Source organism: Streptomyces sp. STAM6 (assembly GCF_054963715.1).
This window is the reverse complement of sequence record NZ_JBUEFZ010000045.1, coordinates 1-44,016: the sequence shown is the minus strand read 5'-3', so window position 1 is coordinate 44,016 and position 44,016 is coordinate 1. Positions and strand designations below refer to the sequence as shown.

Sequence of the window (44,016 nt, the reverse complement as noted above, 5' to 3'; positions counted from 1 at the left end):
GGAGGGCGCCGCCCGGGCGGGAGGTGGAGGGCGTCTGGTTCATGTGAGGACCCAATCGGTGCGCAGGACAGGCTCGTCCCGCAGGTCGTCGGCGGACGGTGCGGAGCCCCCGGAGGGCGGGCCGCCGGCAGGCGGACCTGCGGAGCCGCCGGCCCCCAGGGCCCCGAGGAACGAGCGGGCCCAGTGGCCGACGTCATGGGTGAGGACCTGCTCGCGCAGGGCGGCCATCCGCTTCGCGCCCTCCTCGGCGGGTACGTGCAGTGCGTCGTGGAGCGTTGTCTTCACCTGGTCGATGTGGTGCGGATTGACCAGGAAGGCGCTGGTCAGTTCAGCGGCCGCGCCGGCGAACTCGCTCAGCACCAGGGCGCCGCCGAGGTCGTGCCGGCACGCGACGTACTCCTTGCAGACGAGGTTCATGCCGTCCCGCAGCGGGGTGACGAGCATGACGTCCGCCGCGGAATAGAAGGCGGCGAGTTCCTCGCGGCCGACCGAGGTGTGCAGATAGTGCACGGCCGGGGAACCGACGCGGCCGAACTCGCCGTTGATGCGGCCGACGGTGCGCTCGACGTCCTCGCGCATGCGGACGTAGTGCTCGACCCGCTCCCGGCTCGGGGTGGCGATCTGCACCATCGTCACGTCCTCGGGCGCGAGCCGCCCCTCGGCGAACATCTCGTGCAGCGCCCGCAGCCGGATGTCGATGCCCTTGGTGTAGTCGAGCCGGTCCACGCCCAGGATGATCTTCTTCGGATTGCCCAGCTCGGCGCGTATCTCCCGTGCCCGGCGCCGCACGCCGGGACGGCGCGCGAGCCGGTCGAGCTCACCGGCGTCGATGGAGATGGGGAACGCGCCCACCTTGACGGTCCGGTCCCCGGCGCGCACTTCGCCGGGGGCGTCCCCCGGTTCCGCGACGGGGCGGGCCGGCTCCAGTCCGGCGAGCCGGCGCGCCAGCCACTGGAAGTTGCGGGCGCCGCCGGGCCGGTGGAATCCGATGAGGTCGGCGCCCAGCAGCCCTTCGACGATCTCGGCCCGCCAGGGCAGCTGCATGAAGAGTTCCACGGGCGGAAAGGGGATGTGGAGGAAGAACCCGATGCGCAGATCGGGCCGCAGCTCGCGGAGCATCGCCGGGACGAGCTGCAGCTGGTAGTCCTGGACCCAGACGGTGGCCCCGGGCGAGCTGACCTCGGCGGCCGCCCGGGCGAACTTCCTGTTGACCCGTACGTACGCCTCCCACCAGCCCCGGTGGTACTCGGGCGGCATGACCACGTCGTGGTAGAGCGGCCACAGGGTGGTGTTGGAGAAACCCTCGTAGAAGCCGCTGACCTCCTCGTCCGACAGGGCGACCGGGTGCAGCCGCAGTTCGCCGTCGGCCGGCGGGGGCAGGTCGTCGCCGGCGGTCCCGGGCCAGCCGACCCAGGCTCCCCGGTGGGCGCGCAGGAACGGCTCCAGCGCGTTGACCAGTCCGCCGGGGCTGTGCCGCCAGCGGCGTGTTCCGTCGGGGTCGCTCTCCAGGCTCACGGGCAGCCTGTTGGCCACCACGACGAGCCCTGCCCCGCTCGTCGTCTCGGTGTGCTCGTCCTTCTCTTCCATCCGTAGGCCTCTTTCGGGGAGAGGTCGCCGCCCGCCCGCCGGATGGGGGTCGGCGGGCGGACGGCCGGTCGGGGTGCGCCGGGCGGTGCCGGGCGGTTACGACCGGAAGTCGACGATCGTCTTGAGGTCGGTCGTGAAGCGGTACTTCTCGAAGATGTCGACCAGCCCGTCGTAGTCGCTGAACTTGTGGACCGTGGACAGCAGGGCCTTGCCGTCGACGATGCCCGTCAGCAGCATCTGCATGGCCGACGCGATGACGTTGGCGCTCTTGTGCATGGGGAAGTGCGTGACGTCGAAGGGGGCGGAGATGATGTTGATGCCCTTGGCGAGCATCAGCCAGGTGTCGAACTTCTGCATCTCCTGGGAGGCGCCGTAGAGGATGTAACGGCCGCCTGCCTTCATCTTGCGCATCGCCACCCGGCGCGGGTCCTTGTTCTCGTCGGCGACCTGGACGGTGGGGAGCGCGTCGAAGACGTAGTCGAAGGTGCCTTCGTCCACGGTCTCGATGAGCTCGTCCGGCAGGTAGGCCTTGTCCGAGAACTGCTGCTCCGCGAAGGCGTTGCGGGCCGGGTTGGCGTCGACCGACACCACGGTGTTCGCGGCGAGCAGGCGCTTGATGATGCTGCCCGCGATGACTCCGATCGGGCCGGTGCCCATGACGAGCACCTTGTCGCCGACCTTCGGCGGGTTGGACAGCACGGAGCGCAGGGCCCCGGTGACCGGTTCGATGAAGGACGCCTCGAGGTCGCTCAGCTCGTCGGGTATCTTCACCGCGGCCGCGCGGCGGTCGTCGTAGAAGTTCCGGTCTGCCTCGAAGACGTCCTCCTTGATCTGGCCGGAGAAGATGGGGCGGACGGTGCGGTACTCGGCGAAGCCACCGAAGTCGGTCTGGCCCCAGTACACGACCCGGTCGCCGATCTTGAGGTCGACGCCCGACGCGTCGAACTCGGGGCCGATGTCCACGACCTCACCCAGGTATTCGTGCCCCAGCACGACCGGGTATTCGGAAGGGAAGAGATGACCTTCGTAGAAGGAGATGTCGGTGGAGCAGATGGAAACGCACCGGGTCTTCATGAGCAGCCCGTCGAGCGGTGTCTCCGGAATGGGCAGATCCGCGAGCTCGGTCTTGCGCGGAGCCAGCAGCTGAACGGCCTTCATCGTTGCCATGTTCTCGTTCTCCCGTTGTTTTGTTCGATGACGAATGCCTGAGGTCTTTGCCGGGTTCACCGGCGCGTCTGCAGCGGGCCGCCGAGGAGGTACTGGCCCACCATTTCGAAGTGGGTCGGCGACAGCGTGATGTGCTTGACCGCGGAATGGATGTCGCGGAAGCAGCGTTCGAGCCGGCTGGTGGCGTAGACCGAGCTCGCTCCGGCGAGTTTGTACGCGGCGTCCACAGCGGCGACGGTCTTCTCCGCGACCGTGGCGGCGGTGAGCCGAACCAGCGACGTAAGGGAATCTCCGCCCGTTTCCCCGAACGCGGTGACCTGGCGGGCCGTGTCGACGAGAAGCAGTCGAGCGGTGTACAGCTCCATTTCGGCACGGGCCAGTTTCTCCTGCACCACATGGCTCTTGGCGAGCGTGCTCGTGGCACCGGTGGGCGTCTTCTTGGCCGCCAGGGCCTTGAAGGAGTCGATGGCGTCCTGGGCGACGCCCAGTGCGGTCGACGCGGAAGTGAAGGGGCCGAAATCGTAATAGCCGATCGGATAGGCCCGGGACGGTCGTGCGGCGGGCGGACGCAGCATGTCCGAGCCCTTGACGGTGTATTCCTCGGGGACGTGGACGCCGGACACCGTGAAATGGTTGCTGCCGGTGCCGCGCAGTCCGACCGTGTACCAGGTGTCACGGATCTCGACGTCCGAGCGCCGCACGAAAAGCATGCGGGTCTCGGGGCCCTCGGGGGTCCTGCGCACCTCGCCGTCCTTCGTCACGAAGGCGGCGGCCACCAGCCAGTCCGCGTGGGCCGAGCCGCTGGCGAAGGCCCACTCGCCGGTGAGGCGGTAGCCGCCCGGAACCTCCTCGGCGTGACCGGAGGGGTTCACTCCGCCGACGACGAGTCCGTCGTGGTCACGGAAGAGCTCGGTCGAGGTGCTCTCGGGCAGGTAGTCCGACAGCCGGCCGATGGCTCCCTGGACGCCCATCTGCCAGGCCACGGAGGCGTCCAGGGCGGCCAGGGCGCGGATGACGGCGGAGCCGGTCTCGATGCTCGCCTGCTCGCCGCCGAACTCCCTGGACACCCACATGCGGGGGATGCCGGCGTCCCGGAGCGCCTCGAAGACGGGGCGGGAGGTGACACGGTCGTGGTCGGCCCGCTCCCTGGCCTCCTCGATGACCGGCGCGATCTTCTCGACCCGGGCCAGCCACTCCTCGGTCTCCGCGGTCGGGGCCGGGACCGGCAGCCCACCCTGGGCGTCGCTCCATGAAAACACGTCACTCACTCCACAATCACAGATCGTTCGGCGGACAATTGGCGGGTACGGAAAGGCACGCACCGTGGGGCGGGGCCGGCACAGCGGCCGTCGTCGCGGGTATGCGCATCGGCGTTGACGCGCGAAATGGGGTCCGGATGCCGGCGCATACCGCGCCCGTCGGGACTTCCGCAGGAATTGAACGCGTCCGTGCGGCAGGTCCGGTGACTGAAGCCGGGCCGGGCGACGAAGGCTTCCGCGAGGGGCGGAGCCGGAATCACGAGCCGCCGTCGACTTCCCTCTTATCTTCGGTGAGAACCTCGGGGTGCGGCAAGCGTGACCTGGCCAAGTAGGCCGGGCTTTGCACATCGTGTTGTGCGGTGCCCGGCAGGGCATCGTCACACATGAAAAGAGCCCGGGGCCCATACAGGGCTCCCGGGCTCTTTCTCGGTTCGCTCCGGTTTCCTTCGGCGCGTCAGTGCGTCATCGCGCCGCAGGGGTTCGGTGCCTCAGTTGTTGTGCGTAAGGGTGAAGGTCGGGGTGATCGACCAGCCCGGGGTCTTCGCGGACGCGGAGGCCTCGAGGGCCGACGCGAGCTCCTGCACGTCCGTGTAGGCGTCGAAACCGGAAACCAGCTCGTTGAGCTCCTTCTCCATGGTTCTTCCTTTCGCATCGGGATATTGACGGAACATCGGCCCCGTCGGGCCGTGAACTTTTATAACAAGGGTTTGAGGTGTGCGGCCAGGGCCGGGTTTCCGGAGTTGCACACGGACACCGCCGGACGGGAATTCATTCGAGATTTTCCGCCGGTTCCAGGGGATTGACGCGTGCCTCCGCGAACCGCGCGGCCAGCAGTTCGTGCGCGGTACCGGACTCCGGCGCCAGGGCGTGGTCGACGAGCGCGCCGGCGAGTACGTGCGCCCGGTGTTCGCCGAAGCTCATGCCTCTCATGCCGGGCCGGGGGTCGTCGGGTTCGCAGGCCGTGGCGAGTCCGGGCGCATGCCGTCTGGCGAAGACCGATGTGCCCCCGTCGATCGCCGGATGGCCGTCCACGGCCCGCGCCAGCAGGCCTACGGCCGCGGCGGCGTCCTCCCGGTCCAGATAGACCACCAGGGCGTCCCTGCGGGGGTAGTGCAGGGGCACGGAGCCGGCTTTGGCGCGGTAGCCGACGGCCGTGGACTCCAGGCAGGTGAGCACGTCGCCCAGCAGTCCCGGTGCGCGCACGGGGTCCCGGACATGGAGGTAGACGCGCAGGAGGTGGCGCCCGGTCGGCGCTCCGCGCGACCCGGTGACGAAGAAGTAACCGGGCGAGACCGCCGGGTTGACCGCGGGCCAGGTCAGTGGCACGGGCCGGCCCGCCTCCACGCTGCCGGCGGAGGGGACGATCATCGTCCTGGGCACCCGCACCCGTACGCCACTGACCTCGGCCACGATCTCGGCCGAGTCGCCGGCTTCGACGACGAGGGCGGTCAGCGGGGTGTGCCGGTGCGGCACCATGCGCGCGAACTCGGCCTCCAGTGCGGCGTCCCGGAGCGTGCGCGGGATCTTGACCGGCTGTGGGAGGCCCGCGTGGAGGGTCTCGTAGACCGCCCCGGCCAGCAGGCCCTTCAGCTCGCGCGGGGTGTCCGCGGAGAGGTCGCGCCCGGGCAGCCGCGCGGTGCGGCCGTCCGCCGCGACGTGCATGGTGTCGACGGCTGTCCGGAGCCGTTCGGCGAGCGGTCCCGGCGCGGTGCGGTACGCCTTCGTGGTCATCGGGGCTCTCCTCGTCCGCCGGGTCCCAGGTCTCCCAGCCCGATCGCGGCGCCGAACCGCTCGGGGTGCAGCAGGATCCGCCGGCCGATGCCGGCGGCGGCGCGGCTGAAGGCGCCGAGGCGCGGCGCCTGCGACGCTCCGGCCAGCAGCCGGTCGTAGAGGTGCCAGCCGGCGAAGGCGGTGGCCCGCGCCGTGAAGCCGGGTCCGGGGTCCGGTCGTGTCTCGCCGTAGGCCTGCCGGAAGGCGCGGATGCGCGGACGGATCCGCTCGATCTCCGCGGTGATCAGGGCGACGGTGTCCTCGGTGCCCGGTGCCGACCCGCCGGTGGCGGGGGCGGCGGCCAGCACGGCGCGGTGCAGCCACTCTCCGGTGAAACTGCCGATGTCCCGGGCCGGGTCGGCCAGGCGGAACTCCTCCCAGTCGGACAGGTACAGCTCCCCTCGGGCGAGCAGGAACTGGTCCAGGCGCAGATCGGCGTGCACGGGCCGGCGGGGCGCCCGTGCCGAGTCGTCGCGCAGCCGTCGCAGCGCGTCGGCCACCTCGTGGTCCCGCTGCAGCAGGGCCCAGGCTTCGAGTTCGGCCCTGCTGGAGCCGGCGAAGGTGTCGAACGGCAGTGCCCGCAGATGGTCCAGGGGGAAGAAGGCGGGGGGCGGGCCGGACGGGGCGCTGTCGGGGGGCAGCCGGTGCACGGCGGCGACGGTCCGGCCGGCGCGCCGGCACCAGTCGGGGCCGAACCCGTCGTCGCGCTCGGCGTGGTCGCTGCCGGCCTCGGCGTCGGTGAGGAGTTCGAAGACCATGAGGCGGGCCGGTTCGTCCCAGCCGAGGCAGCGGGGGCTCAGAAGGGGCTCGGTCGGGTGGGTCGTACGGGCGCGCTCGAAGGCGACGGCCCGGTCCAGCCGCTCCGCGGCGGTGCGGCCGCCGCCGAGTTGTTTGACGAAGACGCGGTGCCCGCCCGTAGTGGTACCGGCCCAGTTCTGGTTGCGTCCGGGGTACGCGACGACGTCGCCCGGGTCGAGACCGCCGAGCCCCAGACGGGTGAGCAAGGTGTTGACCTGCGGTGTCTGCGAGAGGTCGGCGGCCAGGAGCTCTTTGCGCGCCGGTGGGTCCGTGACGTGGGTGGATGGCATCAGGTGGTGTGTTCCTTCATGTCCGGCGGTCGAGCCGCTCGCTGAACTCGACCCAGAGCCGGGCGCATTCACGAGCAGCCGCTGAAACGTTTTCGTAGCTGTGTGGCGGCAGTCCGGCGATCAGTTCGTCCCCGGACGCCTCGAACAGGAGGCGGTTGTCGAGCAGACGGATCAGCATCCGTCCGGCCTCGCTGTGCCTCAGCGAGGGGTCCCTGCGCAGCAGGGACAGGGGTGCGACCGCGGGCCGGGCCGGCGGGGCGGCGGTGACGCCGGTGACAGGGGCCGGGCGCTCCTCCGGCACCCGCGTCTCCCGTACGGCGCCGGGTGCGGCGTCGTGCGCCGGGGTGGCGGTGGCGCCGCGCGCCCCCGCCGGCACGGGGTCCTCACCCAGGCGCAGCCGTCTGCGGACGTCGCGCACCGTCCCCGGCGAGAGCCCGGAGGCCGCGGCCACTTCCCTCAGGGACGCCTCCGGGTGGGCCGTGATGTACTCGGCGGCGCGCATCCGCCCGTCGGCGGTGCTCAGAGGACGTACCCTGCCGTCCCGGCCGGTCCGTGTGTGCAACTGTCGTGTTCCGGCAGTTGCACGCCTGCGGATCCGGCCGACCGTGTCGACGGACAGGCCGGTGACGGACGCGACGGCGCGGTCGGACCAGTGCGGGTGGGAGGCGACGACCCGCTCGGCCGCTGCGGCCCGCTCCGTGCGGGAAAGCGGCAGGCCGTGCTGGACGTTGGCGGCGACCGCCAGCGCGTACGCGTCGCGGTCGGAGCCGTCGAAGAACCGGACGGCGATCTCGCTCTCGCCCCTGAGCAGGGCGGCCCGTACCCGGTGTGCGCCGTCGATGACGCGCATCGTCGACGCGTGCACGATCACGGGCGGAAGTCTTGCGCCCGACTCGGCGAGTGTACGGGCGTGTTCGGCGCTCTCGCTCTCGCTGCGCGGGGAGTCGGCCGGTGCCAGCTCGCTGATCCGCACCATCGTGACGGCCGTGGACGGCACCGGCAGTGCCTGCGTCTCCCGGCCGGGTGCGGCCTGCGCGGTCCGGCCCGCCGGGTTCCGTTCGGCCGGGGCCTGCACGGCCCGTGCCTCCTGGCGCGGCACGGCCGGTACGTTCCGGCGCGGTAAGGACCGTGCCTCCCCCACCGCCGGCCCGGCGCCGGCGCTCGCTTCCCGTTGGGCGTGCGTGTCCGCCACGTGTCATCCCTCCCCCGTTGACCTCCCCCGACGGACCGCGGCTCAGGAGATCATCCTCATGTGCCGGACCTGCTGTTGCGGCACACGGACGACTTCGCCGTGCACGCCCTCCCCGCTGCTCCGCAGCCGGCTGTAGGCGTAGGCGGCCGACGCCATGGTCATGTGGTGGTGCCAGCCCGGATAGGAACGCCCCTCGAAGTCGAGGATCCCGAAGTCCTCGGCCAGTTCGGCCACGGCCGCCTCGGTACTCCTCGCGCTCCGGGCGAGTGCCTGGATCTCGTCGGGGTGGCGGTCCATCAGGTTGGTGATCCAGTACCGGGCCCGCCGGTTCTCCTGCGTCGACGGCCGTACCACCAGCCGGTAGGTGTACGGGGCCGGCCCGTCCGCACCGGCCGCGCCGGGCAGCCGCACCGACTCGGTGTGGAACAGGAGTTGTTCCCGGTGCCCGGTCGGCCGGCGCGCCGCCACCACGTGAGCCTGCCTCGTCCGGCCCCGGGTCATGAGGTCCGCGGCGGCGACCGGACGCAGTCCGGCCCGGGCCGGCAGTACGGGCTGCGCGGGGTTCACCTCGCACACGAAGTCCTGGTGGCGGCGGACCAGTCCGCCGGCGACGAGAGCTGCGTCCGGGCTCCGGCGCAGGTCCATCACCCAGGGAATGCGGCGCAGTGCCGGATGGGCGGCGACCTCGCTCGCGAAGCTCATCGCGTGGGCCCACGCCGGAGCGGCGGTGGCCGAGTCGGGGATGCGCGCCCGGCGCCTGCGGACCTCGTCGTTGCACCAGGTGTCGTCGAGCACGATGCGCCAGTCCACCGGGGCGCTGTAGCCGCTCGTCGTCAGGAACAGCCCCACCGCCTGCTGGCCGTTGACGATCCGGCCGGCGGCGTGGTCGAAGCGCCGGTGGACGCCCACCGAGTGCTCGCCGCGCTTGGGGATGGTGACCTCGGTGACGTTCCAGGCCAGTGGACGCCGGTGGGCCACCAGGGTGCGGACCAGCGCCTGGCGCACGACGGACCAGTCCCAGGGGCTGGCGTTGATGAACTGCTGCAGTCCGTGGGTGGAGGCGGCGCTGGGTGCCCCGGCCCTGGCGAGACTCTGCAGGGTCTTCCTGCCGGGCACGTTCAGCAGCCCGTTGAGGTAGGCCCGTGCCCAGCGGCGCTGGTCGACGCGCTGAAGAGAGGCGAAGACGTCGTCCACGAAGGCCGTCAGGCCGTTCGGGACCGTGGTTGTGGTGCGGTCGATGTGGTCCGTCAGCATGCGGGTCACTCCCCCTTGTGCCGCCCGCACCCGGCTGGTGCGGTCCTGCGCGATCAACCCACTCGATAAAATACCTTCTCGTAGGTCAGTTTTCTGGGCGTGGCGATCTACTTTCCCAATTCGCCCACTGAGCAGGGGGTTTGACTCGCTCCGAACGAACGCCCGACCGTGCGCGTGGCCGGAGGATCAGCTTCCGTACGCCTTCGCGATGGCATGCAGGTCACTCAGCGCCGCCCGGGCGCCCTCGGTCAGGAAGACCCCCGACACATTGACGACGACCTCGTCCACGCCGTGGTCGCTGTACTGCCGCAACCCGGCGGCGATGTCGTCCGGGGTACCGGTGAGATAGACCCCGCTGTCGACGAGGGCGGCGGCGCCCCGTCCCGCGTCGGAGGGATCGGCGTCCACGCCGGCCTTCCGCAGCATGTCCGCGTAGTGCGCCGAGCGAAGGTGCGCCCCTACGGCGGCCTTCGCGGCTCCCGGGAGGTCACGGCCCGGCCGCCGTACGGCGGTGTGCACGACACTCACGACGCGGGGCACCGGCCGGCCGTGCTCGCGCGCCCCCCGCTCCAGGGCCGGCACGAGCTCCTCCGAGAGGTACCAGTGCGGGGCGAGCCAGGTGATGGCCGCGTCGGCCACCCGCCCCGCCGTCCGGGCCATGCCGGGCCGCAGCACCCCGAGGCCCACCTCCACCGGAGGCGCGTCCAGTGGCGGCAGCGCGTACCTGGTGGTGTGGTACGCCCCCCGGTGTTCGACCGTTTCGCCGTCCAGAAGCCTCCGCATCAGCACGGCGTACTCCGCCATGGCACCCAGGGGCCGTTCATAGGGGGCGCCCAGCAGCCGCTCCTGGAACTCCACCGCCCCGGGGCCGTACCCCGCCACGTACGGCAGGCCGGACAGCGCGGCGAGGCTGCGGGCCTCGACCGCGGCCTGGTAGGGGTGCCGCAGCGGGGCGAGGGAGACCGCCGTTCCCAGGGCGAGCCCGGGCAGCCGGGCGGCGAGCCCGGCCAGGGCCAGCTGGGACTCGATCTGCAGGGACTGGCCGAGCCACAGCCGCCGCGCACCCAGCCGCTGGGCGAACGTGCCGAACGCGGTCATCGCGTCGAGGGACTGGGGAGGCGCGGGCTGGAAGAACGAGAGCGCTCGCCGGCTCGACGACATGGTTTTCCTCCTTGGCGTGGCTCACCGGGCGCCGGGCCCGCGGGGCCTGTGGGTGTGGGGTGTGTACGCGGACGGGGCGGCGGGCGCGGCCGGCGGGTCGCCGCACCGGCGGGCGCCGCCACGGGCGGATCACGTCGCGACCCGTCGGACCCGCGGGGATCACGTCGTCGCGACCCTCCGGATTCACGGATCACTTCGCGACCCGCGGGCTCACGGGATCAGTTCGCGATCCGCCGGGCTCACGGGACCGGTTCGGTGATCCCGCTCAGCGGGTCGACCGTAACGGCACCTCGTGGGCCGGAGCGGTGACGGGCGACTTCGCCGCGCGACTTTGACAGTTCGGTGCCGGGCCGGGTGCCGCGCGTTCCCGCGCGAGGTGCGTAAATCGGCCAGTCCTGCGTCGAGCGGGTTGAGACGCGGCCACTCACAGGAAAAGATTCCTCACAGAAGGTTATCGAAGGGTCGAGGACCTCGAGGGGACATCGTGGTCATGCAAGACAGAGCGCGCCGAACACACGAGTCGCTGCTGGACGCGGCGGCGGAGGAGTTCGTACGGCACGGGTACACCGGAGCCAATCTGCAGCGGGTGGCGGAACAGGCACAGATGACCAAGGGAGCGCTGTACGCGCATTTCCCCTCGAAGCACGTGCTGGCCATGGCCCTCATCACCCCCTTCGAACGGGACTGGCGCGAACTGCTCCTCCGCGCGACGGGATCGGGGCGTCCCGCGTCCGGGCAGGCCCTGCTCGACCTGGTCATCGGCCTGGTGAGCCGGCTGCAGACGGATCTGCGCTTCCGGGCGGGCTTCCACCTCGCCGCGGAGGACGCCCGGGCCCGGCGCCGGCTGCCGGGCGTGATCGAGGACTTGACCGGCATCCTCCCGGCGCTGGTCCGCGACGCCCAGGGAGACGGGGAGACGAGCCGCTCCCCCGAGCCCGAGGCGGTCAGCCGGCTCCTGGTCACCTTGATCTTCGGGGTCTATTACACCACCGCCACCTGCCAGTTGGACGCCCTCTCCGACCAGGTCTCCGGGATCCTCGAATGGGTCGCCGGCCCCGCACCCGACACGGGCGCCGCGGGCTGCGAACTCGCCCTCGCCGACACGGCGGACTGCCCGCGACGCCCCACCGCACGGTGCGAGAGCGAAGTCGCTCACTGAGCGGGAAGCCTGCGCGCCCCGGGCAGGGCCGCCCGCAGTCGCGGGTCGTCCCCGACCACGGTGGGGTGCCCGACCTCCGACAGCATCGGCAGGTCCGAGATGTGATCGCCGTAGGCGTGGCAGTCGGCGGGGTCGATGTGCGGATAGCGGCGCAGCAGCCGGCGCACGGCTTGCCGTTTGCCCTCGTCGATGACCGGATCCCCGACGATTCCCCCCGTGAGGACGCCGTCGCTCACCTCCGGGCGCGTGCACAGGACGTGCCGGGCTCCGATGTCGGCGGCGAGGGGTTCCAGCACGGCCGGAAAGGACCCCGAGACGAACACGACGACGGCGTTGCCGGCGCGATGGCGCAGGAGTTCCTCCCGGGTGTCGCGGACGTAGAAGCCTTCCTCGGTCCGTTTCTCGGCCATCCAGCGGCCGCCCCATTCCTTCACCTCGGCGGCGCTCTGTCCCTGCCACGCCTCGTAGAAGGCACGGTTGGCGTCCGTGCGGGACGCGCCGGACGCCAGCAGACCGGCCAGCCGCAGGCGGGTGCGCTCGGCGTGCCGGGCACCGGCGGGCCCGTGCCGCCGCGAGAAGTAGAAGTCCAGGAAGTCGAGCAGAGTCTTGCCCGAGGTCAGCGTCTCGTCGACGTCGCTGAACACGAGCCTGCTCACTCGGTCCGCGGGCTCGGTCGCCCTGTCACCGCCGCGGCGGCCGGGAGGCCTGGCGGCGCCGCCGGATCCTGGTCCGGGGCCGCCGCCGGATCCGGGGCGGTATCCGGATCCGGTTCCGGGGCCGGATCCGGTTCCGGGGCCGGATCCGGTTCCCGAGCCGCCGCCGACCCCCTGCGGGATTGTTCCGCGCATGGCTTCGTCCCTCCTACGACGCGACGACCGCATCCGTCCGGGTCAAGTGCCGGGCGTAGGCCGCGGCCGCCGGCTCCAGGCGCAGCGCCCCGTGGGAGGCGACGGTGAGGACATCGCGCCAGCGGCGCTGCACCTCCCCCCCGGCGTCACGGAGGTGGGAACCACCGGTGCGGAAGAGCAGGTCGACCGCGTCCACGAGCCGTTCCGCGCCCAGGGCGGCGTCCCGCTGGTTGCGTGCCACCGCCGCATCGGTGACAGCGGCGGTGTCGGCTCGTTCCGCGGCTCTGGTCAGCAGCAGTTCTACGGAATCGATGTCCGCGGACGCCCGGGCCAGACGCTCCTGGGCGGCGGCGCTGTCCAGCGGCCTGGGGCGGCCGCCGCCGGTGCCGCCACCAGGGGTGCCGGCCGGGTCCGCGACGGCCCAGCGGGTCCAGGCGTCGAGCGCCGCCCGTGCGGCGCCGAGCGCCGGGGCCACGAACATGAGGCCGCCCGCAAGATGGGCGGGGGCCGCGTGGCACCGGGCGCGCCCCGGTGCGGCGTCCCCCCGCAGCAGCGTGTCGAAGGGGACGGCGCGGTGGACGGGCACGAACGTCTCGCGGAGGACCACGGTGTTGCTGCCGGTGCCCCGCAGCCCCGTGCTGTCCCAGGTGTCCCGGACCGTCACGGCCTCGCGCGGCACCGCGAAGACGTGCACGCGCGGGTCGGATGCGTCGTCCCTGGAGGCGGCCAGCAGCACCCACTGCGCGTGGTCCACCCCGCTGACGAGCGGCCACTCTCCCGTGAGCAGCGCTCCGCCCGGTGCGGGGCGGGCGAGGCCGGCCGCGGGCGCGATACCGGCGGCGATGCGTACGGCGGGAGAGGCGCCCCAGATCTCGTGCTGCGCCTCGTCGGGGAGGTGTGCGGCGAACCGGCCGTGTGCCGCCCACAGCACCGCGCACCACGCCGCCGAGGTGCACCCCTCGGCGACGGTGGCCGCCGCCGTGAACACGTCGCCGAAGGATCCTTCCCCGCCTCCCCACCGGCGGGGCGCGAAGTGCCGTGAGAATCCGGCGGCGTCCAGCGCCGCGACCGTCGGTGCGGACAGCTCGCCTCTCGAGTCCGCGTCGTGCGCGGACCGGGCGGCGACCGATGCGGCGGCGCGGACGTCCTCGTCCCTGAAGCCGGTTCCGGGCGTCCGCGACGTAGCACCGGTCCGCGAGTCGCCGGACGTGAGGGGTGACATAAAGGTCTCCTTGGGAAGCGGAAAGGGGCGGCAGCGGACGGAACTTGGCGGTGAGCATGCCGATACGACCGCTGGTGCGTTGCGGTTGCACGGCCGGATATGTCACGAGCTCGCCATTGCGGCGAAACCTCGTGGTCAAATACCTTCCCCCAGGTATGTATGTGGTTCACACTGTCAACACTTCAATGACCTTTGCGATCAAGGGGGACGCGTGCCGCCCAGTCACGGCCATGGCCACGGCCGCCCCGGGCCCGGGCCGACGGCCGGGCCGAGCCCGGTGGCGGGGCGGGTGTCCGCGCCGGGCAGCACTCCGGCCGGGGCACGTCCAGGGCGTGTTGCGGAAGTGGCGTCGTCCGCCCGAAGGGTGGGGGCGTCTGGTGCGTGCGATCGCGAGGCGGAGGGTGGGGGAACCTCCCGCGCCGCCAGGCGCAGGGAGAGAGAGCGCAGCGGGCTGCGCCGACCACCGACAACGCCACGACCGTGCGTGCCGGACGCCCCCGGCCGGACGGGACTTCCGCAACACGCCCTAGAGCGCGGGCGGTCCCGCGGGGCCGGAGGCCGGCCCGCGGCCCCGGGTGACCCACTCCCCCTCCGACACTGCGACCGCCTTGCCGGCCTGAACGATGTCGACGACGAGGTGGCGCACGCACGACGCCCCGGCGGCGTCCGGCCGTTCGGCCTCGGAACGGACCACCAGGTGCAGGGGCGTGTCCAGCTCCGCGAACGCCAGGCACTGCGTGGCGAGGGAGACGAGCACCGGCGCGGCGTTGCGGTCGCGGCCCGGCGGATGCCGGTCGCCGGCCAGGAGATGGCCCAGTTGCCGCACGCCCTCGAGGAGGACCATCAGCGGCACGTGGTCCGTGGGGTGGTCGAAGAGGATCGCGTGGTCGACGTCGATCCGCAGCCGCCACTCGTCCGGCGCGTCTCCGCGGACGAGCACGACGTCCTTGGACCGCAGCCGTCCCACCATGGACGGCTCCAGCCCCGCGGTCCGCTGCCGCGGCACGACGGCCGCACCGTGCCCCACGGCCGCCGATGCCCCGGCGCCCGCGGAGGGTTCGGCGACCTTCCCCGTGACCCGGCCGCGGCGGCGCAGCAGGGCGTACCTCCGGTCGTCCACGGCGATCACCGTGAGGCTGCCGCGGCCGCACTCCCTGCCGCCGACCGAGAGGCCGACGTCCAGCCGCATGCCGAACCGCTGCGGCGGCTTGTTGTCCACCCAAGTCCACCGGGCGTCCAGGACGACCGGCAAGGGTCGGGGTCCGACGAGCAGCGCGTCGGGGTCCGTGATCTCGAAGTCCATGTGCCGGCCCACGAACCGGTGGCCCGGCGGCACCCCGTAGTGCCAGTGTCCGAGGTAGACGAGGGCCTGCCGGATGGTTTCCGCCACCAGCAGTGGATCGCTGCGGCCCTCGGTGTCGGGGTGGTAGAGAGCGTGGTCACGCGGCCACTGCGCGCCTATCAGGAAGCGGTCGTCCCCCAGCGAGACGGCATCGGTCACGAAGACCTCGGCCACCGCGGCGCGGTGCACCATGTGGCGCGGGATGGTCTGTTGGAACGTGAGGCCGTGTTCCGGCGGCGCGGTGGCGCCCCGGTCGGTCGGCCCGGCTGTCGTACGGCACTGCTGCATGGCTGGTCCCCCCTGCACGCGTCTGCGGCAACTTCCCCCGTCGTCCGCCAACTTCATGAATGTACCTTCACGAAGGTTTATTCCACGGACAACTGCTTTTGTATGCGGTGTAGATCACGAGTCAGTTTGGAGAACCACCCATGAACGGCGCCGTCAGCGGCTCGAGCGGCCGGGCGGCCGACGCCCCCGGCAGGGAACTCAAGCAGGAACGCGCCATCCGGACGCGCGACGCCATCCTCAACGCCGCGGCCCAGGCCTTCGCCGGCAAGGGCTATCCGGCGGTCACCATCCTCGACGTCGCGCAGCTGTGCGGCATGACCAAGGGTGCGGTGTACTTCCACTACGCCAACAAGGAGGCCCTCGCGCTCGCCGTGACGTCGGAGTTCTACCGGCGGCTGCCGGCCATCGCGCAGAGCGTGGAGGAACTGGGACTGTCCCCGCTGTCCTGTGTGGCGGAGCTGCTGTCACGCACCGCCGCCGCGCTGCGCGACGAGACCCTGATGCAGGCGGGCGCGCGCCTGCAGATCGAGCGTGCGCTGATCGGCGTCGATCTGCCGGTGCCGTTCCAGGACTACACCACGTTGATGGCCGACTGGCTGGAGAAGGCCTCGGAAGAGGGTGAACTGCGGGAGTGCGCCTCGCCGCAGGCCCTGGCCCGGGTCATCGTCTCGGCCTTCTTCGGCGCGCAGCACATCTCGTGGATCCTCAACGACCGCGAGGACATCGCGGAAAGGACGCTGGAGGTGGTGAACGCACTGATCCCGGGCAGCGGCGCCGGCGGCGGGAGCCGTCGCCCCGCCACCGCGGCCCGGGCGGAGGACTAGCCTCTCGGAAGGGCCGGTTCCGGCCCCCTTCTGGTGCGCGCGCCGCCGCGCGCCGCCCGAAAACGCCTTCCCGCCTGATGCGGCGCGGTCCATGGCCGCTTTCGATCCGAGCGAACGAGAGGCCGCGCCGGACCTCTCCGACGCGGCCTCCGAGCGGTCCCGTTGGCTCCTGGGGCGCTTCTTTTGGGTCGGGCCGGGCCGGTGAGCGGGCTCTGGTGCGTGCGATCGCAAGGCGAAGGGTGAGGGTACCTCCCGCGCCGCCCGGCGCAGGGGGAGAGAGCGCGGCGGGCCGCGCCGACGACCCACAACACCGCGAGCGAGCGTGCCGGACGCCCCCGGCCGGACGGGACGTCCAAAACACGCCCTAGCGGCGCCCGCGGGCCAGTAGGTAGAGGAAGTACGGCGTTCCGATCACGGCGGTCATCAGGCCCGCGCCGAGCTGGGCCGGGGCGATCACGGTCCGGCCCACCAGGTCCGCGGTGCAGACGAGTGTCGCGCCGAGGAGCACCGCCACGGGGACCACGCGGGCGTGCTGACGGCCCACCAGAGCGCGGGCCGCGTGCGGGGCGACGAGGCCGACGAAGCCGATGGTGCCGGCGGCGGCCACGGCGGTGGCGCTGAGCAGGACGCTCAGGACCAGGAAGCCGAGACGGCCGCGGCCCAGGTCGAGACCGAGGAGCCTCGGGGTGTCCTCGTCGAGCGACACGAGGTCGAGCTCGGTGCGGCGGGCGACCGCGACGACCAGGCTCACGGCGAGGACGACCGCGAGGGGCACGACGTCGGGCAGCGTCCGGCCGTAGGTGGAGCCCGAGAGCCAGGTGAGCGCCTTCGTCGCGTTGAACGGGTCGGTGAGGATGATGAGCAGACTGATCAGGGCGGCCGACCCGGTGGCCACGCCGAACCCGACGAGGACCAGCCGGTTCTGCTGGAACCCGCCTTTGGCCGCGAGCCCGAAGACGACGACCCCGCTGATCGCGGCCCCGGCGAACGCGGCGCCCACCATGCTCCACGAGTCGGCCATGGGCACCGAGGTCACCAGCAGTACGGCGCCCAGGGCGGCGCCGTGGGAGACGCCCAGGATGCCGGGTTCCGCGAGGGGGTTACGGGTGACGGCCTGGACGAGAGTGCCGGACAGGGCGAGCGCGGCGCCGGCGAGGAGGGCGGCGAGAACGCGGGGCACCCGGGTGTCGAGGACGAAGGTGACGGTCTGCCCGGCCCGGCCCAGTGCCCAGTTGGACACGTCGCCCAGGAGCAGTTTGGCGTCTCCCAGCAGGACGCCGGCGATGACCACGCCGACGAAGGTGGCGACCAGGACGGCGGTGCTGGTGAGGAAGGCGGCCCGGCTCCTGATGCGCAGCCGGTCGTCCGGGGCGGCGCCCGCGGTGTCCCGGACGCGCGTGGCCATGACGATCACGAAGAGGGCGCCGACGAGGCTGGTGACGACACCGGTCGGCACGGCGACGGCGGCGTCCGCCGCGACGAGGGCCCGCAGCAGCACGTCCGAGCCCAGCACCACCGCGGCGCCGACGAGGCCCGCGAGGGGGATGCCGGCCCGGGTCCGGGCGAAGGGACGGAATCCGCGGGCGAGGGGGCGGACGAGCGCGGGGGCGCACAGGCCGACGAAGCCGACCGGGCCGGCCAGGGTCACGGCGGCCGTGGAGAGCAGTGCCGCCATCACGACCGCGAGGACGCGGGTGGACCTGACGGGGACGCCGAGCCCCCGGGCGGCGTCGTCGCCGAGCGCCAGGGTGTCGACCCGGCGGGCGAGAAGCAGCAGTCCGGCGAGGCAGACGAGCCCGAGGGGAGCCATCTGCAGCACGCCGTCGAACCCGCTCTGCGAGATGCTGCCCTGGTTCCACTGGTAGATGCCCTCGGTCTGCCGGGGGAACAGCAGGAGCAGCGCCTCGGTGATGGCGGTGAGGCCGAGGGTGAGGGCGCTGCCGGCGAGGACGAGCCGGACGGTGCCGGCGCCGAGGCCGGACAGCCCGAGCACCACGGCGGCGGCCGCGAGGCCGCCGACGAAGGCGACGCCGGAGGAGGCGAGCAGCGGAAGGGAGACGCCCGTGGCCGCCGCCAGGCCGAGGGACAGGTAGGAACCGGCGTTGACGGCCAGGGTGTCGGGCGAGGCCAGGACGTTGCGGGTGACCGCCTGCAGGGCGGCGCCGGCCATGCCGAGCACGATGCCGACGAGCAGGCCCGCGGCCATCCTCGGCAGGCGCGAGGCGATGACCACGGAGGCGTCGGCGGGGTCGGCCCGGCCGGTGAGCGCCTTCCAGACCTCGGGCGCGCCGACGGAGGCCGTGCCCTGGGTGATGTCGACGAGGGCGAGGCCCACGACGAGGAGGAGCAGTGCGGCCGTCACCGCGGCCGCGCCCGTCCGGGACGTGACCGTTGACGGACGGGAGGCGGGAGTTGTCGCGGTGACGGCCATGGTGTTACTTCGTCAGCGCGGCGACGGTGGAGTCGATGTACTGGTTCATCGACTCGGGACCGCCGAACATCCAGATGCCGTCGGGAAGGCGGTGGACGTTGCCCTTCTTCACGAACGGCAGCGAGGTCCACACCTTGTCCTTGGCGAGGACGCCGGTGAAGGGGGTGCTGCTCTTGTCGCCGTCGTTGCCGATGTAGGCGAACTGCACGTCACCGAGCTTGGTCAGGCCCTCGACGTCGGTGCTGCCGAGGCCGTACGCCGGGTCGCCCTTGACGGTCCAGGCGTTCTTCAGGCCGAGCTTCTCGTTGACGCCGCCGATGAGCGAACCGCTGGTGAAGGGCCGGATCGAGACCTGGTTGGAGACGACGTAGCCGTCGGCGAAGGCGTACTTCGCGCCGGCGAGGCCGGCGTCGGCGAGGGCCTTCTTACCTTCGGCGATCTTCGCCTCGAACTGCTTCTTGAGCTTGTCCGCCTGCTCGGTGGTGCCGGTGGCCCGGGCGATGAGGTCGAGGTTCTTCGTCATCCGGCCGATCGGGTCGGCGGCGTCGGCCGACTTCACCTCCAGCACCGGGGCGACCTTGCGGAGCTGCTTGACGGCGGCCGGCGGCAGGTCGGTGGTGGCGACGATGAGGTCCGGCTTCAGGGCGGCGATGGTGTCCATGCTGGGCTCACCGCGGGTGCCGATGTCCTTCGGCTCGTTCTTCAGCGGGACCGCGGTGTTCCAGGTCTTGTAGCCCTTGACGTCGGCGACGCCGGTCGGGTCGACGCCCAGCGAGATCAGGCTCTCGACGACGTTCCACTCGGTTCCGACGACCTTCTTGGCGGGCCCGTCGAGTTCGACCTTCGCGCCGGACGCGTCGGTGAGGGTGATGCGCTCGGCGGGCTTCTTGGCGGCGTCGTCCTTGGCCGGCTCGGTGGTTCCGCAGGCGGTCAGGGTGAGGGCCGCGGCGGTGGCGGTGGCCGCGGTGAGGAGGAGGCGTCTCATGAGGAGGTGCTGAGCCTTTCGCTTCGCGTGTGGTGCCGGCCGATGGCGCGGGTGCGCAGTCTGCCGGTCAGGGGGTCGGTGTCGACGTCGATGCGGATGCCGTACGTCTCGGTGAGACGCTCCGCCGTCAGGACGTCTTCGGGGAGGCCGTCGGCGACGATCCGTCCCGCGTGGAGCAGGACGATCCGGTCGGCGACGGCGGCGGCCTGGTCGAGGTCGTGGAGGACCGCGCCGACGGCGATGCCGTGGTCGTCGGCCAGGTCCCGCATGAGGTCGAGCAGTTCGACCTGGTAGCGCAGGTCGAGGTAGGTCGTCGGTTCGTCGAGGAGCAGGACGCCGGTCTCCTGCGCGAGGCAGCCGGCGAGCCAGACCCGCTGGAGCTGACCTCCGGAGAGGTGCTCGGCACCCCGGTCGGCGAGTTCCGCGACACCCGTCAGGGCGAGCGCATGGTCCACGGCGGCACGGCCGCCCGGGTCGGCCCTGCCCCAGCGCCCGCGGTACGGGTAGCGCCCGAACTCGACGACGTCCCGCACGGTCAGCCCGCTCGGGGTGGGGCGACCCTGCGTCAGCAGGGCCACCCGGCGTGAGAACTCACGGGGGGTCAGCGCGAGGCCGTCGGTGTCGCCGTCGATGACGAGTTCCGCGGTCCGGGGCCGCTGCAGCCGGGCGAGCGTCCGCAGGAGTGTCGACTTCCCGCTGCCGTTCGGCCCCACGAGGACGGTCACCTCGCCGGGCCGCAGCGTCAACGACGCGTCGTGGACGACGTCGACGCCGTCGTAGGCCACGGTGACACCCGTGGCCGACAGTTCATGGCCGCGGGGACGTCGGTCCGCGGTTGTCTCTTCACCAGCTCGCACGCCCCGCAGGTTAGCCTAACCTTACTGTTTCAGAAAGCGGGGGGTCAGGCATTCGCAAGGCGAAAATAAGCCAACCTCGCATTCCGGATTTACCGCTCGCCCCGGCTGTCGAGCACCGCGGGCGTGGGTCCGTCGGGGCGGACGGTGATGCTGTAGGCGGCGCCCTCCGGGACGGAGCGGAAGCGCGGGACATGGGCGGGCAGCAGGTGTTCGAGGAGGACGGTCGACTCCCTGAGGGCGAACTGCAGGCCCAGGCAGGCCCGGGGGCCGATGCCGAACGGGAGGTAGCTGCCCGGATGGGTGGGGCGCCGCCCCGGGGTGGTGAAGCGCTCCGGGTCGAACCGGCCGGGGTCCTCCCAGAGCCCCGGGTCCCGGTGCGTGAGGTACGGGCAGACCAGCACGTCGGTGCCAGCCTCGATCTCGAACCCGGCGAGGACGTCGTCCTGGGCCGCGCAGCGCGGCAGTATCCACGCGGACGGGTAGAAGCGCAGTGTCTCGTGGACCAGGGCCTGCAGGGCCTGCCGACGCCCGGAGGAACCCTCGGCACCCGCGGCGAGGGCCTGTTCGCGCACCCCGGGGTTCCGGTCCAGCAGCAGGTGGAGCCAGGTCAGGGTGGTGGCCGTGGTCTCGTGACCGGCGACCAGCAGGGTGACCAGCTCGTCGCGGATCAGCCGGTCGGTGTACTCGGGGCGGGTTCCCGCCGCGTCGAGCAGGACGTGCAGCAGGCCCGGGCCGTCGGGTCCGGCCCCGCCCTCGCGGGCGGCGGCGATGGCCCGGCTCGCCACGGCGTCGATCATGGCCAGTTCGGCGGCGACGGCCTCGTCGGCGGCGGCACCGTCGGCGGGGAGGCGGGGCAGCGCGGCCACCACGGCGGGCACGGCCCTCAGTTCGCGCTCGGTGCCGGGGTCCAGCGGAGAGCCGGTCAGGGAGCGCCAGATGGTGTCCAGGGCGAAACGGCGCATCTCGTCGCCGACGTCGAAGACCTCTCCGGTGCGGGCGTATCCGGCCCAGCGTGCCGCGGCCGTACGGGCGGCCTCCTCGATCCGCCGCTCGTAGCGGCGCATCCCGCGGCCGGTGAACTGGGATTGGAGCAGCTTGCGTTGCCGCTGCCACGCCTCGCCCGTGGCGGCCAGGACACCGTCCCCGATCAGCAGCCGCGCGCGGTGCGAGCGCTTCACGTACCGATCGGCGTGGAGCGCGAGCACATGCTGTACCGCTCGCTCCCCCGTGACCAGGACCGTCGGGCGCGGACCGAGCCGGAACGCGGCGACGCCGCCGAGCCGTTCACGCGCCTCGGTGAAGAGGTCGACGAGTTCCCCTCCTCCGGCCTGCCATCGCGCGACGACGGAGGCGTCCAGTTCGGGAACCCGGCGACCTGCCGGGGACGGGCCCCGGAGGGAGTCCGGGCGGGCGTGGGTGGCCACGGTCTGCTCCTGTACGTCGGCGAACGCCGGGTGCGGCATCACGCACTGTAGGGGAGCGGGAGCGGTGGGCGACAGCCCGCCTCGCACAGGTCCGCCCGACGGGCACTCGGCTCCCGCCGTGGAGCCGGGGCCGGTCCGTGCGGACTCGCGCACCTCGCACCGTCCGAAGGGCGACGGCGTTCACACCGCGATGCCTCGTCGCCCGCCTGCGCCATCCGCTCCGGGCGGCGTTCGGCCGGAACGCCGCGGGGCGCGCCTCCGCTGCCCGGTGCGTCCCGGAGAAGCCGGGACACTGCTCCCCGTCTCTCCGCCCCGGAGGACGCTCAGTCGAGGCAGAACTCGTTGCCCTCGATGTCCTGCATCAGGATGCACGACTCGTTGTCGTCATCGGCAGGCAGGAGGCGCACACGTACGGCGCCGAGCGCGACCAGGCGCGCGCATTCGGCCTCGAGCGCGGTCAGGCGTTCTTCCCCCACAAGCCCGGTGCCTACCCGCACGTCGAGATGCAGCCGATTCTTGACGACCTTGCCTTCGGGAACGCGCTGGAAAAACAGGCGTGGGCCCACGCCTGAGGGGTCGTTGCATGCGAACCACGAATCCCGGTCCTCGGGCGGCAGCGAGCGATCGACATCGTCCCATGTGGCAAACCCCTCCGGGGGCGGAGGTGCGACGTACCCCAGCACCTCGCACCAGAAACGAGCGACGCGCTCGGGTTCCGCGCAGTCGAAGGTGACTTGGAACTGTCTGACCGATGCCATCGGGTCACCGTAGCAGGGGACTTGGCTGCTCAGCGCCCGGTGGGGAACAGCCCCGCGGACATGGGGTCCGCGGGGCTGGAGCGGCGCGGAAGAGGGCCGGGCCGGGCGCCGCCGCCGGCGACCGCAACACCACCTTGTCGATCACCCCCGACGGCATGCCGGACAAGGACGGAAACGAGAGAATGCACCGGCCTGCCCATCGCCCGTGCCGGTAAGCGGCCCGCGCCATGGCCGGGTCGAGCCCGGGAACGGCCAAGGACCTCTGACGAGTGACGCTGGGCGAACGGGGACCTGCGCCGGGCGGCGGAGGCCCCCTTCCCCCTCCCGGCGGGTTCCGGGGGCGACCTGTGACGGCCACCGCACCCAAGGTGTGACCGAGAGGTCGGCCGGCGGCGGACAGAGGGGGCACGGAGCCGGCGGAACACCCACTGTCACCGGTTCGGTGCTCGCTGTCCGCGCCTGACCAGGGCCGGTACGACTGCGACCACCACGCCCCCGGACGTACGAAAGGCCGCCCTCTCATGGATGAGAGAACGGCCTCCGACCTGCGTTTCCGCACAGTCGGGACGACAGGATTTGAACCTGCGACCCCTTGACCCCCAGTCAAGTGCGCTACCAAGCTGCGCCACGTCCCGATGCCCGTCTGACCTGGGGTTTCCCCCGGCCCGGCGTGCATGAGAACAATACCGCACTCCGGCCGTTGATCACGAACCGCTTTCACGCTTGACCTCAAGTGCGCTTGACGTCGCACCGTGGGTGCCATGACGAACACAGCCGAGATCGCCGTACGCGACGACCGTGCCCTCCGCGAGCCGCGGAGACTCATGGCCCTGATGACCGGCGACGAGAAGCACGGACCCGCCGCCACCTCCACGCTCGACGCGCTCTGGGTGCTCTACGACCGGGTACTGCGCGTGTCGCCCGGGACGGCCGCGGCGCCGGAACGGGACCGGTTCCTGCTGTCGAAGGGGCACGGGCCCATGGCGTACTACGCGGTCCTCGCCGCCAAGGGCTTCTTCTCCGAGGACCTGCTGCCGGGCTTCGGGTCGTACGACTCGCCGCTGGGCCACCACCCGGACCGGCTGCTGGTGCCGGGGGCCGAGATCGGCAGCGGGTCGCTGGGGCACGGACTCCCGCTGGGAGTGGGGAGTGTGCTGGGGCTGCGGGCGCAGGGGCTCACGAAGCCGCACGTCTGGGTGCTGATCGGGGACGCCGAGCTGGACGAGGGCAGCAACCACGAGGCGATCGCCTACGCGGGCCCGGCCGGCCTGGACCAGCTGCACACACTGGTGATCGACAACTCGTCGGCGACCCACGGCTGGCCCGGCGGGATCGCGTCCCGGTTCGAGGCGGCCGGCTGGTCCGCCGAGACCGTGGACGGGCGCGATCACGACGCGCTGTACGCGGCGTTCACCGCGCCGCACCCGGGGAGGCCGCGGGCCGTCGTGGCCCGGGTCGAGCCCAAGAACGCCTGATCGACGAGGACCGCCCCGCCGGGACGCACTCCGGGCGGGACACCAGGGGAGGATTTCCGATGGACACGATGCGTGACCGCTTCATCGCGACCACCAGCCGGCTGCTGCACGAGGACCCGCGCCTGGCGCTGGTGCTCGCGGAGATCAGCCGTGACGGCTTCCGGCAGGCGGAGCTGGACCACCCGGACCGGGTGATCAATGTCGGCATCAGGGAGCAGCTGCTGATCGGAGTGGGGGGCGGCCTCGCTCTCACGGGGCTGCGGCCGGTGATGCACACGTTCGCCAGTTTCCTGGTGGAGCGGCCTTTCGAGCAGGTCAAGCTGGACTTCCAGCACCAGGGCGTGGGCGGGGTGCTGGTGAGCGCCGGAGGCTCCTACGACTGGCCGGCCGGCGGATTCACCCATATGTCGCCGGGTGATGTGGCGCTGATGGACACGCTCGACGACTGGACGGTCCACGTCCCCGGGCACCCGGACGAGGCGGAGGCACTGCTGCGGCACGCCTACGCCGCGGACGGCCGGGTGTACGTACGGCTGTCGCTGCAGTCCAACCGGGAGGCGCTGCCGGTCACGGGCACGGACTTCCTCACCCTGCGCGAGGGCCGGGGTGGTGTGGTGATCGCGGTGGGACCGATGCTCGATCAGGTGCTGGCGGCGACGGAGGGTCTCGATGTGACGGTTCTGTACGCCACGACGGTGCGGCCCTTCGACAGCGGTGCGGTGCGCCGCGCGGCGGGCGCCGGCCGGGCGGATGTGGTGATCGTCGAGCCGTACCTCGCCGGGACCTCGACGGCGGCGGCCAATGACGCCCTGGCGGACGTGCCGCACCGCGTGCGCGGTCTGGGCGTGCCGAAGCGCGAGCTGCGCAAGTACGGACGGATCGACGAGCACCTGAAGGCGCACGGCCTGGACACCGCCTCCCTGCGCGAGCGGATCAGCGCCTTCCTGGACCGGTGAGCCGGTGCGGCGCCGGGGTTCCCCGCGGCTCAGACGGACGGATCCGCGCCCAGTTCCGGATGCGCCTCCAGGAGCTTGCGGGGCGCCGCCTGGCGCCAGGAGTCGGCGAGGATCGCGTACAGCTCGTCCTCGTCGTCCAGTGCCGCCAGCCGGACGCGCAGCCAGGGGTAGTTGTCGTCGTGCCCCTGGCGGATGAAGAACTTCCCGGGCTCGGCCGCGATGAGCTCGTCCCGGTCTTCCTTCGGGCACTTGACCCCGATCACCCGGTCGTCGTCGTCCAGCGAGGCGAAGATCTTCCCCCCGGGGCCGTCCACACGGAAGGTGGGCATGCCCCAGGACAGCTTCTCGACCGCCCTGGGCAGCGAGAGAGCGATTCTGCGTACGTCGTCGGCAGTGGCCATGGGGGAGACGGTACGGCCCGCCACCGACAACGCCGCTGAACTCCTCCTCCCCCGTCGCGGTGTGCGCTTGACCGGCCGCTGACCGTCATCGGCCGTCCGACGGGAGACCGAGGAATGACGTCAGAGAACCACGCCGAACGCGCCCTGTCCTTCGACGCCGCCGCGCGGCAGTACGCAGCGAACCGCCCCTCCTACCCGGCGGCCCTGTTCGACGCCGTCGAGGAGCTCGCGGGGCGTCCGCTCTCCGGGGCACGGGTCGCGGACGTGGGCGCCGGGACGGGGATCGCGACCGCCCTGCTGCGGGAACGCGGCGCGCGGGTTGTGGCAGTGGAGCCCGGGGACGGCATGGTGGCGGAGTTCCGCCGGGTACTTCCCGGTGCGCCGGTCGTACGCGGTGACGGCAACTGTCTGCCGCTGGCCTCCGGGTCGCTCGACTTCCTCACCTACGCGCAGGCCTGGCACTGGACCGACCCGGGCCGCTCGGTCCCCGAGGCCCTGCGCGTGCTGCGCCCCGGCGGCGCGCTGGCCCTGTGGTGGAACGACACCGACACCTCGGTGCCGTGGATCGCCGAGCAGGACACCCGGATACGCCGCTTCCTCGGCGCCGACGGTGCCCCGGACGACGCCGCCGCCCTGGCGGAGCTGAGGGGGTTGCCGACCGGCCTGGGCCCGGTGCACCGCCGCGTGACGTGGAGCCGCCGGGTGCCGGTCGCGACGCACCTGGCCAACATCGGGAGCCACTCCGCCTTCCTCGTGCGCGGGGAGGACGTCACCCGCGGGTTCCTCGCGGCCGAGCGGAGGCTGCTGTCGGAGCTCTTCCCGGACGGCACGGTGGAGGAGCGCTACGTCCTCGGACTGTATGTGGCCGTCCGCGGGCCGGGCGGCTGAGCGCACGTCAGAGGCGTTGGCCGCGGGCGAAGTACGCGACGAGTTCGGGGTCCGGGGCGGACACCTTCCGCGGGGTGCCGCCGTCGCGCAGGGAGGCGGTGGCCTGGCAGCCCACCGCGACGGCCATCCGGGCGGCGACCGGCGAGGTGTCCGTCGGGCCGCCCTCGCGTGCGAAGCGTACGAACTCGTCGACGAGCAGCGGGTCGGCGCCGCCGTGTCCGGCGTCGTCCCGGGCGCCGGGGACGACGTGTGTCTCGTCCGCGTCCCTGCGGTGGCCGGAGCGGCGGCTGTTCCACACCTTGACGCGGGCGCCCGGCCCGTCGCCGAAGTTCTCCAGCCGGCCCGCGTCCCCGATGACGGTGTAGTTGCGCCAGTAGTCCGGGGTGAAGTGGCACTGCTGGTAGGCGGCGAGCACACCATTGTCGAGGCGCATGTTGAGCAGGGACACGTCCTCGACGTCGATGACCGGGTTGAGAGCGCGCTGGGTGTGGGGCGGCCAGTGGCCGTCCTTGGTGTACCAATCGCCGCTCTTGGGTTCGCCGGGGGCGCGGCGGTGCGGGTTCCCGCCGTACACCAGCAGGTCGCCGAGTGCCTGGACGTCGCGTGTCCAGCCGCCGGCCAGCCAGTGCAGTACGTCGATGTCGTGCGCGGCCTTCTGCAGCAGCAGGCCGGTGGTGCGGCGGCGTTCGGCGTGCCAGTCCTTGAAGTACCAGTCGCCGCCGTAGCCGACGAAGTGCCGGATCCACACGGTCCTGACCCTGCCGATCGCACCGCGCGTGATGAGGTCGCGCATCAGACGGACGACCGGCATGTGGCGCATGTTGTGGCCGACATAGAGCCGGGTGCCGGTCTCGTGGGCCGTGCGCAGGACCCGGTCGCAACGCTCGACGGTGATGTCGAGGGGCTTCTCCACGAAGACCGGCTTGCGGGCGTGCAGGGCCTCGCAGGCGAGGTCGGCGTGGGTGTCGTCGGGGGTGAGGACGAACACGGCGTCGATGTCCGGGTCCTCGACGACCCGGCCGTGGTCGCCGGTGATCAGCGCGCCGGGGAAGGCGGCGGCGGCCTCCGCGCGTGCCTTCGGGTCCGGGTCGGCGACGGCACCGATCCGTGACCCGGCACCGGGCCGGTGGGCCGCGCGGGCGATGCTTCCGCGCAGCCCGTATCCGAGGACGCCGATGCGGAGGTCGGTCATGGGTGCCTCATTCCTGTCGGGACGGTGGGGTGTCACTCCCCCGCTCCGCGGCCGGTGATTCGCCGTGTCATCCGCGGCCGGGCAGGCCCTGGAGGTCGAGCGCTACGAAAGATGCGGCATGTCGTCGCACCGCGGCCGGCGCCGCCGCGCGTTCGCCCCGGCGGCCGCCGGCCGGGGCGGGTACCGGGACTGCCGGACCTCGCTCCCGCCTGCGACGGTGAGGCCGCGCACCTCCGGCCCCGGGGACGGTGCCCGGCCGGGCCCTGTGGAGGGCGGCGGTGCGGCGAAGGGCCGGGCGGCGGAGGGGCCGGGCGGCGGGAGACCGGTCCGGCGCGGATGCGGGGCGTGGCGGCCGGCCGAACGCGCCTGCCGGTGCGCCCTGCGCACGCCTGCCGCGCGCTCCGCGCCCTGGGGCACACCCGTGCGCCGTACCCCCTCACCGGCGTACGAGACGTGTGCCCCGGAGCGCCGGGCAGATCCGCGTGATCACCGCTCAGACACGGACCGATTTCGGTCGACATCGATGCCGAATCGATCCGGCTGAGAAGAAATGCTGAGGTGGCAGTACACCTATGGGATGTGATGACGACCTGCGGTGCCATATGCCCTCGAAACCTTTGCCCTTGGCATGTGGCAGGAAGATGCACGAGGGGAATGCCCTTCGGACAGGACCGGACGGGCCACCACCACCACATGAAACACAGTCCCCACTGAACGTCAACAACCGCGGTTCGCGCCAAAGTTGGCGACCGCATTGAACCGTTCCGGAATGATCACGACGATGGGGTGTGGCCTGTTCGGGACGGGACCACTGCCGATGCACCACCTGCTCGAACAACCGGGCGAGCAGGCGTTTCGCAGAGGAGGGCTCGCATGGACGGGTACTTCGCCAGTCGACTGCACCACCAGCTACGGGGGCATGTTCGGCACTTCGCGGAGAGCGAGGTCCGGCCACTGATACCGGCCATGGAGGCGGCCCGGTCGGCCCATCGGGAGCTCTCCCGGCTCATCGCCCGTCAGGGCTGGCTGGGCGCCACGATCGGCAGGGACTACGGCGGGATGGGGGTCGGCCATCTCGGCAAGACGATCATCATCGAGGAACTGTCCCGGGTCAGCGGTGCCATGGGCGCCATGGTCCAGGCCTCCCAGCTCGGCGCCGCCAAGATCGTCCACTTCGGCAGCGACAAGCAGAAGAAGACCTGGCTGCCCGCCATCGCGGCGGGCGAGTGCCTGCCCACCATCGCCGTCACCGAGCCCGACTCGGGCGGTCATGTGCTGGGGATGAGCGCCACGGCGGTACGGGACGGCGACGACTACCTCCTCAACGGGCGGAAGATCTTCGTCGGCAACAGCCATGTGGGCGATCTGCACGGGGTCGTGGTGCGGACGGGCCCCGGCTCAAGGGGGCTCACGGCCTTCCTGGTGGAGTCGGACCGACCGGGTTTCCGGATCGGTGACCAGAAACCGAGCATGGGTCTGCACGGGTTCAGTTTCGGCGAACTGTTCTTCGACAACTGCCGGGTGCCCGCGGAGAACCGGCTCGGCGACGAGGGCGACGGTCTGGCCGTCGCGTACTCCTCCAGCGTGCTCTACGGCCGGGCCAACCTCACCGCCGTGTCACTCGGCATCCACCAGGCGATCCTGGAGGAGACCACCCGGTTCTGCGAGGAGAGGCACCGCTACGGCAGGCCGCTGCACGAACTGCCGTCGGTGAAGCTGAAACTGGGGCAGCTGCAGTCCCGGCTGATGACCGCCCGGCTCGCCGCGTACCACGCCGTGCACCTGCTCGACGAAGGCATTCCCTGCGACGCGGAGCTGATGAACGCCAAGCTGGTCAATGTGGAGTCGGCGCTGGACTCGGCGCGCAACGCGATGGAGATCCATGCCGCGGCCGGACTCTTCACCGACCGCCCGATCGAGCGTTATCTGCGCGACGCCCACCACATTTTCGCCCCGGCCGGCACCTCCGACATCCAGCTGCTCCGGCTCGCGGAGGTGGCGCTGGGCACGGCCAAGGGGCAGTGGTCCGAGCAGCTCGCCGACATGCTCCGTATGGAACCGGCGCTGTAGCGAGTCGGCACTGTAGCGGGCAACGCCGTGGCGGGCCGGCGCACCACCGCCGTGACCTGCCGGCAGCCCGGCCCGCGTCCGGCGCGACGGGGGCGTCCCCGGGGGCGCGGGAGTCACCCCTCGGGGACGGTCAGGCTGCCCGGAGCACCCGTGAGCGGCTGGTCACAGCACACCGTCCTCCCGGCGGTGGATCTGCTGCACCAGCTCCGCCGCGAGCGACTTGATCGTTTCCAGTCCGGCCCGGCCCCACGGCCGCGGCTCCGTGTCGACCACGCAGATCGTGCCGAGGGCGGTACCGGTGCGGTCGATGAGCGGCGCACCCAGGTAGGAGCGGATGCCGATCGCGTCGACGACCGGATTGCCGGCGAACCGGGGGTAGTCGCACACGTCCTCCAGCACCAGCGCCTTGCGGCGGACCACCACATGCGGGCAGTAGCCGTGGTCGCGGGCCATGAAGCGGCCGACCCCGCCCGTGGACGCGGCCGTGGCATCCAGGTCACTGCCGCTGCGGATCCCGTCCGGGGTATGCAGCCCGGCGAAGAACTGCCGGTGTTCGTCGATGAAGTTCACCATCGAGTACGGTGCGCCGGTCACCGTCGCCAGCTTGCGCGCGAACTCGTCGAACGCCGGGTCGGGCCGGTCCCCCATCCCCAGCTGGCGCAGCCGCTGGACCCGCAGCGGAGCCTCACGGTCGATCGGGGTCAGCAGGAGATGACCGGTGGGGTCGTACGTCATGTCGGTGCTCCGTAGCTCGGCTCCGGTGCCGGGGCCGGATCGGTCGTCAGCAGGTGCTGGACGAGGGTGACCAGGGTCTGGATCCCGGAGCTGGCGATACGGGCGTCGCACAGCACGACCGGCACCTCCGGCTTGAGGTCGATCGCGGCCCGCACCTCCTCCGGTTCATAGCGGTAGGAGCCGTCGAACTCGTTGACGGCCACGACGAACTGGATGCCGCGGCGCTCGAAGAAGTCCACCGCAGAGAAGGAGTCCTGCAGCCGGCGGGTGTCGGCGAGGACGACCGCGCCGAGGGCGCCCTCGGAGAGCTCGTCCCACATGAACCAGAAGCGCTCCTGCCCGGGGGTGCCGAAGAGGTACAGCACATGCCGGTCGTCGAGGCTTATCCGGCCGAAGTCCATGGCGACGGTGGTGGTGGTCTTGGACTCCACCCCGTCCAGGCTGTCGGTGGCCGCGCTGATCTGGCTGAGCAGTTCTTCCGTGCTCAGCGGTTCGATCTCGCTGACCGCGCCGACGAAAGTCGTCTTGCCCACCCCGAAGCCGCCCGCGACCAGGATCTTCAGGGCGATGGGAAAGGTGTCGTCGGTCTGGTTCTGCCGGCCCTCAGAGCCGTCGTCGTAGGCCATCGAGCACTGCCTCCAGCAAGGAACGGTCGGTGTGGTTTTCGTGGAAGCGGGGCGCCCGTGCGGTCACCGCCCCGCAGTCCACGAGGTCGGAGAGCAGCACCTTGGTGACGACCGCCGGGAGGCGTAAGTGCGCCGCGATCTCCGCCACCGATGTCGGCCCGTGGCACAGCCCGAGGGCCAGCGCGTGCTCGGGCCCGAGGTGCCCCTGGGGCGCTCTGCCGGTGGCCATCACCAGCGAGAGCAGGTCCAGCGTGGCCGTGGGACGGGTGCGGCCGCCGCTCACCGTGTAGGGGCGGATGAGGCGGCCGGCCGCATCGTCGAGCCAGGGCCCTTCCTGTCGGGGCGACACGGATCAGTGTCCCGGGACACCCGGTACCACGGCCGCTTGTCTGGCGGGCGTGATCAGGTAGGGCCGTACGCTCTTCACGAGCATCGCCATCTCGTATCCGAGGACCGCGGCGTCCGTCTCACGTCCGGCCAGTACCGCGAGGCAGGTACCCGATCCGGCGGTGGAGACGAACAGCAGGGTGGAGTCCAGCTCCACGACCACCTGCCGGACCTCTCCGCCGTCGCCGAAGCGGGTGCCGGCGCTGCGGCCCAGCGAGTACAGGCCGGACGCCAGGGCCGCCATGTGGTCGGCGCTGTCGGCGTCGAGTCCGTGGACCGATTTCACCAGGCCGTCCGACGAGAGCAGAACCGCGCTGAGTGTGTGGGGCACCCGCTGGACCAGGCCGGTCAGCAGCCAGTCGAGATCCGAGGAATGGCCGGTCGGCACATCGCTCGCCATGGTGCATCTACTCCTTGTGAGCTTCGTCGTGGGGCTGCGGTTCGTACAGTTCGGCCCCGAGCCGGGGCGCGGGCGGCATGGACTCCGCCAGTCCGATGCCGCGCTGGAAGGCCGCCATGAGTCCCGGGTCGTGCAGCGCCAGGTCGTCGTCGCCGCGGGGCGCGGGCGCCTCCCTCAGCTGCGGCACCAGGTGCTCCTGGGCGCGGCGCTTGGGCAGCTGGGGGCGGCCCATGGTGCCCGGGGATGCGGCGGCCGGGTTCGGCCGGTCGGTCTGTTCGCCGCGTACCGGCAGGGGCGCGGGCCTGTGACCGGTTCCGTGGCCGCCGCCGTGGTGGGCGGGGCCGTGGGTCTGCGGACCGTGGGCGTCCGCACCGGGTGCCGGCTGCTGCGGCAGTCCGGGCGGATTGGTGGCCGCGTGGACGGGCCGGCGGTGCGCCGGTTCGGGTGCCGTGGCCTCGGCCGGGCCGGGCGCCGGCTCCGGACCGGGGCCGAGCGGCGCGGCCGTCCCGGTCGGCCGGCCCGGCTGCTCGGCCGACTCGGGGTCGGCGCCGAGGAGGCCCTGCGGCAGCACGATGACGGCTTGCACTCCGCCGTAGATGTTGGACTGGAGGCGGACCGCGATGCCGTGCCTGCGGGCCAGGGCCGAGACGACGAACAGGCCGATCCGCCCGTCCTGCAGCAGATGCGCGACATTCACCTGATCGGGGTCGGCGAGCAGGGCGTTCATTCTGTTCTGCTCGGCCACCGGCATGCCGAGGCCGCGGTCCTCCACCTCGACGGCGAGTCCTGCCGTCACGTGCTGGGCGCGCAGCAGCACGGTGGTGTGCGGCGCGGAGAACACCGTGGCGTTCTCGACCAGTTCGGCGAGGAGGTGGATGACGTCGGCGACGGCGTGCCCACGCAGCGTGCCGTCGATCGGCGGCACCAGTTTGACGCGGGGGTAGTGCTCGACCTCCGCGATGGAGGAGCGCAGCACCTCGGTCATGGTGACCGGGTTGGACCACTGGCGGCGGGAGATGGCTCCGCCGAGGACCGCGAGGTTCTCGGCGTGCCGGCGGATCCGCGTCGCCAGGTGGTCGACGTGGAAGAGGCCCTTCAGCAGCTCGGGGTCCTCGACCTCGTTCTCCAGCTCGTCGAGGAGCTGGATCTCTCGGTGGACGAGCGACTGCAGCCGCCTCGCCAGGTTGACGAAGACCTCCACCTTCTGTTCGTTGCCGACGCTGCTGGAGAGCCGGGACGCCTGGACGACGGCGGTCACGGCGGCGTCGTGGGAACGGCTCAGTTCCTGCGTCAGCAGGTCGAACGCGTCCCCGCCGACGGAGGGCAGGGGTGCTCCCTGCCGCTCGGGCGGCCGTTCGCCGCGGCGGAGCTGCTCGACCACCGCGCGCAGCTCGTTCTGGCCGCGCGCGCTGTCGCGGCGCAGGGCGTTGCACCGGTCCAGCACGGACTTCGCCACGCGGTCGGCGCCGAGCGCCGCCGCGACGACGGCGGCTGCGACGAGCGCGGCGGAGCAGGTGAGCGCGGCCCAGAGCGTCGGTGAGGTCCTCGCTCCGGAGAACCGGAGGGTGAACAGTACGGCGGTGGCCCCGCCGAGAGCGGCCACGACGGCCGGCACCACGGCGGCGCGCTGGAGTTGGGATCGTATGCGGGCTTCCGGCGTTGGTGTCGCGGAGCGCGACCTGCCGGTGTTCGACAGGGTGCGGGCGCCTGGCCGGCCGTGCCGCCCGCCCTCTCGGCGGTCCGGCCGTGCAGCGGGTGCGCGAAGTGGAGACATCAGCGTCCTTGGTACGTGGGGCCCCAGGAAACGACATAGGAACGGCAGTTCGGCTCGCGTACCGGCGGGCGCATCATGCGCCCAATGAGCCCACCGTTGATCACCGGCCACACACGGTAGTCGTCAACCGTTCAGGTCCGATGTGCAGTTGACAAACTTGCCCGCCGAGCGTCCCGCTCTGGTATGAGGCTTCGTACGGCCGCCCGATAACGCGAAGGCGGCCGTGAGGGAGTCGCCCGCGTCCCGTCAGTGCGGCAGCTTCCAGCGGTAGAGCCGCTCACCGTCGCGGGTGAGCCATGTGCCGTCGCCGAGCGCCATGGCGTCCTGCCCGACGGGCCGGGGGTAGTGGAGCCTCCCGAGGGGGCGCAGGGTCTCCAGGGCGAAGAGCCAGTGACGGATCACCGGCGGCCGGTTCTGTTCGAACAGCTCACCGGTGACCAGGGCATGGGCGGAGTCGAGCACATCGGCGTGACCGAACTCGTCGTTCTCCGGGTCGCTCGCCAGTTCGTGCAGATCGGTGACGAGCGGCGGGGCGTCCCGGGTGGTGTCGTGGAGGGCGAGCTCGTCGCGTTCGTCGTCCGCGGTCATGAACTCGGCCCGGCGGAGGGTCAGGGCGCGCGAGGTGCCCGGCACGAAGCCGATCACCTCGTGCAGGGCGGCGGCGCCGCCGAGCACGGTGAACTCGCCGCCTCCGGTGTCGAACCACCGTGTCGACCAGCTGTGCCACGCCATCCAGCAGGAGACGGCGAGTACCGTGCCGTCCGGGTGCCAGCACATCGTCACGGTGCCGGAGACGTCGGCGAGCCGGTGGCGGGCGCGGATCTCGCCGGTCGCGGCGTCGATGAGCAGCAGGGCGTCGTAGCCGTACCGCCGGCGGGGCGGACCGTCGTGGAGGAGGACCGCGCCCTCGGAGTCGTCGGCGAGGAGGCGCGGCACGACCGCGGCGACCAGCCGGCCGTCGGGACTGACGGCCGGCGCCCCGGGCGGCCGGGGTTCCCGGAAGCCGCCGTGCCAGGGGTCGTGCGCCAGTTCCCAGCGCTTCTCGCCGTCGGGGGTGACGGAGCGCAGACCGGTCCCGTGGGCCACGAGGAAGCCGTGGTCCGGTGTGACGGCGGCTCGCGCGTGGCCGGGTGTGGCGAGCGAGGACAGGGGCTCGGACCCGCCGGTGAGAAACGCCTCCCGGTCGTGGACCTCGATACCACCCTCGGTGCGCAGCGCGAGCCGTTGCCCGGGCAGCGGCTCGACCCGGCCGCGGGCCGTGAGCGACCCGGCCTCCTCGGCGTGGATCACCGCCTCGGGTGCCCCCTCCCCTGCCGGCCGCTCCTCCGCCGCCTCCTCCTCCCGCTTCTGACCCACCGCGGTCAGCCGTCAGCGGGTCGGCTCGGTCGCCCGGGCCTCCTCCGCCGCGCCGGTGCCCTCGAGGGCCGGCTTGTCGGCGACGAGGGGCACCGTCGCGGAGGGCCATCCTCCGGACGGGACGTGGGCGACCCCGCGCCACCACGGTGCGTCCGGTACGGACTCGGCGGTCGGCTCGAAGGGCTCTCCGGGGCGGGGCAGCGCTACGCCGGCGCCCGCCTCGGCGGCGGCCGCGAGCGTGCCCTCACCGGGCTCGGCCCACGGGTGCGGGGCGAGGTTGAAGGTGCCCCAGTGGATCGGCAGCATCACGCCGGAGGGGCTGCCGCCCTGGAGGTCGAGATGGGCGCGCATGCCTTCGGCCGGGGTCATGTGGATGTCCGGCCAGTACTCGCTGTACGCGCCGATCTGGATCATGGTGGCGTCGAAGGGGCCGTGCGCGGCGCCGATGTCCTTGAAGCCGTCGAAGTACCCCGTGTCCCCGCTGTGGTAGACGCGATGTCCGGAGCTTTCGGCGACCCAGGACGCCCACAGGGTGTGCTGCTGGTTGCGCAGGCCCCGGCCGCAGAAGTGCCGGGCGGGGGTCGCGGTCAGCTGCACGCCCGCGACCCGCGTCGACTCGTTCCAGTCCAGCTCGCGCAGCCGGGAGGGGGACACTCCCCAGTGCTCCAGGTGGGCGCCGACGCCGAGCGGGACAGCGAACACCGTGTCCGTGGAGGCCAGGGCGCGGATGGTGGGCAGGTCGAGGTGGTCGTAGTGGTCGTGGGAGATCACGACGACGTCGACGGGGCCGAGCGCGGCGAGCGGGAGCGGCACGGGGTGCAGCCGCTTGGGGCCGGCGAAGGGGAACGGCGAGCAGCGCTCTCCCCACACCGGATCGAACAGGATCCGGCTTCCGTCCATCTCCGCGAGCACGCTGGAATGTCCCATCCAGGTGAGCCGCAGTCCCGACGACGGGGGTTTGGCCAGGTCGGCGACGGTGGTGGCGTGCACGGGGACGGTGCCGGCCGGGGAGCGGCGGATCCTCGCGTCCTTCTGGAAGTAGATCTTCGCGAACTCCACCGGGGAGCCGGAGGGTCTGTGCCGGGTGCCCTCCGGGTTCTGGAAGGCGCCGTCCGAGAAGTTCGGCGAGCGGCGTATGCGCTCCAGCCGCTCTCCCGTGGCGTCCGCGCCGAAGGCGGCGGGCCGCAGGGAACGGAGCCGGGAACGCAGCGGACGCGTGGAGTGAGCGCCGGTCACAGCACCTCCAGTGGATTCGGGTCTTTTCATTATGGGCGGGGGCTGTGACCCCACCGGGGGCCGGGCCCCGGGGGTGTCCGGTCTCACAGCGGCGGGGCGGGCCGCGCGCCGCGGCGGCGGGGCCGGGCATGTCACATCCGGCGGCATCCCGTCCGTCCCCATGAGTGAAGGCCCGACCATAAACCGAGGAGTCCGACATGGCCCGCGTTTCGCTCACCCCTCCGCGCACCCTCTTCTTCCGCGCCGTCGAGTGGTACTCCAGGCGTCATTACGGCAAGGTGCTGGACCCGGTGCTCGCGGTGGCGCACAACGCGCGTGTGCTGCGCGCCCAGCTCCGTTTCGAGCTGGCCGTCGCGAGGTGGCGGCAGCTCGACCCCGGCCTGAAGGCGCTGGCGGAGATGGCGTCGGCGGCGTCGATCGGTTGCAGCTGGTGCATGGACTACGGCCACTGGGAGAACACCCGCCGCGGGATGGACGTGCGCAAGCTGCACGACATCCCGGTCTGGCGCGACAGCGACGCGTACACCCCGCTGGAGCGGGATGTCCTGACGTACGCGGAGGCGATGACCGCGAACCCGCCGGAGGTCGGGGACGAGCTGGCGGAGCGGCTGAGGGTGGCCCTCGGCGAGCCGGCGTTCGTGGAGCTGACCGCGATGGTGGCGGTGGAGAACCTGAGGTCCCGGATGAATGCCGCGCTGGGGCTGACCAGCCAGGGCTTCAAGGACCAGTGCGAGCTGCGACCGATCTGACGTGCGCGCGCCCCGGCGTCGGGAAGGGGCCGGCCCGCCTCCGCGCACGGCCCGGTCCGTGACCACCGCCGTCGCGGACGGGCCCGCCACGGCGCGATGCGCGCGGTCGGCCGCCGGGACGCCGGAGCGGCCGTGCGCGACGGTACGGCGCCGGGTGCGGCGGCGCGCTATCGTCACGGACCGACTGCCGGTGATCGCGGAGCGTTTCGGCTGGTACTGCGACCGGTACCGGACGGCCCCGGGGGAAGCCGGCGCTGGAATCGGCGGCACGAGGGGGACGACGTGGGCAGAGTGCGGTTGAGCGTGGCCGAGCGGCGTGAGGAGCTGCTGCGGGCCGCCGTCGAGCAGATCCAGCTCAGGGGCGTCGCGGCGGTGCGGATCGCCGATGTCGCCTCCGCGCTCGGAGTGAGCAACGCGCTGGTCCTGTACCACTTCTCGACCAAGGAGAAGCTCGTCGCGGCCGCTTTCTCGTACGCCGCAGAGGGCGATCTCACGCATCTGCGCAAGCTGCTGGGGCGCCGGACCGCGGCCACCCGCCGGCTCAGGTCCGCCGTGCGCTGGTACGCCCCCACCGGTCAGGCCAAGGGCTGGCGGCTGTGGATCGAGGGCTGGGCGGCGGGCTTGCGGGAGCCGGCGCTGCGGGATGTGGCGGGCGACCTCGACCGGCAGTGGAAGGCGGCACTGGCCGAGGTGATCGCCGAGGGCGCCGCGGCGGGCGAGTTCCGTTGCGCGGACCCCGCGGCGGCGGCCTGCCGGCTGACCGCCTTCCTGGACGGACTGGCCGTGCAGATGACCGCCTACGCGGGTTCGGTCTCCCACGCGACCATGCTGGAGTGGGCCGACGAGGCGCTCGACCGGGAGCTCGGCCTCGGGCGCCGCACCTGAACCGGTCCCCTACAGCGGCATCAGGTCCGGCCGCTTGGCCGAGACGTGGTCGCCGGACGATTCGCCGCGCAGCCGCCGGCCGATCCACGGCACGAGGTACTCGCGGGCCCAGTTGATGTCGTCACGGCGGACTTCGAGGGGGCCGCGCGGCGGCAGCGGTGGCCACGGCTGGTCGGGGTCGGCAGGGACGTCGACGCCGAGCACCTGGCCGGCGCGCAGCGCGACCCGGGTGTGGCCCTCGGCCGACAGGTGCAGCCGGTCGTCGTCCCAGGCCCGCCTGTCCTGCACGGTCTTGAGGGACCAGAGATCGAGCACCGGGCAGCCGTACCGGTCGGCGACGGCCCGCACATGGCCGTTGTACGTGGCGATCTTGCCGCGCAGATGACGCAGCACCGGCACGCCGCGGGTGTCGAAACCGGTCGTCACGAGCACGGTGCCGACGGCGGACGTCAGGTCGGCGACGGCCCGCTCGAACCGCTCGGCGACGTCGTCGGGGTCGCTGCCGGGCCGGATGATGTCGTTGCCGCCCGCGCAGAAGGTCACGAGGTCGGGGGCGAGTTCCTTCGCCCGGGGGACCTGTTCCTCGACGATCTGGTCGAGGAGCCTGCCACGCACCGCGAGGTTGGCGTACCGGAACGTCTCGGGATCGGTGAGCCGGTCGGCGAGCAGGACCGCGAGGCGGTCCGCCCAGCCGACGAACTGTCCGTCGGGACCGGGATCCCCGACGCCCTCGGTGAAGCTGTCACCGATCGCCGCGTACGACCCGAATACGTCACTGTCTCTGAATGTCGAATCGTCTGCCACGGGAGCACATCTTTCCCCTTCCGATGTGACCTACGCGACCGTAAGGAGGGGTTGACGTGGGGTGAGATACGCCACCGGTCAAGATTCGCCCAAGCCGGAATATGCCGCTGCCCGGCACGAGGTGCCGGGCAGCGGACGCACGCGGGACGCGTGCCGGAGCGTCAGAAGGGTCCCTGACGGACTCAGATGGAGACGCCGTGCTGACGCAGGTAGGCCAGCGGGTCGATGTCGGAGCCGTAGCCCGGACCGGTGCGGACCTCGAAGTGCAGGTGCGGACCGGAGGAGTTGCCGGTGGAGCCCGAGAGACCGATCTGCTCGCCGCCGCTCACGGTCTGCCCGGAGGAGACGGAGAGGGAGGAGAGGTGGGCGTACTGCGAGTAGTTGCCGTCGGCGTGCTTGATGACGACCTCGTTGCCGTACGCGCCGCTCCAGCCGGCGGAGACGACGGTGCCCGCGCCGATGGCCTTGACGCTGGTGCCGGAGGAGGCCGCGAAGTCGACACCGGTGTGGTAACCGGAGGACCACATGGAGCCGGAGGCGCGGTAGGGGGTGGTGACACCGGCGGAGACCGGGGCGGTGAAGCCGGAGCCGCTGGTCTCGGCGGCGGGCTTCGGCGCCGGGGCCTCGGCCTTGGCGGCGGAGCGCGAGGCGCGGGACTCGGTGCGGGTCGTGTCGGCCTTGGGCTTGGCGGGCGCCTTGGCGGTGGACTTGGCGCCCAGCGTGAGCTTCATGCCCGGCAGGATCAGGCCCGGGTCGTCACCGATGACCTTGCGGTTGTCCTTGTACAGCTTCTGCCAGCCGCCCTTGACGTTCTTGTTGTGGGCGATCTTGGCGAGGTAGTCGCCGGCGACCACGGTGTACATGCGGGGCGCGGCCTTGGCGGCGGTCTCGGGGGCGGCCTTCGCGGCGGCGACCACCGTCTGCGGAGAGACGGCCGGGGCGCTCTGGTCCGCGGCGTGGGCGCCGGTCGCGCCGAGCAGCGGGAGGGCAAGGGCGGCGCCGCCCGTTCCGGCGGCGACGAAACGACGAGTCAGCGGGCTGTTCTTGGGACGGCGGTGCTTACCCTTCGCGGGCATGACGAATTCCTCTCCGGCGCCTGCGAGGTGAGCTGTCGGGTTCGGGCTGGAGATGCCCGGCCGCGCGGTCGACGCGACTTAACCCCTAGCCGGCCCGCGAATTCCGGTTCCGGCGTACTACCTGGGTCCCCCGCTCCTGCCACACGTGGGTGGGTTATGAATTCCGGTCGGCGGCAGGATTCGGCTGGTCCGGCCGGATTGCGGCGACGTTAAGCGAGCCGGGTCCGCGGTAACAAGCCGTCGCGTGGAAAAGGCCATTTCCGTCCGAGATGCCGCCCGTAATTCCCGTCACCCTCCGTGGATTACGGATCATGAATTGCCGTTGTGGGCACCGGATTTGGGAGCGGCGCTTCGCCACGGACGGTCACCTTTATGACGCTGCTCACGCGGCCCGACCCATCTCCCTTTCTACCGGGGCACGTTAACCCTTACAGGCCAATACGGACAGAACCGTCATTCAGCTACTAGACCACTCAATGCATCCACGGTCGGGGTCGGCGAGCAAAACATGCTGAATCGGGACAGAAGCAGAGCCGCTCGACCGTGCCGCCCGAAAGCAGGTCTCAGCGACGGGGGCCGCCGCCGGGCGCGCCCGCCAGCCAGGGCCCCAGATGTGAACATCATCCAACAGGAACGAGCACCATGCGGCCGCTGACCATGGGCAGGGCAACGGATGTGCGACCCGCAGGGAGATGATTGCCTCACGCACCGGTGTCGTATCGTCGGAGCCGCGACATCGTCGGCGAGGACCGCCGACCGCAGACACGGAGGAGCCGCCGTGACGCAGCAGCTGCCGCAGATCTCGTCGACCGAACCCCAGCTGACCGGTGTGCGCAACTTCCGTGACGTGGGCGGCCTTCCCACCGTGGACGGCCGGCGGGTCCGTCACGGCCTGCTCTTCCGCAGCGGCCACCTCGCCCACGCGACGGGCGAGGACGCGGCCTTCCTCTCCTCGCTCGGTCTGCACACGATCTTCGACTTCCGCAACGCCGCCGACCAGAAACTGGAGGGCCCGGACGTCGCCCTGCCCGGTGTGCGGAACGTGAACATCCCGCTCTCGGACCCGGCGGACGGCGCGGAATTCTGGCGGATGGTGCGCGAAGGCGATCTTGAGCAGCTGCGCGGGATCCTCGCCGACGGCAAGGGGGCCGGGCGGATGACGGCCGCGTACCGCGCGATCATCAAGGACCGCACCGCCGAGCACAGCCGGGTGCTGCACGCCCTCGCGGCGGACAGCGTCCCGGCGCTGCTGCACTGCGCGGCGGGCAAGGACCGCGCGGGGCTGTCGATCGCGGTGGCGCTGCTGGCGGTCGGTGTGGAGCGCGAGGCGATCGAGGAGGACTACCTCAAGTCCAACGACCCGCACCGCCGCTACAAGGTGCACCGCGCCGACTCCTCGCCCGCCGGCATGTCGCCCGAGGTGATGGAGCTGCTCAGTCCCCTCTTCGACGCGCGCCGCGAGTACCTGGCGACGGCCTTCTCGACCATCGAGGAGACCTGGGGCAGCACGGAGCGGTACTTCTCCGAGGGCCTGCGGCTCTCGCCCGAGACCCGCGAGCGGCTGCGCGACCGCCTGCTCGACGAGGGCTGAGCCCCGCGCGGCGGGTGGCTACTGGTTCTGGCCCCCGAGCAGGAACAGCAGATAGAGGAAGGCCGCGACGAGGTGGCCCGCCACGAGATAGGCGAAGAGCCTGACGGCCAGCCCGAGAGGGAATTTCCGCTCTTCGCCCTCGGCGGACTTCGAGGCCGGGTTCTGGGACATGACGGACAACCTCCGGGGAGTCAGCGCCGAGGGGCGGGCGCGCCGAGGCAGAGCTCCTCGGCGGGGCTCTGGACAAGGGTGTGTACGAAGAGGAGCTCGGCACCGCCCCGGGTGGCGGCGGCGATGCGGTGCGGGGTCAGCGAGTCGAAATGCGCGCTGTCGCCCGGATCGAGGAGGTGCACCGCGTCCCCCAGGGTCAGGCGCACCCGGCCGCCCAGGACGTACAGCCACTCCTCCCCGGGGTGCACGCGCACAAGGTCGGCCGGGGTGGCGTGGGGGACGTGGACGCGCAGGGCCTGCATGGCCCGGCCGGGTCCGCCCGCCTGGTGGTAGACCCAGCCGTCGGCCTCGGCGGGCTCGGCACGGTCGGCCCGGACGATCGGGTCGTGCTCCGGCGGCACCTCACCGAGCAGCTCGGACACCGTCGTACCGTAGATACGGGCGAGCCCCAGCAGCATCGGCAGCGAGGGCTGCCGGCGGCCGGTCTCCAGCCGGGAGAGGTGGGCCGGGGAGAGTCCGGCGCGCTGGGCGGCGGCCTCGAGGGTGAGCCCGCGGCGGCGGCGCAGCGCGCGCAGCCGGGGAGCGACGTCCGGCAGCGTGTCCCCGGAGGAGTCCGTGGTCATGCCTCTATTGCGCCAGCCCTTTTCCCGTGAGGCAAATTTATTGCCCCAGAGGCAAAGAGTCGTACCCGGTGGTCCTCGCGGGATCCCCGCGCATGCTCCGCTCAGCGGTTGGCGACCGCCTGCTTGACCAGCGTCCTCCCGAAGTCCCACAGGAGCCCGCCCCCGGTGTGCGCCTCGTCCATGACGGCGGTGAACGCCGTCACGAAGCGGTCGACCTCCCGTTCGCCGATGATCAGCGGAGGGATCAGTTTGATGACTTCCATGTGGTCCCCGGAGACCTGGGTCAGGATGCGGTGCCGCTGCAGGAGCGGCACGACCACCATCTGTGCGAAGAGCCCCTTGCGGGCCGCCTGGAGCATCGTCCAGCGGCCCCGCAGGGCGAGCGACGACGGCCGGCCGAACTCGATCCCGATCATCAGTCCGCGGCCCCGCACCTCGTGCAGCAGCTCGTAGCGGTCCACCAGCGCCGCGAGCCGCGACTTCAGCAGCTCTCCGGTGCTCCTGGCGTTCGCCACGATCTCCTCGTCCTCCAGCACCGTCAGGACCGCGAGCCCCGCGGCCATCGCCTGGGCGTTGGACCCGAAGCTGGCCGAGTGGACGAGCACCCGGTCCATGGAGGAGTACACCTTCTTGAAGATCCAGTCCTTGCCGAGGGTGGCGCCGACGGGGACATAGCCGCCGGACAGCGCCTTGGCGACGCACACGAGGTCCGGCTCGACGCCGTCCTCGTGCTGGTACGCGTAGAAGTCGCCGGTCCGGCCGAGGCCGGTCTGCACCTCGTCGGCGATGAGCAGCGCCTTGTGCCGGCGCAGCAGCTGCTGGGCGGCCGGCAGGAACCCGGGCGGTGCCTCGTGGACGCCCTTGCCCTGGACGGGTTCGACCACGAAGGCGGCGACATCGCCGCGCTGCAGTTCGCACTCCAGGGCCGCGAGGTCGCCGAGCGGGATCGCGGTGTCCGGGAGCAGCGGCGCGAAGCCGTCGCGGAACCCGCGTTCGCCGTTCACCGAGAGCGACCCGGTGGTCAGCCCGTGGAACGCGTGCGCGCAGTACAGGACCCTGGGTCTCCCCGTGGCGTACCGGGCGAACTTCAGCGCCGCCTCGACGGCTTCCGTGCCGCTGTTGCCGAAGAACACCCGGTCCAGGTGCGGCGAGTGCGCGAGCAGCTTCTCGGCGAGCAGTCCGGGCAGCGGCTGGCAGTCGAAGCGGGTGAGGTCGGCGAGCTGGGCGTCGAGGACGTCGTGCAGCGCCTTGCGGACGACGGGATGGTGCCGGCCGAGGCCCATCACCCCGAACCCGGCGAGCATGTCGAGGTAGTCGTCCCCGTCGGCGTCCCAGAAGTAGGCCCCCTCGGCGCGCTCGTAGACCTTGTCGAAGCCGATGGTGCGGAGCATGCGCGGCAGCTGGTGGTTGAGGTGTCTGGCGTGCAGTTCGTAGCGCTCCGCGCCGCGCTCGGCGAGCAGCGCCGCCAGGTCGAACTCCTTGGTCATGCCTGGTTCTCCTCGGCGGTGAGCACCGCGCTGATCCGTCCCGCGATCTCCACGGGGGTGAGGCCGATGTCGGCCAGTACTTCGCCGCGTTTGGCGTGGGTGAGGAACTTCTCGGGGATGCCGAAGGTGCGCAGGGGTACGTCGACGCCGGCGTCCCTCATGGCCTGTCCGACCGCCGATCCGACACCGCCGGTACGGCTGTTGTCCTCGACGACGGCGACCAGCCGGTGCGCGGCGGCGAGCGGCGCCATGGCCTCGTCGACCGGCTTGACCCAGCGGGGGTCGACGACGGTGCAGCGGATACCGCGGCCGGCCAGCAGCCCGGCCGCGCTGAGGCAGACGGGTGCCATCGCGCCGACGGCCACCAGCAGCACGGTCGCGTCGTCCGGGCGGTGCAGGAGGTCCATGCCGCCGATGCGTCCCACGGCGGGCACGGGCGCTCCGGCCTGCTCCTTGGGGAAGCGCACGACGGTCGGCGCGTCGTCGACCTCGACGGCCTCGCGGAGCTGGGCCCGCAG

General features: G+C 72.1%; 41 protein-coding genes, 1 tRNA gene and 1 riboswitch. Of the genes, 9 read left to right on the top strand and 33 right to left on the bottom strand.

The genetic code is table 11. The annotated features are described in order from the left end of the window. Nucleotides 1-39: 39 nt before the first annotated feature. From ACY34K_RS30875 to ACY34K_RS30835, 9 genes are all read right to left on the bottom strand, one after another. Nucleotides 40-1,587, bottom strand: coding sequence for an alpha,alpha-trehalose-phosphate synthase (UDP-forming) (locus ACY34K_RS30875; RefSeq protein WP_462753014.1), 1,548 nt, complete (start codon nucleotides 1,585-1,587; stop codon nucleotides 40-42). A 96-nt stretch (nucleotides 1,588-1,683) separates the two neighbouring features. Further along, nucleotides 1,684-2,754 (bottom strand): zinc-dependent alcohol dehydrogenase, encoded by a 1,071-nt coding sequence (locus ACY34K_RS30870; protein WP_462753012.1) that lies wholly within the window; start codon nucleotides 2,752-2,754, stop codon nucleotides 1,684-1,686. Between the two features lie 56 nt (nucleotides 2,755-2,810). Beyond that, the gene (locus ACY34K_RS30865; RefSeq protein WP_462753010.1) at nucleotides 2,811-4,013 is read right to left on the bottom strand and encodes an acyl-CoA dehydrogenase family protein; all 1,203 of its coding nucleotides are present in this window, start codon (nucleotides 4,011-4,013) and stop codon (nucleotides 2,811-2,813) included. Nucleotides 4,014-4,501: 488 nt separating this feature from the next. Beyond that, a complete protein-coding gene (locus ACY34K_RS30860) occupies nucleotides 4,502-4,648 on the bottom strand; it encodes an LxmA leader domain family RiPP (RefSeq protein ID WP_462753008.1) in 147 nt (48 codons plus the stop codon). Between the two features lie 133 nt (nucleotides 4,649-4,781). Continuing rightward, complete coding sequence (locus ACY34K_RS30855) at nucleotides 4,782-5,744, bottom strand: T3SS effector HopA1 family protein (RefSeq protein WP_462753007.1); 963 nt, start codon at nucleotides 5,742-5,744, stop codon at nucleotides 4,782-4,784. Further along, nucleotides 5,741-6,871 carry a class V lanthionine synthetase subunit LxmK gene (lxmK, locus tag ACY34K_RS30850; protein ID WP_462753006.1) on the bottom strand — a complete coding sequence of 377 codons (1,131 nt, stop codon included), beginning with the start codon at nucleotides 6,869-6,871 and terminating at the stop codon, nucleotides 5,741-5,743. Before lxmK ends, ACY34K_RS30855 begins: the two co-directional genes overlap by 4 nt. A gap of 16 nt (nucleotides 6,872-6,887) precedes the next feature. Next, a complete protein-coding gene (locus tag ACY34K_RS30845; protein ID WP_462753005.1) occupies nucleotides 6,888-7,970 on the bottom strand; it encodes a ParB/RepB/Spo0J family partition protein in 1,083 nt (360 codons plus the stop codon). Nucleotides 7,971-8,105: 135 nt separating this feature from the next. Next, complete coding sequence (locus ACY34K_RS30840) at nucleotides 8,106-9,317, bottom strand: IS701 family transposase (protein WP_462753003.1); 1,212 nt, start codon at nucleotides 9,315-9,317, stop codon at nucleotides 8,106-8,108. A gap of 186 nt (nucleotides 9,318-9,503) precedes the next feature. After that, the gene (locus ACY34K_RS30835; protein ID WP_462753001.1) at nucleotides 9,504-10,478 is read right to left on the bottom strand and encodes an LLM class flavin-dependent oxidoreductase; all 975 of its coding nucleotides are present in this window, start codon (nucleotides 10,476-10,478) and stop codon (nucleotides 9,504-9,506) included. Between the two features lie 490 nt (nucleotides 10,479-10,968). On the opposite strand from ACY34K_RS30835, the gene ACY34K_RS30830 reads away from it, so the two are divergent. Further along, nucleotides 10,969-11,637 (top strand): TetR family transcriptional regulator, encoded by a 669-nt coding sequence (locus ACY34K_RS30830; RefSeq protein ID WP_462752999.1) that lies wholly within the window; start codon nucleotides 10,969-10,971, stop codon nucleotides 11,635-11,637. Here the strand turns inward: ACY34K_RS30830 and ACY34K_RS30825 are convergent. The 3 genes from ACY34K_RS30825 to ACY34K_RS30815 all read right to left on the bottom strand — a co-directional run bounded on the left by ACY34K_RS30825 (nucleotide 11,631) and on the right by ACY34K_RS30815 (nucleotide 15,337). Continuing rightward, nucleotides 11,631-12,281 (bottom strand): HAD family hydrolase, encoded by a 651-nt coding sequence (locus ACY34K_RS30825; RefSeq protein ID WP_462752997.1) that lies wholly within the window; start codon nucleotides 12,279-12,281, stop codon nucleotides 11,631-11,633. The two genes, ACY34K_RS30830 and ACY34K_RS30825, sit on opposite strands and share 7 nt — an antisense overlap. Nucleotides 12,282-12,498: 217 nt before the next feature. Beyond that, entirely contained in the window at nucleotides 12,499-13,707 is a 1,209-nt protein-coding gene (locus ACY34K_RS30820) for an acyl-CoA dehydrogenase family protein (protein WP_462752995.1), read from the bottom strand. Between the two features lie 526 nt (nucleotides 13,708-14,233). Continuing rightward, nucleotides 14,234-15,337 carry a ScbA/BarX family gamma-butyrolactone biosynthesis protein gene (locus ACY34K_RS30815; RefSeq protein ID WP_462752993.1) on the bottom strand — a complete coding sequence of 368 codons (1,104 nt, stop codon included), beginning with the start codon at nucleotides 15,335-15,337 and terminating at the stop codon, nucleotides 14,234-14,236. 140 nt (nucleotides 15,338-15,477) lie between these two features. Between ACY34K_RS30815 and ACY34K_RS30810 the strand changes: the two genes are divergently transcribed. Next, on the top strand, nucleotides 15,478-16,161 hold the full coding sequence (locus tag ACY34K_RS30810; RefSeq protein ID WP_462752991.1) for a ScbR family autoregulator-binding transcription factor: 684 nt from the start codon (nucleotides 15,478-15,480) through the stop codon (nucleotides 16,159-16,161). Between the two features lie 364 nt (nucleotides 16,162-16,525). On the opposite strand, the gene ACY34K_RS30805 is transcribed toward ACY34K_RS30810, so the two are convergent. From ACY34K_RS30805 to ACY34K_RS30780, 6 genes are all read right to left on the bottom strand, one after another. Beyond that, on the bottom strand, nucleotides 16,526-18,592 hold the full coding sequence (locus tag ACY34K_RS30805) for an iron ABC transporter permease (RefSeq protein WP_462752989.1): 2,067 nt from the start codon (nucleotides 18,590-18,592) through the stop codon (nucleotides 16,526-16,528). A gap of 4 nt (nucleotides 18,593-18,596) precedes the next feature. Beyond that, a complete protein-coding gene (locus ACY34K_RS30800; RefSeq protein WP_462752987.1) occupies nucleotides 18,597-19,577 on the bottom strand; it encodes an iron-siderophore ABC transporter substrate-binding protein in 981 nt (326 codons plus the stop codon). Next, the gene (locus ACY34K_RS30795) at nucleotides 19,574-20,434 is read right to left on the bottom strand and encodes an ABC transporter ATP-binding protein (RefSeq protein ID WP_462752986.1); all 861 of its coding nucleotides are present in this window, start codon (nucleotides 20,432-20,434) and stop codon (nucleotides 19,574-19,576) included. The genes ACY34K_RS30800 and ACY34K_RS30795 overlap by 4 nt, the downstream gene beginning before the upstream one ends. 89 nt (nucleotides 20,435-20,523) lie before the next feature. Then, nucleotides 20,524-21,897, bottom strand: a complete 1,374-nt coding sequence (locus ACY34K_RS30790) for a cytochrome P450 (protein WP_462753016.1) — start codon at nucleotides 21,895-21,897, stop codon at nucleotides 20,524-20,526. Nucleotides 21,898-22,181: 284 nt separating this feature from the next. Then, nucleotides 22,182-22,616: a VOC family protein gene (locus tag ACY34K_RS30785; protein ID WP_462752984.1), complete on the bottom strand. Its 435-nt coding sequence runs from the start codon at nucleotides 22,614-22,616 to the stop codon at nucleotides 22,182-22,184. A gap of 561 nt (nucleotides 22,617-23,177) precedes the next feature. Further along, nucleotides 23,178-23,251: transfer RNA gene (locus tag ACY34K_RS30780), tRNA-Pro, on the bottom strand. A gap of 126 nt (nucleotides 23,252-23,377) precedes the next feature. Between ACY34K_RS30780 and ACY34K_RS30775 the strand changes: the two genes are divergently transcribed. Next, nucleotides 23,378-24,091: a transketolase gene (locus ACY34K_RS30775; RefSeq protein WP_462752982.1), complete on the top strand. Its 714-nt coding sequence runs from the start codon at nucleotides 23,378-23,380 to the stop codon at nucleotides 24,089-24,091. Nucleotides 24,092-24,150: 59 nt separating this feature from the next. Next, nucleotides 24,151-25,047 (top strand): transketolase family protein, encoded by an 897-nt coding sequence (locus ACY34K_RS30770; protein WP_462752980.1) that lies wholly within the window; start codon nucleotides 24,151-24,153, stop codon nucleotides 25,045-25,047. A 29-nt stretch (nucleotides 25,048-25,076) separates the two neighbouring features. Here the strand turns inward: ACY34K_RS30770 and ACY34K_RS30765 are convergent, their stop codons facing one another. Then, the gene (locus ACY34K_RS30765; protein ID WP_462752978.1) at nucleotides 25,077-25,448 is read right to left on the bottom strand and encodes an MmcQ/YjbR family DNA-binding protein; all 372 of its coding nucleotides are present in this window, start codon (nucleotides 25,446-25,448) and stop codon (nucleotides 25,077-25,079) included. A gap of 114 nt (nucleotides 25,449-25,562) precedes the next feature. Here ACY34K_RS30765 and ACY34K_RS30760 point away from each other — a divergent pair, with 114 nt between their 5' ends. Continuing rightward, nucleotides 25,563-26,336: a class I SAM-dependent methyltransferase gene (locus ACY34K_RS30760; protein WP_462752976.1), complete on the top strand. Its 774-nt coding sequence runs from the start codon at nucleotides 25,563-25,565 to the stop codon at nucleotides 26,334-26,336. A 7-nt stretch (nucleotides 26,337-26,343) separates the two neighbouring features. Here ACY34K_RS30760 and ACY34K_RS30755 read toward each other — a convergent pair whose 3' ends face one another. Next, on the bottom strand, nucleotides 26,344-27,528 hold the full coding sequence (locus tag ACY34K_RS30755) for a Gfo/Idh/MocA family protein (RefSeq protein WP_462752974.1): 1,185 nt from the start codon (nucleotides 27,526-27,528) through the stop codon (nucleotides 26,344-26,346). A gap of 873 nt (nucleotides 27,529-28,401) precedes the next feature. Here ACY34K_RS30755 and ACY34K_RS30750 point away from each other — a divergent pair. Continuing rightward, complete coding sequence (locus ACY34K_RS30750) at nucleotides 28,402-29,598, top strand: acyl-CoA dehydrogenase family protein (protein WP_462752973.1); 1,197 nt, start codon at nucleotides 28,402-28,404, stop codon at nucleotides 29,596-29,598. Between the two features lie 162 nt (nucleotides 29,599-29,760). On the opposite strand, the gene ACY34K_RS30745 is transcribed toward ACY34K_RS30750, so the two are convergent. The 7 genes from ACY34K_RS30745 to ACY34K_RS30715 form a co-directional block, all read right to left on the bottom strand. Beyond that, nucleotides 29,761-30,333 carry a GAF domain-containing protein gene (locus ACY34K_RS30745; protein ID WP_462752971.1) on the bottom strand — a complete coding sequence of 191 codons (573 nt, stop codon included), beginning with the start codon at nucleotides 30,331-30,333 and terminating at the stop codon, nucleotides 29,761-29,763. Then, a complete protein-coding gene (locus ACY34K_RS30740; RefSeq protein WP_462752970.1) occupies nucleotides 30,330-30,959 on the bottom strand; it encodes a GTP-binding protein in 630 nt (209 codons plus the stop codon). The genes ACY34K_RS30745 and ACY34K_RS30740 overlap by 4 nt, the downstream gene beginning before the upstream one ends. Next, complete coding sequence (locus tag ACY34K_RS30735) at nucleotides 30,937-31,308, bottom strand: DUF742 domain-containing protein (RefSeq protein ID WP_462752969.1); 372 nt, start codon at nucleotides 31,306-31,308, stop codon at nucleotides 30,937-30,939. Before ACY34K_RS30735 ends, ACY34K_RS30740 begins: the two co-directional genes overlap by 23 nt. A gap of 3 nt (nucleotides 31,309-31,311) precedes the next feature. Continuing rightward, nucleotides 31,312-31,746 (bottom strand): roadblock/LC7 domain-containing protein, encoded by a 435-nt coding sequence (locus ACY34K_RS30730; RefSeq protein ID WP_462752967.1) that lies wholly within the window; start codon nucleotides 31,744-31,746, stop codon nucleotides 31,312-31,314. A gap of 7 nt (nucleotides 31,747-31,753) precedes the next feature. After that, nucleotides 31,754-33,520: a sensor histidine kinase gene (locus tag ACY34K_RS30725; RefSeq protein WP_462752965.1), complete on the bottom strand. Its 1,767-nt coding sequence runs from the start codon at nucleotides 33,518-33,520 to the stop codon at nucleotides 31,754-31,756. Nucleotides 33,521-33,766: 246 nt separating this feature from the next. Beyond that, entirely contained in the window at nucleotides 33,767-34,876 is a 1,110-nt protein-coding gene (locus tag ACY34K_RS30720; protein ID WP_462752964.1) for a hypothetical protein, read from the bottom strand. A 12-nt stretch (nucleotides 34,877-34,888) separates the two neighbouring features. Further along, the gene (locus ACY34K_RS30715; protein WP_462752962.1) at nucleotides 34,889-36,112 is read right to left on the bottom strand and encodes an MBL fold metallo-hydrolase; all 1,224 of its coding nucleotides are present in this window, start codon (nucleotides 36,110-36,112) and stop codon (nucleotides 34,889-34,891) included. A gap of 197 nt (nucleotides 36,113-36,309) precedes the next feature. Between ACY34K_RS30715 and ACY34K_RS30710 the strand changes: the two genes are divergently transcribed. Together ACY34K_RS30710 and ACY34K_RS30705 are read left to right on the top strand one after the other, a co-directional pair. Beyond that, a complete protein-coding gene (locus tag ACY34K_RS30710) occupies nucleotides 36,310-36,861 on the top strand; it encodes a carboxymuconolactone decarboxylase family protein (protein WP_462752960.1) in 552 nt (183 codons plus the stop codon). Between the two features lie 282 nt (nucleotides 36,862-37,143). Continuing rightward, nucleotides 37,144-37,746, top strand: coding sequence for a TetR/AcrR family transcriptional regulator (locus ACY34K_RS30705; RefSeq protein WP_462752958.1), 603 nt, complete (start codon nucleotides 37,144-37,146; stop codon nucleotides 37,744-37,746). A gap of 9 nt (nucleotides 37,747-37,755) precedes the next feature. On the opposite strand, the gene ACY34K_RS30700 is transcribed toward ACY34K_RS30705, so the two are convergent. Both ACY34K_RS30700 and ACY34K_RS30695 read right to left on the bottom strand, forming a co-directional pair. Then, nucleotides 37,756-38,550 (bottom strand): SGNH/GDSL hydrolase family protein, encoded by a 795-nt coding sequence (locus tag ACY34K_RS30700; RefSeq protein ID WP_462752956.1) that lies wholly within the window; start codon nucleotides 38,548-38,550, stop codon nucleotides 37,756-37,758. Nucleotides 38,551-38,732: 182 nt separating this feature from the next. Continuing rightward, nucleotides 38,733-39,626 (bottom strand): M23 family metallopeptidase, encoded by an 894-nt coding sequence (locus ACY34K_RS30695; protein WP_462752954.1) that lies wholly within the window; start codon nucleotides 39,624-39,626, stop codon nucleotides 38,733-38,735. A 2-nt stretch (nucleotides 39,627-39,628) separates the two neighbouring features. Further along, nucleotides 39,629-39,788: riboswitch (cyclic di-AMP (ydaO/yuaA leader) on the bottom strand. 616 nt (nucleotides 39,789-40,404) lie between these two features. On the opposite strand from ACY34K_RS30695, the gene ACY34K_RS30690 reads away from it, so the two are divergent. Beyond that, nucleotides 40,405-41,217 carry a tyrosine-protein phosphatase gene (locus ACY34K_RS30690; RefSeq protein ID WP_462752952.1) on the top strand — a complete coding sequence of 271 codons (813 nt, stop codon included), beginning with the start codon at nucleotides 40,405-40,407 and terminating at the stop codon, nucleotides 41,215-41,217. A gap of 18 nt (nucleotides 41,218-41,235) precedes the next feature. Here the strand turns inward: ACY34K_RS30690 and ACY34K_RS30685 are convergent, their stop codons facing one another. From ACY34K_RS30685 to ACY34K_RS30670, 4 genes are all read right to left on the bottom strand, one after another. Further along, entirely contained in the window at nucleotides 41,236-41,388 is a 153-nt protein-coding gene (locus tag ACY34K_RS30685) for a DUF6126 family protein (RefSeq protein WP_462752950.1), read from the bottom strand. 20 nt (nucleotides 41,389-41,408) lie between these two features. Beyond that, nucleotides 41,409-42,011, bottom strand: coding sequence for an XRE family transcriptional regulator (locus tag ACY34K_RS30680; protein WP_462752949.1), 603 nt, complete (start codon nucleotides 42,009-42,011; stop codon nucleotides 41,409-41,411). A 101-nt stretch (nucleotides 42,012-42,112) separates the two neighbouring features. Next, nucleotides 42,113-43,498 carry an aspartate aminotransferase family protein gene (locus ACY34K_RS30675; RefSeq protein WP_462752947.1) on the bottom strand — a complete coding sequence of 462 codons (1,386 nt, stop codon included), beginning with the start codon at nucleotides 43,496-43,498 and terminating at the stop codon, nucleotides 42,113-42,115. Continuing rightward, a partial coding sequence (locus tag ACY34K_RS30670; protein ID WP_462752945.1) for a transketolase C-terminal domain-containing protein occupies nucleotides 43,495-44,016 on the bottom strand: 522 nt, incomplete at its 5' end. The genes ACY34K_RS30670 and ACY34K_RS30675, both read right to left, overlap by 4 nt.

Excerpts from the sequence above, each read along its gene's own strand:
- ACY34K_RS30830 (WP_462752999.1), top strand. The coding sequence starts at position 10,969 with ATGCAAGACAGAGCGCGCCGAACACACGAGTCGCTGCTGGACGCGGCG.
- ACY34K_RS30680 (WP_462752949.1), bottom strand. The coding sequence starts at position 42,011 with ATGACCACGGACTCCTCCGGGGACACGCTGCCGGACGTCGCTCCCCGG.
- ACY34K_RS30860 (WP_462753008.1), bottom strand. The coding sequence starts at position 4,648 with ATGGAGAAGGAGCTCAACGAGCTGGTTTCCGGTTTCGACGCCTACACG.
- ACY34K_RS30685 (WP_462752950.1), bottom strand. The coding sequence starts at position 41,388 with ATGTCCCAGAACCCGGCCTCGAAGTCCGCCGAGGGCGAAGAGCGGAAA.
- ACY34K_RS30730 (WP_462752967.1), bottom strand. The coding sequence starts at position 31,746 with ATGGCGAGCGATGTGCCGACCGGCCATTCCTCGGATCTCGACTGGCTG.
- ACY34K_RS30770 (WP_462752980.1), top strand. The coding sequence starts at position 24,151 with ATGGACACGATGCGTGACCGCTTCATCGCGACCACCAGCCGGCTGCTG.
- ACY34K_RS30725 (WP_462752965.1), bottom strand. The coding sequence starts at position 33,520 with ATGTCTCCACTTCGCGCACCCGCTGCACGGCCGGACCGCCGAGAGGGC.
- ACY34K_RS30870 (WP_462753012.1), bottom strand. The coding sequence starts at position 2,754 with ATGGCAACGATGAAGGCCGTTCAGCTGCTGGCTCCGCGCAAGACCGAG.
- ACY34K_RS30800 (WP_462752987.1), bottom strand. The coding sequence starts at position 19,577 with ATGAGACGCCTCCTCCTCACCGCGGCCACCGCCACCGCCGCGGCCCTC.
- ACY34K_RS30695 (WP_462752954.1), bottom strand. The coding sequence starts at position 39,626 with ATGCCCGCGAAGGGTAAGCACCGCCGTCCCAAGAACAGCCCGCTGACT.
- ACY34K_RS30840 (WP_462753003.1), bottom strand. The coding sequence starts at position 9,317 with ATGCTGACGGACCACATCGACCGCACCACAACCACGGTCCCGAACGGC.
- ACY34K_RS30675 (WP_462752947.1), bottom strand. The coding sequence starts at position 43,498 with ATGACCAAGGAGTTCGACCTGGCGGCGCTGCTCGCCGAGCGCGGCGCG.
- ACY34K_RS30740 (WP_462752970.1), bottom strand. The coding sequence starts at position 30,959 with ATGGCCTACGACGACGGCTCTGAGGGCCGGCAGAACCAGACCGACGAC.
- ACY34K_RS30750 (WP_462752973.1), top strand. The coding sequence starts at position 28,402 with ATGGACGGGTACTTCGCCAGTCGACTGCACCACCAGCTACGGGGGCAT.
- ACY34K_RS30760 (WP_462752976.1), top strand. The coding sequence starts at position 25,563 with ATGACGTCAGAGAACCACGCCGAACGCGCCCTGTCCTTCGACGCCGCC.
- ACY34K_RS30875 (WP_462753014.1), bottom strand. The coding sequence starts at position 1,587 with ATGGAAGAGAAGGACGAGCACACCGAGACGACGAGCGGGGCAGGGCTC.
- ACY34K_RS30810 (WP_462752991.1), top strand. The coding sequence starts at position 15,478 with ATGAACGGCGCCGTCAGCGGCTCGAGCGGCCGGGCGGCCGACGCCCCC.
- ACY34K_RS30835 (WP_462753001.1), bottom strand. The coding sequence starts at position 10,478 with ATGTCGTCGAGCCGGCGAGCGCTCTCGTTCTTCCAGCCCGCGCCTCCC.
- ACY34K_RS30815 (WP_462752993.1), bottom strand. The coding sequence starts at position 15,337 with ATGCAGCAGTGCCGTACGACAGCCGGGCCGACCGACCGGGGCGCCACC.
- ACY34K_RS30855 (WP_462753007.1), bottom strand. The coding sequence starts at position 5,744 with ATGACCACGAAGGCGTACCGCACCGCGCCGGGACCGCTCGCCGAACGG.
- ACY34K_RS30820 (WP_462752995.1), bottom strand. The coding sequence starts at position 13,707 with ATGTCACCCCTCACGTCCGGCGACTCGCGGACCGGTGCTACGTCGCGG.
- ACY34K_RS30775 (WP_462752982.1), top strand. The coding sequence starts at position 23,378 with ATGACGAACACAGCCGAGATCGCCGTACGCGACGACCGTGCCCTCCGC.
- ACY34K_RS30755 (WP_462752974.1), bottom strand. The coding sequence starts at position 27,528 with ATGACCGACCTCCGCATCGGCGTCCTCGGATACGGGCTGCGCGGAAGC.
- ACY34K_RS30805 (WP_462752989.1), bottom strand. The coding sequence starts at position 18,592 with ATGGCCGTCACCGCGACAACTCCCGCCTCCCGTCCGTCAACGGTCACG.
- ACY34K_RS30790 (WP_462753016.1), bottom strand. The coding sequence starts at position 21,897 with ATGCCGCACCCGGCGTTCGCCGACGTACAGGAGCAGACCGTGGCCACC.
- ACY34K_RS30710 (WP_462752960.1), top strand. The coding sequence starts at position 36,310 with ATGGCCCGCGTTTCGCTCACCCCTCCGCGCACCCTCTTCTTCCGCGCC.
- ACY34K_RS30765 (WP_462752978.1), bottom strand. The coding sequence starts at position 25,448 with ATGGCCACTGCCGACGACGTACGCAGAATCGCTCTCTCGCTGCCCAGG.
- ACY34K_RS30785 (WP_462752984.1), bottom strand. The coding sequence starts at position 22,616 with ATGGCATCGGTCAGACAGTTCCAAGTCACCTTCGACTGCGCGGAACCC.
- lxmK (WP_462753006.1), bottom strand. The coding sequence starts at position 6,871 with ATGCCATCCACCCACGTCACGGACCCACCGGCGCGCAAAGAGCTCCTG.
- ACY34K_RS30745 (WP_462752971.1), bottom strand. The coding sequence starts at position 30,333 with ATGACGTACGACCCCACCGGTCATCTCCTGCTGACCCCGATCGACCGT.